At 64.1% G+C, this 55,732-nt stretch carries 53 protein-coding genes and 1 tRNA gene (1 of these 54 running past the window's edge); 21 read left to right on the forward strand and 33 right to left on the reverse strand.

The window, feature by feature from the left end:
* Positions 1-786: 786 nt before the first annotated feature.
* The gene (polA, locus tag SxD43FB_RS02080) at positions 787-3,567 is read left to right on the forward strand and encodes a DNA polymerase I (RefSeq protein ID WP_096060794.1); all 2,781 of its coding nucleotides are present in this window, start codon (positions 787-789) and stop codon (positions 3,565-3,567) included.
* Between the two features lie 108 nt (positions 3,568-3,675).
* On the opposite strand, the gene SxD43FB_RS02085 is transcribed toward polA, so the two are convergent.
* From SxD43FB_RS02085 to SxD43FB_RS02095, 3 genes are all read right to left on the reverse strand, one after another.
* Positions 3,676-3,969, reverse strand: coding sequence for a GIY-YIG nuclease family protein (locus tag SxD43FB_RS02085; RefSeq protein WP_096060795.1), 294 nt, complete (start codon positions 3,967-3,969; stop codon positions 3,676-3,678).
* 159 nt (positions 3,970-4,128) lie between these two features.
* A complete protein-coding gene (locus SxD43FB_RS02090) occupies positions 4,129-4,413 on the reverse strand; it encodes a zf-TFIIB domain-containing protein (RefSeq protein WP_043151821.1) in 285 nt (94 codons plus the stop codon).
* A gap of 4 nt (positions 4,414-4,417) precedes the next feature.
* On the reverse strand, positions 4,418-5,110 hold the full coding sequence (locus SxD43FB_RS02095; protein ID WP_096060796.1) for a Bax inhibitor-1/YccA family protein: 693 nt from the start codon (positions 5,108-5,110) through the stop codon (positions 4,418-4,420).
* Between the two features lie 393 nt (positions 5,111-5,503).
* Between SxD43FB_RS02095 and SxD43FB_RS02100 the strand changes: the two genes are divergently transcribed.
* Both SxD43FB_RS02100 and SxD43FB_RS02105 read left to right on the forward strand, forming a co-directional pair.
* Complete coding sequence (locus SxD43FB_RS02100) at positions 5,504-7,030, forward strand: cysteine--tRNA ligase (RefSeq protein ID WP_096060797.1); 1,527 nt, start codon at positions 5,504-5,506, stop codon at positions 7,028-7,030.
* A 76-nt stretch (positions 7,031-7,106) separates the two neighbouring features.
* Positions 7,107-10,031: a CHAT domain-containing tetratricopeptide repeat protein gene (locus SxD43FB_RS02105; RefSeq protein ID WP_096060985.1), complete on the forward strand. Its 2,925-nt coding sequence runs from the start codon at positions 7,107-7,109 to the stop codon at positions 10,029-10,031.
* On the opposite strand, the gene ccoS is transcribed toward SxD43FB_RS02105, so the two are convergent.
* The 13 genes from ccoS to SxD43FB_RS02170 form a co-directional block, all read right to left on the reverse strand.
* Positions 10,032-10,175: a cbb3-type cytochrome oxidase assembly protein CcoS gene (gene ccoS / locus SxD43FB_RS02110; protein ID WP_037476351.1), complete on the reverse strand. Its 144-nt coding sequence runs from the start codon at positions 10,173-10,175 to the stop codon at positions 10,032-10,034. It abuts the gene before it with no gap.
* Complete coding sequence (locus SxD43FB_RS02115; protein ID WP_096060798.1) at positions 10,172-12,319, reverse strand: heavy metal translocating P-type ATPase; 2,148 nt, start codon at positions 12,317-12,319, stop codon at positions 10,172-10,174. The genes ccoS and SxD43FB_RS02115 overlap by 4 nt, the downstream gene beginning before the upstream one ends.
* Positions 12,319-12,780, reverse strand: coding sequence for a FixH family protein (locus tag SxD43FB_RS02120; protein WP_037476346.1), 462 nt, complete (start codon positions 12,778-12,780; stop codon positions 12,319-12,321). The genes SxD43FB_RS02115 and SxD43FB_RS02120 overlap by 1 nt, the downstream gene beginning before the upstream one ends.
* On the reverse strand, positions 12,777-14,213 hold the full coding sequence (gene ccoG / locus SxD43FB_RS02125; protein ID WP_096060799.1) for a cytochrome c oxidase accessory protein CcoG: 1,437 nt from the start codon (positions 14,211-14,213) through the stop codon (positions 12,777-12,779). The genes SxD43FB_RS02120 and ccoG overlap by 4 nt, the downstream gene beginning before the upstream one ends.
* 123 nt (positions 14,214-14,336) lie before the next feature.
* A complete protein-coding gene (ccoP, locus tag SxD43FB_RS02130; protein ID WP_096060800.1) occupies positions 14,337-15,275 on the reverse strand; it encodes a cytochrome-c oxidase, cbb3-type subunit III in 939 nt (312 codons plus the stop codon).
* Positions 15,268-15,444: a cbb3-type cytochrome c oxidase subunit 3 gene (locus tag SxD43FB_RS02135; RefSeq protein ID WP_096060801.1), complete on the reverse strand. Its 177-nt coding sequence runs from the start codon at positions 15,442-15,444 to the stop codon at positions 15,268-15,270. The genes ccoP and SxD43FB_RS02135 overlap by 8 nt, the downstream gene beginning before the upstream one ends.
* Positions 15,441-16,196 carry a cytochrome-c oxidase, cbb3-type subunit II gene (gene ccoO / locus SxD43FB_RS02140; RefSeq protein WP_096060802.1) on the reverse strand — a complete coding sequence of 252 codons (756 nt, stop codon included), beginning with the start codon at positions 16,194-16,196 and terminating at the stop codon, positions 15,441-15,443. Before ccoO ends, SxD43FB_RS02135 begins: the two co-directional genes overlap by 4 nt.
* Before the next feature lie 12 nt (positions 16,197-16,208).
* Positions 16,209-17,870, reverse strand: coding sequence for a cytochrome-c oxidase, cbb3-type subunit I (ccoN, locus tag SxD43FB_RS02145; protein WP_096060803.1), 1,662 nt, complete (start codon positions 17,868-17,870; stop codon positions 16,209-16,211).
* Between the two features lie 233 nt (positions 17,871-18,103).
* The gene (locus SxD43FB_RS02150) at positions 18,104-18,847 is read right to left on the reverse strand and encodes a Crp/Fnr family transcriptional regulator (RefSeq protein WP_096060804.1); all 744 of its coding nucleotides are present in this window, start codon (positions 18,845-18,847) and stop codon (positions 18,104-18,106) included.
* A 208-nt stretch (positions 18,848-19,055) separates the two neighbouring features.
* The gene (locus SxD43FB_RS02155; RefSeq protein WP_096060805.1) at positions 19,056-20,570 is read right to left on the reverse strand and encodes a Ppx/GppA family phosphatase; all 1,515 of its coding nucleotides are present in this window, start codon (positions 20,568-20,570) and stop codon (positions 19,056-19,058) included.
* Between the two features lie 5 nt (positions 20,571-20,575).
* Positions 20,576-22,714: an RNA degradosome polyphosphate kinase gene (locus SxD43FB_RS02160; protein WP_096060806.1), complete on the reverse strand. Its 2,139-nt coding sequence runs from the start codon at positions 22,712-22,714 to the stop codon at positions 20,576-20,578.
* A 3-nt stretch (positions 22,715-22,717) separates the two neighbouring features.
* Positions 22,718-23,356 (reverse strand): chromosomal replication initiator DnaA, encoded by a 639-nt coding sequence (locus SxD43FB_RS02165; protein WP_096060807.1) that lies wholly within the window; start codon positions 23,354-23,356, stop codon positions 22,718-22,720.
* Entirely contained in the window at positions 23,353-24,642 is a 1,290-nt protein-coding gene (locus tag SxD43FB_RS02170) for a hypothetical protein (RefSeq protein ID WP_096060808.1), read from the reverse strand. The genes SxD43FB_RS02165 and SxD43FB_RS02170 overlap by 4 nt, the downstream gene beginning before the upstream one ends.
* A 233-nt stretch (positions 24,643-24,875) precedes the next feature.
* On the opposite strand from SxD43FB_RS02170, the gene purM reads away from it, so the two are divergent.
* A complete protein-coding gene (gene purM, locus SxD43FB_RS02175) occupies positions 24,876-25,970 on the forward strand; it encodes a phosphoribosylformylglycinamidine cyclo-ligase (RefSeq protein WP_037473269.1) in 1,095 nt (364 codons plus the stop codon).
* 95 nt (positions 25,971-26,065) lie between these two features.
* Positions 26,066-27,016, forward strand: a complete 951-nt coding sequence (gene purN, locus SxD43FB_RS02180) for a phosphoribosylglycinamide formyltransferase (protein WP_096060809.1) — start codon at positions 26,066-26,068, stop codon at positions 27,014-27,016.
* A gap of 592 nt (positions 27,017-27,608) precedes the next feature.
* Here purN and SxD43FB_RS02185 read toward each other — a convergent pair.
* Positions 27,609-28,669, reverse strand: a protein-coding gene (locus SxD43FB_RS02185) for an IS630 family transposase (protein ID WP_096060810.1) whose coding sequence is annotated in 2 segments (ribosomal slippage) — positions 27,609-28,177 and positions 28,177-28,669 — 1,062 coding nt in all. Because the reading frame shifts where the segments join, the coding sequence is not laid out codon by codon here.
* A gap of 61 nt (positions 28,670-28,730) precedes the next feature.
* Between SxD43FB_RS02185 and SxD43FB_RS24590 the strand changes: the two genes are divergently transcribed.
* Positions 28,731-29,027 (forward strand): hypothetical protein, encoded by a 297-nt coding sequence (locus SxD43FB_RS24590; RefSeq protein ID WP_141249443.1) that lies wholly within the window; start codon positions 28,731-28,733, stop codon positions 29,025-29,027.
* A gap of 166 nt (positions 29,028-29,193) precedes the next feature.
* Here the strand turns inward: SxD43FB_RS24590 and fixJ are convergent, their stop codons facing one another.
* From fixJ to SxD43FB_RS02200, 3 genes are read right to left on the reverse strand one after another with little or no spacing between them, the layout of a single operon-like run.
* The gene (fixJ, locus tag SxD43FB_RS02190) at positions 29,194-29,817 is read right to left on the reverse strand and encodes a response regulator FixJ (protein ID WP_096060811.1); all 624 of its coding nucleotides are present in this window, start codon (positions 29,815-29,817) and stop codon (positions 29,194-29,196) included.
* Positions 29,814-30,965, reverse strand: coding sequence for a PAS domain-containing sensor histidine kinase (locus SxD43FB_RS02195; protein ID WP_096060812.1), 1,152 nt, complete (start codon positions 30,963-30,965; stop codon positions 29,814-29,816). Before SxD43FB_RS02195 ends, fixJ begins: the two co-directional genes overlap by 4 nt.
* Positions 30,966-30,985: 20 nt before the next feature.
* Entirely contained in the window at positions 30,986-31,801 is an 816-nt protein-coding gene (locus SxD43FB_RS02200; protein WP_096060813.1) for a universal stress protein, read from the reverse strand.
* Positions 31,802-31,916: 115 nt separating this feature from the next.
* Here SxD43FB_RS02200 and SxD43FB_RS02205 point away from each other — a divergent pair, with 115 nt between their 5' ends.
* Both SxD43FB_RS02205 and SxD43FB_RS02210 read left to right on the forward strand, forming a co-directional pair.
* Positions 31,917-32,279 (forward strand): hypothetical protein, encoded by a 363-nt coding sequence (locus SxD43FB_RS02205; protein WP_037473292.1) that lies wholly within the window; start codon positions 31,917-31,919, stop codon positions 32,277-32,279.
* Between the two features lie 19 nt (positions 32,280-32,298).
* On the forward strand, positions 32,299-32,796 hold the full coding sequence (locus SxD43FB_RS02210) for a GNAT family N-acetyltransferase (protein WP_096060814.1): 498 nt from the start codon (positions 32,299-32,301) through the stop codon (positions 32,794-32,796).
* 6 nt (positions 32,797-32,802) lie between these two features.
* On the opposite strand, the gene SxD43FB_RS02215 is transcribed toward SxD43FB_RS02210, so the two are convergent.
* The 4 genes from SxD43FB_RS02215 to SxD43FB_RS02230 form a co-directional block, all read right to left on the reverse strand.
* The gene (locus SxD43FB_RS02215; RefSeq protein ID WP_096060815.1) at positions 32,803-34,656 is read right to left on the reverse strand and encodes an ABC-F family ATP-binding cassette domain-containing protein; all 1,854 of its coding nucleotides are present in this window, start codon (positions 34,654-34,656) and stop codon (positions 32,803-32,805) included.
* Between the two features lie 366 nt (positions 34,657-35,022).
* Positions 35,023-36,930, reverse strand: coding sequence for a sensor domain-containing diguanylate cyclase (locus tag SxD43FB_RS02220; protein ID WP_176482652.1), 1,908 nt, complete (start codon positions 36,928-36,930; stop codon positions 35,023-35,025).
* A 155-nt stretch (positions 36,931-37,085) separates the two neighbouring features.
* Positions 37,086-37,406, reverse strand: a complete 321-nt coding sequence (locus SxD43FB_RS02225; protein WP_096060817.1) for a multidrug efflux SMR transporter — start codon at positions 37,404-37,406, stop codon at positions 37,086-37,088.
* Positions 37,407-37,501: 95 nt separating this feature from the next.
* A tRNA-Tyr gene (locus SxD43FB_RS02230) sits at positions 37,502-37,588 on the reverse strand.
* Positions 37,589-37,693: 105 nt separating this feature from the next.
* On the opposite strand from SxD43FB_RS02230, the gene SxD43FB_RS02235 reads away from it, so the two are divergent.
* On the forward strand, positions 37,694-38,434 hold the full coding sequence (locus SxD43FB_RS02235; RefSeq protein WP_096060986.1) for an RNA methyltransferase: 741 nt from the start codon (positions 37,694-37,696) through the stop codon (positions 38,432-38,434).
* Between the two features lie 76 nt (positions 38,435-38,510).
* Here the strand turns inward: SxD43FB_RS02235 and SxD43FB_RS02240 are convergent, their stop codons facing one another.
* Positions 38,511-38,828 carry a 2Fe-2S iron-sulfur cluster-binding protein gene (locus SxD43FB_RS02240; RefSeq protein WP_096060818.1) on the reverse strand — a complete coding sequence of 106 codons (318 nt, stop codon included), beginning with the start codon at positions 38,826-38,828 and terminating at the stop codon, positions 38,511-38,513.
* 80 nt (positions 38,829-38,908) lie between these two features.
* Here SxD43FB_RS02240 and SxD43FB_RS02245 point away from each other — a divergent pair, with 80 nt between their 5' ends.
* The 3 genes from SxD43FB_RS02245 to SxD43FB_RS02255 all read left to right on the forward strand — a co-directional run bounded on the left by SxD43FB_RS02245 (position 38,909) and on the right by SxD43FB_RS02255 (position 40,294).
* Positions 38,909-39,526 carry a DNA-3-methyladenine glycosylase gene (locus SxD43FB_RS02245; RefSeq protein WP_096060819.1) on the forward strand — a complete coding sequence of 206 codons (618 nt, stop codon included), beginning with the start codon at positions 38,909-38,911 and terminating at the stop codon, positions 39,524-39,526.
* On the forward strand, positions 39,523-39,759 hold the full coding sequence (locus SxD43FB_RS02250; RefSeq protein ID WP_176482653.1) for a DUF2188 domain-containing protein: 237 nt from the start codon (positions 39,523-39,525) through the stop codon (positions 39,757-39,759). Before SxD43FB_RS02245 ends, SxD43FB_RS02250 begins: the two co-directional genes overlap by 4 nt.
* A 100-nt stretch (positions 39,760-39,859) precedes the next feature.
* Positions 39,860-40,294 (forward strand): response regulator, encoded by a 435-nt coding sequence (locus SxD43FB_RS02255; RefSeq protein WP_096060820.1) that lies wholly within the window; start codon positions 39,860-39,862, stop codon positions 40,292-40,294.
* On the opposite strand, the gene SxD43FB_RS02260 is transcribed toward SxD43FB_RS02255, so the two are convergent.
* Positions 40,242-41,768, reverse strand: a complete 1,527-nt coding sequence (locus SxD43FB_RS02260) for a PAS domain-containing protein (RefSeq protein WP_096060821.1) — start codon at positions 41,766-41,768, stop codon at positions 40,242-40,244. The genes SxD43FB_RS02255 and SxD43FB_RS02260 overlap by 53 nt on opposite strands.
* On the reverse strand, positions 41,761-43,044 hold the full coding sequence (murA, locus tag SxD43FB_RS02265) for a UDP-N-acetylglucosamine 1-carboxyvinyltransferase (protein ID WP_069065958.1): 1,284 nt from the start codon (positions 43,042-43,044) through the stop codon (positions 41,761-41,763). The genes SxD43FB_RS02260 and murA overlap by 8 nt, the downstream gene beginning before the upstream one ends.
* A 196-nt stretch (positions 43,045-43,240) precedes the next feature.
* Between murA and SxD43FB_RS02275 the strand changes: the two genes are divergently transcribed.
* Positions 43,241-43,975: a Crp/Fnr family transcriptional regulator gene (locus SxD43FB_RS02275; protein ID WP_069065957.1), complete on the forward strand. Its 735-nt coding sequence runs from the start codon at positions 43,241-43,243 to the stop codon at positions 43,973-43,975.
* Between the two features lie 212 nt (positions 43,976-44,187).
* On the opposite strand, the gene SxD43FB_RS02280 is transcribed toward SxD43FB_RS02275, so the two are convergent.
* Together SxD43FB_RS02280 and SxD43FB_RS02285 are read right to left on the reverse strand one after the other, a co-directional pair.
* Positions 44,188-44,457 (reverse strand): hypothetical protein, encoded by a 270-nt coding sequence (locus SxD43FB_RS02280; RefSeq protein ID WP_255245578.1) that lies wholly within the window; start codon positions 44,455-44,457, stop codon positions 44,188-44,190.
* On the reverse strand, positions 44,454-45,020 hold the full coding sequence (locus SxD43FB_RS02285) for an HNH endonuclease (RefSeq protein ID WP_037473320.1): 567 nt from the start codon (positions 45,018-45,020) through the stop codon (positions 44,454-44,456). Before SxD43FB_RS02285 ends, SxD43FB_RS02280 begins: the two co-directional genes overlap by 4 nt.
* Positions 45,021-45,114: 94 nt before the next feature.
* Between SxD43FB_RS02285 and gluQRS the strand changes: the two genes are divergently transcribed.
* The 6 genes from gluQRS to egtD all read left to right on the forward strand — a co-directional run bounded on the left by gluQRS (position 45,115) and on the right by egtD (position 50,219).
* Positions 45,115-46,107, forward strand: a complete 993-nt coding sequence (gene gluQRS, locus SxD43FB_RS02290) for a tRNA glutamyl-Q(34) synthetase GluQRS (protein WP_096060823.1) — start codon at positions 45,115-45,117, stop codon at positions 46,105-46,107.
* A gap of 9 nt (positions 46,108-46,116) precedes the next feature.
* Positions 46,117-46,353 carry a twin transmembrane helix small protein gene (locus SxD43FB_RS02295; RefSeq protein ID WP_037473323.1) on the forward strand — a complete coding sequence of 79 codons (237 nt, stop codon included), beginning with the start codon at positions 46,117-46,119 and terminating at the stop codon, positions 46,351-46,353.
* Between the two features lie 6 nt (positions 46,354-46,359).
* A complete protein-coding gene (locus tag SxD43FB_RS02300) occupies positions 46,360-46,929 on the forward strand; it encodes a cob(I)yrinic acid a,c-diamide adenosyltransferase (RefSeq protein WP_096060824.1) in 570 nt (189 codons plus the stop codon).
* Positions 46,930-47,057: 128 nt separating this feature from the next.
* Entirely contained in the window at positions 47,058-47,909 is an 852-nt protein-coding gene (locus SxD43FB_RS02305) for a GGDEF domain-containing protein (protein WP_069066983.1), read from the forward strand.
* 76 nt (positions 47,910-47,985) lie between these two features.
* Complete coding sequence (gene egtB / locus SxD43FB_RS02310; RefSeq protein WP_037473328.1) at positions 47,986-49,254, forward strand: ergothioneine biosynthesis protein EgtB; 1,269 nt, start codon at positions 47,986-47,988, stop codon at positions 49,252-49,254.
* 5 nt (positions 49,255-49,259) lie between these two features.
* Complete coding sequence (gene egtD, locus SxD43FB_RS02315) at positions 49,260-50,219, forward strand: L-histidine N(alpha)-methyltransferase (protein WP_096060825.1); 960 nt, start codon at positions 49,260-49,262, stop codon at positions 50,217-50,219.
* A gap of 122 nt (positions 50,220-50,341) precedes the next feature.
* On the opposite strand, the gene SxD43FB_RS02320 is transcribed toward egtD, so the two are convergent.
* Both SxD43FB_RS02320 and SxD43FB_RS02325 read right to left on the reverse strand, forming a co-directional pair.
* On the reverse strand, positions 50,342-51,403 hold the full coding sequence (locus SxD43FB_RS02320; RefSeq protein ID WP_096060826.1) for a DUF1176 domain-containing protein: 1,062 nt from the start codon (positions 51,401-51,403) through the stop codon (positions 50,342-50,344).
* Between the two features lie 67 nt (positions 51,404-51,470).
* A complete protein-coding gene (locus SxD43FB_RS02325; protein WP_069065952.1) occupies positions 51,471-52,796 on the reverse strand; it encodes a NupC/NupG family nucleoside CNT transporter in 1,326 nt (441 codons plus the stop codon).
* Between the two features lie 173 nt (positions 52,797-52,969).
* Here SxD43FB_RS02325 and SxD43FB_RS02330 point away from each other — a divergent pair, with 173 nt between their 5' ends.
* The gene (locus tag SxD43FB_RS02330; RefSeq protein ID WP_096060827.1) at positions 52,970-54,208 is read left to right on the forward strand and encodes an MFS transporter; all 1,239 of its coding nucleotides are present in this window, start codon (positions 52,970-52,972) and stop codon (positions 54,206-54,208) included.
* Positions 54,209-54,274: 66 nt separating this feature from the next.
* Positions 54,275-55,177: an intradiol ring-cleavage dioxygenase gene (locus SxD43FB_RS02335; protein WP_343228832.1), complete on the forward strand. Its 903-nt coding sequence runs from the start codon at positions 54,275-54,277 to the stop codon at positions 55,175-55,177.
* 13 nt (positions 55,178-55,190) lie between these two features.
* Here the strand turns inward: SxD43FB_RS02335 and SxD43FB_RS25095 are convergent, their stop codons facing one another.
* On the reverse strand, positions 55,191-55,355 hold the full coding sequence (locus tag SxD43FB_RS25095; RefSeq protein ID WP_171899246.1) for a hypothetical protein: 165 nt from the start codon (positions 55,353-55,355) through the stop codon (positions 55,191-55,193).
* A 103-nt stretch (positions 55,356-55,458) separates the two neighbouring features.
* Positions 55,459-55,732: the end of a translational GTPase TypA gene (gene typA, locus SxD43FB_RS02340; RefSeq protein WP_037473516.1), read on the reverse strand. The gene runs 1,547 nt beyond the window's last position; 274 of the gene's 1,821 nt are visible here — the last part of the coding sequence; its start codon lies off the right edge, out of view; it ends in the stop codon at positions 55,459-55,461.

The raw sequence follows: 55,732 nt of genomic DNA on the forward strand, positions 1-55,732 counted from the left end.
ATCATCGGAAGCAGACCTTGGTCATTCCTTTCCCAAAATGCGAAGGGCTCCCCAACACGCAAACGTTAGGAAGGCGCTTGCCGCTGAAATCGAAATCAGCACAATCAGAGCCTCTTGATCAGTTTGCAGGTCCATTGAGATCGCTATTGGCTGTATCATGGAACGAACGAACGTCGGCCCGAAGCGAACACCGACATTTAGAAGGAGTGCCGTAGCTGATAGGACGAAGATAATCGCCGAAAAGATTGCTGCTCGTTTGACAGCAGATTTGCCTTGTCGCAATGTAGGAAACATTCTCAGCCTCATATCGCCAATGTCTGCTCTATGCCCTTGTGCCGCATTAGCTGACAGTCTGCAAACCACCCCTTGCCGTCATGCCGGGCTTGACCCGGCATCCATTGGCTCAACCGTTTGGCGTTACTGAGAGGGGGAGGCTCATGGACCCCGGATCAAGTCCGTCCTGAGCCTGTCGAAGGGTCCGGGGTGACGACCTTTGAGGAACATCTTCTTACCACCCCTTCTCCTCGCCGGGGAGTAGGATATGCAGCCTTGGTGCCGAAGGCACTTAGGCGCAGTTGGATGAGGGGGGCGACGCCGAGGCAGCGCGAATCCCCGGTGGTTCGATACCCTCACCCAGCTACGACTAGGCAGCACGCTGCCAAGTCTGCGCAGCCCTCTCCCTCAAGGGAGAGGGGTAAGAAAGGCCGCCAGCTAATGGTTCGGTTACGAATAGAGCCGGCACCGCGCTACTGGAGCGGGGCGGCGTTACCGGCTATCCCCTGCCCCATGACCCAGAATCACCTCTATCTCGTCGATGGCAGCGGCTATATCTTCCGCGCCTATCATCAGTTGCCGCCGCTCACCAACCAGCATGGCCAGCCGGTCGGCGCGGTCTATGGCTATACGACGATGTTGTGGAAGCTGGCCGAGGAATTGGGCAAGGCGGAAGGGCCGACCCATATGGCAGTGATTCTCGACAAAGGATCGCACACCTTCCGCAACGACATGTATGACCAGTATAAGGCGAACCGCCCGCCTGCGCCCGAAGATCTGGTCCCGCAATTCCCCATGATCCGCGACGCGACCCGTGCCTTCTCGCTCCCCTGTATCGAGGAGGCGGGCTATGAGGCGGACGATCTGATCGCGAGCTATACCAAGGCGGCGGTCGCGGCGGGATGGCATGTCACCATCGTCAGTTCCGACAAGGATCTGATGCAGCTGATCCAGCCCGGCGTCGACATGTACGACACGATGAAGAATGAGCGGCGCGGGGCCGACTATGTCGTCGGCAAGTTCGGCGTGCAGCCCGAACAATTGGGCGATGTCCTCGCGCTGATGGGCGACAGCGTGGACAATGTGCCGGGCGTGCCGGGCATCGGCCCCAAGACGGCGGCGAAGCTGATCATCGAGCATGGCGGGCTGGAAGCCGCGCTGGACGCTGCGCCGTCGATGAAGAAATCGAAGATGCAGGAAAATCTGATCGCCCATGCCGACATGGCGCGGCTGTCGCGGCGGTTGGTGGCGTTGCACGACAGCATGGACCTGCCCGAACCGCTCGAAGATTTGGCGTTGAAGGGCATTCCCAAGGAGCCGTTGCAGGATTTCCTGACGCATCATGGGTTCAAGACGCTGCTCAACCGGCTGGGCGCGCCTGCGGCTGCCGTGGCCGTTGCTGCCGCCGCTGCGGGCGTGGCCGAGCCGATCGCCGCACCGGTCGCGCCGCAAGCGCCGCCGATCGACCGAAGCCTCTACGAAACGGTGGTCAGCGAAGAGGCGCTCGACCGCTGGATCGCGCAGGCGCGGGCCGAGGGGGTCGTCGCGGTGGACACCGAAACGGACATGCTTGATTGCGTGTCGTGCCAGTTGGTGGGCATCAGCCTCGCCACCGGCCCCAACCAGGCCTGCTATATTCCGGTCGGCCATGGCGGGCGCGACATGTTCGCGGAAAAGCCCGCGCAGCTCGACAAGGCGCTGGTGCTGGCGAAGCTCAAGCCGCTGCTGGAGGATGATGCGGTCCTCAAAGTCGGCCAGAACCTTAAATATGACATGACCGTGCTGCGCCGCCACGCCATCGAGATCACCCCCTATGACGATACGATCGTCATGAGCTTCGACCTGGATGCCGGGCAAAGCCTGTCGGGCCATGGCATGGACGAGGCCGCGCGGACGCATCTTGGCCATGACTGTATCAGCTTCAAGGAGGTGGTCGGCACCGGCAAGAACCAGATTACCTTCGGCGAAGTGCCGCTGGACAAGGCGACCGCCTATGCCGCCGAGGATGCGGACGTGACGCTGCGGCTGTGGCGCCTGTTCAAGACTCGCGTGGCGAATGAAGGCGCAAACCGCGTCTACGAACTGGTCGATCGGCCACTGGTATCGGTGATCGCCCGGATGGAGCATCGCGGCATCAAGGTGGATCGCGAGCATCTGGCGCGGCTGTCGGGCGAGTTCACGGCGGGCATCGCGGCGCTGGAAACGGAGATTCACGAATTGGCGGGGCAGCCTTTTGCGATCGGATCGACCCAGCAACTGGGCGCGATCCTGTTCGACAAGATGGGCTATAAGGGCGGCAAGAAGGGCAAGTCCGGAGCCTATTCGACCGACGTCACCATATTGGAACAGTTGCAGGCTCAGGGCGCACCGATCGCCGCCAAGATATTGGAATGGCGGCAATTATCGAAGCTCAAATCCACCTATACCGATGCGCTGCAGGCGCAGATCAATAAGGATACGGGCCGCGTCCATACCAGCTATTCGCTGACCGGGGCGCAGACCGGGCGGCTGTCCTCCACCGATCCCAACCTCCAGAATATCCCGATCCGCACCGAAGTCGGGCGGCAGATCCGCCATGCCTTTGTCGCCGAACCCGGCAATGTCATATTGGCGGCGGACTATAGCCAGATCGAATTGCGGCTGGCCGCGCATATGGCCGATGTGCCAGCGCTGCGTGACGCCTTCGCGGCGGGCGAGGATATTCACGCCGCGACCGCCAAGGAACTGTTCGGCGAGGTCAATCGCGACACGCGCGGCCGGGCGAAGACGATCAACTTCGCCATCCTCTACGGCATTTCGCGCTGGGGGCTGGCCGGGCGGCTGGAGATCAGTGCGGACGAAGCGCAGGAGATGATCGCCAAATATTATGAGCGCTTCCCCGGCATCAGCATCTACATCAACGAGACGATCGAAAAGGCCCGCGCCTGCGGCTATACCGAAACGCTGTTCGGGCGAAAAACCTGGTTCCCGCGCATCAAGGCATCGGTCCAGCATGAACGGCAAGGGGCCGAACGCGCTGCGATCAACGCCCCGATCCAGGGCACGAGCGCCGACATCATCAAGCGGGCGATGGCCCGCATGGAACCGGCGCTGGACGCGGCGGGGCTGTCGGGGGTCAAGATGCTGTTGCAGGTGCATGACGAACTGGTGTTCGAGGTGCCGGAGGGGGACGTGGACGCGGCGAGCGCGGTGATCCGGCGAGTCATGGAGAGTGCGGCTGAACCGATCGTGAAGCTGAGCGTGCCGCTGGGCGTGGAGATTGGCACGGGGCCGAGTTGGGGCGCGGCGCATTGAGGCCTGTTTGAAGAAGAAGAGAGATCCCAGCTTTCACTGGGATGACGGACGCGATATTTTAGCCGTCATGCCAGCGAACGCTGGCATCTCACTTGTTCTGGCTGTCCCTTAGTCCAGATGCAATGTATCGAACAAATCAACCCATTTGGGATTGACGCTCTCGATCAACTCGACCTTCCAGGCGCGCTTCCACGCCTTCACCGCTTTCTCCCGCGTGATGGCGTCCATGATTGTCTCGTGCCGCTCCGCATAGACTAGCCGGTCGAGCCGATAGCGACGACAGAAGTCCGAGCCAGCGCCGTCGCGATGCTGCATGGCTCGACGCGGCAGACTGGCTGTCACGCCAATATATAAGACGCCATAAGCGCGGTTCGTCATGATATAGAGCCAACCACCCGCCATAGTTGCAAGGTTGCGTCAAAAGGCAGGGAGATGCCATCGTTTGCTGGCATGACGGGGAGGCAAGGTGCGCGCCCAATTTCACGTCATCCCGGCGAATGCTTCGATCTTGCTTGCTTATGCCGCAAAAAAGAGGCCGATCCCCACCGGACCGGCCTCCCCTCAATCGAACAATTCTTCCAGAAAGCTCTTCTTCCGCTTTTGTGGATAGCCCCGCCCATCGTCGCGAAAGTCGCGATCGGGGCGGTAGCTTGGCCGTGCCACGGGGGCCGCCGCGACATTACCCGGCCCCGATCGTTCGATGATCTTGTCCAGTTCGCCCCGGTCCAGCCACACGCCCCGGCATTGTGGGCAATAGTCGATTTCAACCCCCTGCCGGTCCGTCATTGCCAATCCGACATGACAGACCGGGCAGAGCATGGCGGAGACCGCCGCTTGATCACGCATAGATTTACTCCCGCTCGCCGGTCAGGCTGAGCAACATCTGGAACAGGTTGACGAAATTAAGGTACAGCGACAGCGCGCCCATGACCTGCATCTTGGCCGCCATTTCATGGCCCGCATAGGCGAAATAATCCGACTTGATGCGCTGCGTATCCCAGGCGGTCAGGCCGGTGAAGATGACGACGCCCAGGATCGAGATGACCATCTGCATCGCCGACGAGCCGATGAACAGGTTAATGAGGCTGGCGACGATGATGCCGATCAGGCCCATGATCAGGAAGCTGCCTATCTTCGTCAGGTCGCGCTGCGTCGTGTAGCCCCACAGCGCCATGGCGAGGAACATGACCGCAGCCGAGAAGAAGGCCTGCGCGATGCTCCCGCCGGTGAAGACCAGGAAAATGCTGGCCAGCGATACGCCCATCACGGCGGAGAAGGCGAAGAACGCCATCCGCGCGCCCGCCGTCGTCATCCTGTCGATGCGGAAGCTGAAGAAGAACACAAAGGCCAGCGGCGCGAAGATCGCCACCCATTTGAGTGGCGTGCCAAAGATCGCGGCGGCCAGCACCGGCGTATTGCCGATGAACGCGGCGACCAGGCCGGTGATCACCAGCCCCAGGCCCATATTGCGGAAAACGCCCAGCATATGCGCGCGCAGCCCGGCGTCGGTCTGCGCCGTCCGGCTCGCGCCATAGCCCGGCATACGAACGGGATTATTCACGGCTACTCTTACTCCATCAAGACGGTGGATCGAGTGGCCCGGTGCGGTCTCTTGCGACATTGAGGGGGTAACTGCCGCAAAACCTGCACCGGGCGCACCCGATGCGGTCCGACATCACGATATGGACAAGGGGGAGAAATCCAGATCGTCAGAGGGGCCCGGCCCGCATCAAGCATATTGGTGGAGGAACGCGCCGGTGCAAGGGCCGGGCGCAGATGCAACATTTTATTACAAATATCCCCCCTCCCGCCTGCGGGAGGGGGTTAGGGGGTGGGTTGGCGCAACGCTGTGAAGGCCCACCCCCGGCCCCTCCCGCAGGCGGGAGGGGAGAAGGAGGATTGACCACCGCGCCGCTTCGCGCCATCGCTTTGCGCCATGTCCGACGACCAGCATATCACCGCGCCGCTGCGCCTGTTCAACAGCCTGACCCGCACGATCGAGCCGTTCGCGCCGATCGAGGACAGCCATGCGCGCATCTATAGCTGCGGGCCGACCGTCTATAATTATGCGCATCTGGGAAATTTGCGCGCCTATGTCTTCACCGACACGCTGCGCCGCACCCTGTTGTGGAAGGGTCTGTCGGTCACCCACATCATCAACATCACCGATGTCGGCCATCTGACGTCGGACGCCGATGCGGGCGATGACAAGATGGAGGCGGCGGCGCGCGCCAGTGCCAAGAGCATTTGGGACATCGCCGCCCATTATACCCAGGCGTTCAAGCAGAATATCGCCGACCTCAATATCCTTTCGCCTAGCGAGTGGACGGTCGCGACCGATTATGTGCCGCAGATGATCGAATTTGCGCAAAAGATCGCGCCGACCCATTGCTATGAGCTGGACAGCGGTCTCTATTTCGACAGTTCGACGGTGCCGGATTATGGCGCGCTGGCGGGCGGCCGCGACGATGCCGCGCATGCGCGGATCGATCCGGTCGCGGGCAAGCGCAACGCATCCGACTTCGCCATCTGGCGCAAATCGCCGCCGGGCGAGCAGCGGCAGATGGAATGGGACAGCCCATGGGGCAAGGGCGCGCCGGGCTGGCATCTGGAATGTTCGGTGATGAGTCAGGCGCGCCTCGGCCATCCGTTCGACATCCACACCGGCGGCATCGACCATCGCGAAATCCATCATCCCAATGAGATCGCCCAGAATCAGGCGTTCCACGCCTGCTGCGGCGGCGATGTCGGCGCGGCAGAGGCGGGCTTCACCGGCGCGCGCTGGTGGATGCACAATAATTTCCTGGTCGATCGCAGCGGCAAGATGAGCAAGTCGAAGGGCGGCTTCACCACCCTCTTCTCGCTGATCGACGCAGGCGTGCATCCGCTCGCCTATCGCCTGCTATGCCTGGGTGCCCATTATCGCAGCGAATTGGAATTCAGCGCCGAGGGCGTGGCGGCGGCGTTGACGCGCCTCAAGCGGCTGGTGATGGGCGTCGAAGGGTTGAAGGCCCGCGCCGAGGGCGTGACCTGGCAATCGCCACGGCTCGATTATCTGCGCGCCAACCTCCATCCCAAGCTGGTGCCGCTGCTGGAGCAATTCGACGCAGCGATCGCCGACGATCTGATGACGCCCCGCGCCCTGCCACTGCTGGAGGAAGCGATCGCGATCAAGAAGATCCCGGTGGATGAAAAGCTGTGCCTGATCGCGGCGTTCGACGCGGCGCTGGGGCTGAACCTGATGACGCTCGGCCGCGCCGACCTGCGCCTGCAACCCAAACATGCCGCCATCACCCCCGACGCGATCGAGGCGGAGTTGGAGCGCCGTGCCACCGCCCGCGCCGACAAGGATTTCGCCCTGTCGGACGAGATCCGCGACGCCCTGATCGCACAGGGCGTCGATGTGATGGATGGCGATCCGCTACGCTGGGACTGGCGGCTGACGCTGGCGCAAGGATCGTAACGGCTGCGGTTGTGACTTGACGCGGCACTGCGCCGCGCGCCTATGCTGACGCAGGGGAAACCTTGGGGGCATGGGCATGAGGCTTTCGACGCGCGCAATCAGTCTGCTTCTGGCGCTGGCCGCGCCACAGGCGTTGGCCGCGCCGGACGCGATGCGCGGTTTCCAGCGCGACGATGCCCGCTATGCCAATCTGCGCGCGATGGAGACACGCGGCACGGCCCTGTTCGAAAATGACGATTTCGACAAGGCGATGGGTCCGGCGACGCGCGACGCTTGGCACAAGTTGGTTGCGGCAGCCAGCCGAGTCAAGGTGAACGGCCTGCCCCATCCGCTGGGCGCGGTGGCGACGATCAACCTGGCGTCGATGGACCAGATCGAGGGCAAGAATCCGCAGGCGCTGGCGATGGCCGAAAAGGGGTTGGCGCTGCTCGCCCCCTTCCGCGACGCCTATCCGATCCCCTGGATGCAGGGCCTATCGATCAAAGGCTATATCCAGTCCGTGAACGGCGACGTCGCGACCGGCGCGCAGACATTGGCGGAGGGCAGCGCCTATGCCGACCGCCATTTCGCGCAGGTCGATCCCAAGACGTTGGGCAAGGGCGATTATATGCTCAAGTCCAACATCGCCTTCTCGCTGGGACAGGCCTATTCGCGCCTTGGCCGCAACAGCGATGCGGTGGAGGCGCAGAAGCGCAGCATGGACGCGCGGATCACCGGGCTTGGGCCGCATGATCCCGACACGGTCGCTTCCTATTATACCTATGCGCAAATGCTGCTTCGCGCCGACCGCAATGCCGAGGCGGAACGCTATGCGCGCCAGGCGGTGGAGATCGCGACCGCCCATATCGATACCAAGCATCCCAGCTATGCCCGCGCGCTGGAAATGTTGGGCATCCTCCTGTCGCGCACGGGGCGGCGGGTAGAAAGCCTGGCCTATCTGCAGCGCGCGATTGCGATCAAGCGCGAGACGGTGGGGACCAAGAGCCTTTATTTCCACTATGGCCTCTATAATCTGGGCGGTATATTGCTGCCGCTGGAACGCTATGCCGATGCCGCGCCGCTCTATGTCGAAGCGGAAAAGGGGTTTCGCGCAGTGGAGGGCGAAGCCAGCCCGCAGGCAGCCCGATCGCTCGCTTTGCTGGGCCTGATCGACCAGGCCAGCGGACGGCCGGAGGAGGCCGCGACGAAGCTGGAAACCGCCCTGGCTCGCGTGCGCGCCGAAACGACGCAGGACCGCGACATGGGCCAGCGTGTCTATCCGCATCTCATCCCGGTGCTGCTCGATCTGCAACAGCGGGATAAGGCAGCGGCAGCGGCGCGCGACTATGCCGCCGAAACCGCCGCGCTCGACAATAGCCCTGCCTTCGCGCTGGCCAATGCCGCGATGATGCAGCGCTGGGCCAATGGCGATCCGGCCCGCACCGCCGCTGCGGCCCAGCTTGCCGCCCTGCTGCGCGACGAGCAGAATCTGCGCGACGATGGCGAACTGGCCGACGAACAGCGCGCGGCACTCGATTCGATCCTCGCCATCGCGGCGGACAGCCAGGATGCGGCGCTGGCGCTCGACGCCATGGCGATCCTAGCGGGGTCGAAGATCGCGCAAGCCAACCGGCTCGTCACTGAAAGGCTGGTCGCTGATCCGGCGCTTGGCGAGCGGGTCCGGGCGTTGCAGGACAAGGTGCGCGCGCTCCAGACCGCAGACCGCGCGATGCTGCGGGCGCTGGCGAGCGCAGGCGATGTCGCCGCCACCCGCAGCGCCCGCGACCGGCTCGATGCCGAAGTGACCGGCCTGCGCGCCGCGATCAGCCGCGACCATCCCCGCTGGGCCGAAGCGCGCGGCGGGGTGAAGCCCGATTTGGCGCAGGTGCAGGCAGGGCTTGGCAAGGATGAGGCGCTGCTGGCGGTCACGCCCGCCTTTGGTCATGTCTATCTGCTGGCGATCAGCCGCACCGGCGCGCGGGTCGAACGCACGGTGATGAGCCGCGCCGCGATGGTCGCGCTGGTCGATCGGCTGCGCGCGACGATGACGCCGGGCGGCATGGACCTGCCCGCCGCCCATACGCTCTATAGCCAGATCTTCACCCCCGCCATCCGCGAGACCTTGGGCAAGGTGCATGTGCTGCGGATCGTGCCGACCGGTGCCTTCGCCTCCCTGCCCTTCGCACTGTTGCCTGAGCGGCCCGTCGCCGCCGTCGAGCGCGACACGCCCTGGCTGATCCGCCGCTATGCGCTGGCGGTGCAGCCCTCCTTCGCAATGGAGGCGGACAAGCGCCCCATGCAAGTCGCCGCATCCCGCTTCTTGGGCGTCGGCGCGCCCCTGCCCTTTCCAGCGGCGGCCAACGCCACCCCTGCCCCCACGCTGATGGCCGCGAACCAATATTACCGGGGCGGCGCGGCCGATGGCGAAGCGCTCTCGCACCTGCCGCCGCTGCCCGGATCGGCGGACGAAGTACGCGGCGTCGCCAGCCGCTATGGCGCGCAAGGCGCGACCCTGATGCTGGGCGAAGCGGCCAGCGAAAGCGCCCTGCGCGCGCTCGACCTGTCCACCTATGGCGTCATCCTGTTCGCGACGCATGGCCTAGTGAGCGGGCAGATGGAGGGCGTGACCGAGCCCGCCTTGGTCCTCTCGCCCCCCGCCCCCGGCGCGACCGGCGAGGACGGCTTGCTCACCGCGTCCGAAGTCGCCGCGATGCGGATCGGCGCAGACTGGGTGATCCTGTCCGCCTGCAACACGGCGGCGGGCGACAGTGCGCAGGCCCCCGCTTATTCTGGGCTGGCACAGGCCTTCCGCTATGCGGGCGCAGGTTCGCTGCTCGTCTCGCACTGGCCGGTGCGTGACGATGCCAGCGCCTTCGTCACGCTGGAAACGGTGAAGGGGGCGGAGCGTGGCCTGCCCCGCGCGGTGGCGCTGCAACGCGCGATGCTGAAACTGATGCGGTCGAACCGCCCCGGCGCGGCGCAGCCTTATATCTGGGCACCCTTCATCCTCGTCGGGCGCTGATCACTCGTCATCGTCGATCAGGATGCGCGCCGCTGCGCCATCGCTATCGTCGAACTGGCCGCTGCCCAATGCCCAGAAAAAGGCGGCGAGGCCAAGCAGGCCGAGCGACAGGGCGATGGGAATGAGGACGGTGAGGCCGGTCATCGCGCCGCGCCCTTGAGCCGCAGCGCATTGGCGATGACGATCAGCGAGCTGGTCGACATGGCGACCGCGGCGACCAGCGGGGTGACATGGCCCGCGATCGCCAGCGGCACGGCAAAGATATTATAGCCGATCGCCAGCGCGAAATTCTGCTTCACCACCCGCACCGTCCGCCGCGCGGCGCGCACGGCCATCGCCACCGGGGCCAGCCGATCGCCCAGGAACACCGCGTCCGCCGCCAGCTGGCTGGCGTCGCTCGCTGAGGCGGGGGCCATGCTGGCATGGCCTGCGGCAAGGGCGGGGCCATCGTTCAGCCCATCGCCGACCATCAACACCCTATGACCCGACGCGCGCAACCGTTCGATCAGCGCCAGCTTGTCCTGCGGGCGCAGATGGCCGATCGCGGTGGTCGCGGTCTGGCGCGCAATCTCGGTCAGGGCTTCTGGCCGGTCGCCGCTGGCGATCAGCGTTTTGAGGCCCATGGCGCGCAGGTCGGCGAGCGTTTCGACCGCGTCGGGCCGCAACGCATCGGTAAAGCGCAGCAGGACGGCACGATCGCCGCGCCGATATTCCGCCGCCAGATCGAACAAGGTGATGAGGCTGCGCGGACGGCCTAGCGCCACCGCCTCATCGCCCAACCGGCCCGTCATCCCCTCGCCCGCCTGCTCGCGCAGGTCGGTCAGCGCCGCCGGGACGATACCCTCGCCTTCCAAAGCCTGGCGCAGCGCAACGCTCAACGGATGGCGGCTCCCCTGCACCAGGGCCAGCACGACGGCGCGGTCCTCCGCCGCCAGTCCCGCCAGATCGCGCGGCACCGGGCGACCGAGCGTCAACGTGCCGGTCTTGTCGAACAACGCCTCGTCCACTTCCGCCAGCCGTTCAAGCGCCGAACCGTCCTTGACCAGCACCCCATGCTTCATCAGCGCGCCGCAAGCAACAATCTGCGCCGCCGGAACCGCCAGCCCCAGCGCGCAGGGGCAGGTGATCAGCAACACGGCGACCGCGATCAGCAGCGATTGATGCGCGCCCGCACCCGCGATCATCCACCCGGCAAAGGATAGCGCCGACAGCAGATGCACGCTCGGCGCATAATAGCGCGCCGCCCGATCAGCGAGGCGGACATAGCGCGACTTGCCCTGCGCCGCTTCCTCCATCAGCCGGGCGATATCGGCGATCACTGTGTCTGGCCCGGCGGCGGTCACCACGACGCGGATCGGCCCGTCGATATTGAGCGCGCCGGCCTGCACCAAATCGCCCGGACGCACGCGCACCGGCGCGCTCTCCCCGGTCAGGAAAGCGATGTCGATGCCGCTGTCGCCCTCCATCACGCGCCCGTCGGCGGCCAGCCTTTCGCCCGCGGCGACCAGCATCATCATGCCGGGCCGCAGCGCGCTCGCCGCGACCCAACGGCTTTGCCCGCTATCGTCCAGCAGCATCGCACCCGGCGCGGATTGTTTGAGCAGCGCGGCAACACCAGCACGCGCCCGGCCCCGCATCAGGCTGTCGAGGCAGCGCCCGGCGAGCAGGAAGAAGAGCAGCATCACCGCCCCGTCGAACCAGGCATCTTCGCCGCCGATCAGGGTTTCATAGACGCTCATGCCCGTCGTCAGAGCCACGCCGATGCTGATCGGCACGTCCATATTGGTCCGCCCCTGCCGCACCGCCGCCCAGGCCGAGCGGAAGAAGGGCCGCCCCGCATAGGCCACCGTCGGCAACGCGATCAGCGCCGACAGCCAGTGGAACATCTGCCGCGTGCCGCCCTCCGCCCCGGACCAGACCGACACGGACAACAGCATGATGTTCATCGCGGCAAAGCCCGCAACCGCCAGCGCGCGGATGAGCATGCGGTTTTCCGCCGCCGCCACATCGACGCCGGGATCGGCGAGCGGCTCCGCCTCGAAACCCAGCGCGGCGATGGCAGCGCGCAAGTCGGGCGGGCTGAGCGTGGGATCGTGCTGGATGGTGACGCGCTTCGCCGAGAGATTGACCCGTGCCGACGCGATGCCGGGGGTGCGGGCCAGGCCATTCTCGATCTTGCCGATACAGCCCGCGCAATGCATCCCCGGCACCGCGAACAGGCTGATCTGCGTCGTGCCTATGTCCGTTTCGGTGTCCGTTGCGGGCGGGATCAGGGCTTGGCTGGCCATCAGTCGATCTCTTGGACGAAATGATGGTCAGCAGCGGTAAGCGACAACCGCCAGCGCCCGGTAGGCAGCGCGCGATCCGAGCTGTACCGGCCGGGTGAAGCCTCGCGGAACGATAAGGCGATGTCGGGCGCGCGGCCCAGCGGATGTGCGGCGGTAGCGGTGACACCCACGTCCGACAGCGGTGTCCCCACCGCATCGACAAGGCCGACCTGCACCCGTCGTTGCGCATCGATCGCGATCGTTTCGCGCCAGCCCTGCGCCTCCTGCGCCCGCGCCGCCTTTAGCCAGCCGTTGAATTTCTGGCTGGCGACATAGCTGTTGTCGACCACCACCCCGCCAAAGGACCGCACCGCAAGCGTCGCCATCAGCATGTTGACGGCGATGACGACGGCGAAGAAGGCCACTAATATGCCGGTCATATGCCATCCGGTGAAACGGCGGGGGGTGGAGCTACGCATCATTGCGGCCTTTCGAAACGGGCGGGTTCGCTGGCGGTGCCGCCTTCGCGGTCGGTGGCGGTCAGGACGAAGCGGAAATCCTGCCGCTGTGGCCCGGCGGCGGGCACGGCGGCATAGAGGCGCAGCTTGGCCACGCTGTCTGGCGGCACGGTGACGTCCACCGTCGCGCGGGCCTGCTCACGCGCCATCGCATCGGTCCATAGCAGCGCGCCGGGCAAGCCTTCGGCCCGCACCGTCATCGGCCGGGGCCGCGTCTCCATATTGCGGATCTTGATGGTATAGGCGTTGCGCACCGCCCCATCGGACAGAGTCACGAAAATGGGGTTGCGGTCCTGCTGCGCGGCGATGTCCAGCCGAGTGCGCGCCCCCAGCGCGAACAGCATCGCCGCGCCGATGCTGCTCCACACCAGCAGATAGGCGATGGTGCGCGGGCGCAGCAATGTCTTGAGCACCGGACGGGGGGCTGCCCCCTGCTTCTCCGCATCGGCATCATCCTGCGTACAATAATCGATCAGGCCGCGTGGCCGCCCGACCTGCGCCATCACCTTGTCGCAGGCGTCGATGCATAAAGCGCAGGTGATGCAGCCGATCTGCGGCCCTTCGCGGATGTCGATGCCGGTCGGGCAGACCGCGACGCACTGGTCGCAATCGATACAATCGCCAAATTCGCCCGGATGCGCCGCCGCCTTCTTGACGCTGCCGCGCTTTTCGCCACGCCAGTCCTTGTACGTCACGACCAGCGATTTCTCGTCCAGCATCGCGGTCTGGATGCGTGGCCAGGGGCACATATAGATGCACACCTGTTCGCGCATGAAGCCGCCCAGGACGAAGGTCGTCGCGGTCAGCAGCGCGGTGGTGCCATAGGCGACCGGCGCAGCCGTGCCGCTCCAAAATTCCCGCTGCAACGTCGGCGCATCGGCGAAATAGAAGATCCACGCGCCCCCGGTCAGGAAGGCGATGATCAGCCACACGCTCCATTTGGCCAGCCGCCGCGCCAGCTTGGACGGGGTCCAGCGGGCCTTGGCCAGCCGCACCTGCGCATTGCGGTCGCCATCGATGAAGCGTTCGACATGCTGAAACAGGTCGGTCCACACCGTCTGCGGACAAGCATAGCCGCACCAGGCGCGACCCACCGCCGACGTCACCAGGAACAGACCGACGCCCGCCATCACCAATAGCCCGGCGACATAGTAAAATTCATGCGGCCAGATTTCGATATCGAACATGTAGAAACGGCGATTGGCCATATCGACCAGCACCGCCTGATCGGGGGCATAGGGGCCGCGATCCCAGCGTATCCACGGCGTCACCCAATAGATGCCCAGCGTCACCACCATGATCGCCCATTTCAGGCGGCGGTAAAAACCATCCACCGCCTTGGGGAAGACGCCCTTGCGCTTCTCATAGAGATCGCTCGTATCTGTCGGCATCAACATGCGCCCAATCCTCCCCGGCACGGGGAGGTGGCTGACCGCAGGTCAGACGGAGGGGGCGGGCAATGCGTCGCAAGCCTTGCGCTAAAAGCGCACCCCCTCCCCTTCCAGGCAAGGATCGGGGCTTTATTGGGCCACATTGCCTTCAACTCCATTGTCCGCCGCGGCCGCCGCTTCCACCAGCGTCGCCTCGCCACCGCCCAGGCTATGGACATAGACGGCCAGCATGCGGATGGTCGCGGGGCTGAGCTTGTCGTCCCAGCGCGGCATCACGCCCTGGCGGCTGTTCCACACGCTCTGGTGGATGGACTCGGTGTCGCCGCCATAGAGCCAGATGCCATCGGTCAGGTTGGGGGCACCCAGCGCGCGATTGCCCTTGGCATCCGTGCCATGGCAGACCGCACAATTGTCGGCGAACAGGGTCGCCCCGCGCTGCGCGGCGGCGCTGGGCTTATCCTGTCGGCTGGCGACCCGGACATAGGCGACGGCATCATCGACCTGCGGCGCGGTGAGCAACTGGTCGCGGCCAAAGGCGGGCATCATCGACACGCGCGTCGCATCATGACCCGGATTGCGGATGCCATCAATCAGCGTCTTTTCGATCGTGGCGAGGTCGCCACCCCACAGCCAGTCATCATCGTTGAGGTTGGGATAGCCCTTGCCGCCCGCTGCGCCCGATCCATGACACTGGACGCAATGGACCTTGAACGCGGCGCGCCCACCCTCGATCGCGGCCTGCATGAGTTGCGGCTGCCCGGCCAGTTTCTCGATCGTGGTCGCGGCGATTGCCTGGTGAATGGGCGCCACCTGATCGGCGCGCGCGGCCAGTTCCTGTTCCAGCGCCCCCCGGCTCGACCAGCCGAGCATCCCGCGCGTATAGTCGTTGAGCATCGGGATCGCCGGATAGGCAATCACATAACCGATCGCGAATAGGATGCTGGCATAGAAGGTCCACAGCCACCAGCGCGGCAGCGGCGTGTCCAATTCCTGAATACCGTCCCACTCATGCCCCTTGAACTGGGTGCCGGTGGCGGCGTCGATCTTGGGGTTCTTATCGTCAGCCATGGTCGGCCTCCGTCTTTTCCGTGTCTGGCTCGAAGATCATGGTGGCCGCGCGCTTGCTGGCATGGCGGCCGTGCGGCAGAAAATGCCAGCCGATGAGGAGAATGTAGGTCAGGGCCATGAAGACCAGGCCCCAGCTATCGGCGAAATGCCGCAAAGCGTTATAGCTCATCGCGTCCCCTCCTTTGGCTGCGGCTGGCCTTCGAGCGGCTTGGCGGCGTCGACATCGACCAACGTGCCGATCATCTGGAGATAGGCGACCAGCGCATCCATCTCGGTCAGCTTGTTCGGATCGCCATCGAAATCGCGCACCTGCGCCTTGGGATAGCGTTTGATCAGGTCAGCCGTATCGGCATTGGGATCGGCCTGGGCCTTAAGGTCCTCATTGGCCTTTTCCTTGTCCGCATCGCTGTACGGAACCCCGACCCGGCTCAGCGCCGTCAGATCCGCCGTCATATCACCCCCCTTCAACTCGCGCTCGGCGAGGAAGGGATAGGTCGGCATGATCGATTCCGGCACCACGGCGCGCGGATCTTTCAAATGCTGGACATGCCATTCGTCGGAATAGCGCCCGCCGACCCGCGCCAGGTCCGGCCCGGTCCGTTTGGACCCCCATTGGAACGGATGGTCGTACATGCTTTCGGCGGCCAGGCTGTAATGGCCATAGCGTTCGGTTTCGTCGCGGAATGGGCGGATCATCTGGCTATGGCAGTTGTAGCAGCCTTCGCGGATGTAGATGTTGCGCCCGGCCAACTCCAGCGGGGTGTAGGGCCGCATCCCCTCCACCTTCTCGATCGTATTGTCGATCCAGAAGAGGGGCGCGATTTCCACGATGCCACCGATGGCGACGACGATCAGGGCGGCAATACCGAGCAGCGATACATTCCGCTCCAGCTTGCCATGGTCGAAGAATTTGGATGCCATGTCGGCGTCTCCTTATACAGGCTGGGCAGCGAGGAGCGGCTTGTCGGCCGCCGGATCGAAGGCGGCGTCGTGCATCGGCTTCTCCTCGCGCAGCTTGCTGCCCGCGATGGTCTTGCCAATGTTCCAGGCCATGATGATCGCCCCGGCGAGGTAAAGCAGGCCACCGGCACCCCGGATCAGATACATGGGGAACATCGCGGTCACGACTTCGGAGAAGGCGTAGACGAGATAGCCATCGGCCCCATATTCGCGCCACATCAAGCCCTGCATGATGCCCGCCACCCACATTGACGAGGCGTAGAGAACGATGCCCAGCGTCGCGAGCCAGAAGTGCCAGTTCACCAGCCGCAGCGAATAGAGGCGTTCCCGGCCCCACAGGCGCGGCGTCATATAATAGAGGCAAGCGAAGGTGATCATGCCGTTCCAGCCCAGCGCGCCGGAGTGGACATGGCCGATCGTCCAGTCGGTATAATGGGACAGGCTGTTGACGGCCTTGATCGACATCAGCGGCCCTTCGAAGGTCGACATGCCGTAGAAGGCCAGCGCCATCACCATCATGCGGATGATCGGGTCAGTGCGGATCTTGTCCCAGGCGCCGTTGAGCGTCATCAGGCCGTTGATCATCCCACCCCAGCTCGGCATCCACAGCATGACCGAAAAGACCATGCCCAGCGTCTGCGCCCAGTCGGGCAGCGCCGTATAGTGAAGGTGGTGCGGCCCCGCCCAGATGTAGAGAAAAATGAGCGACCAGAAGTGGATGATCGACAGGCGATAGCTGTAGACCGGCCGTTCTGCCTGCTTAGGCACGAAATAATACATCATGGCCAGGAAGCCGGCGGTCAGGAAGAAGCCCACCGCATTATGGCCATACCACCATTGGGTCAGCGCATCCTGTACCCCGGCAAAGGCGCTGTAGCTCTTGGACCCCAGCAGGCTGACCGGCATCGACAGATTATTGACGATGTGCAGCATGGCGATGGTGATGATGAAGGCGAGGTAGAACCAGTTGGCCACATAGATATGCGGCTCGGAGCGCTTGAGGATCGTCCCGCCGAACACCAGCAGGTACCAGACCCACACGACCGTGAGCCACAGATCGACATACCATTCGGGCTCGGCATATTCCTTGCCCTCGGTAATCCCCATCAGATACCCGGTCGCGGCCAGCACGATGAACAGCTGATAGCCCCAGAAGACGAAGCGGGCCATGGACGGGAATGCCAGCCGCGCGCGGCAGGTGCGCTGCACGACATAAAAGCTCGTCGCGATCAGCGCGTTGCCGCCAAAGGCGAAGATGACCGCCGATGTATGCAGCGGCCGCATGCGACCGAAGCTGGTATATTCCAGCCCAAGGTTGAGCGCGGGAAAGGCCAGCTGAAACGCGATGACCAGCCCGACGAGAAAACCCGCCAGACCCCAGAACACGGTCGCGATCACGCCCCAGCGGACCGGATCATCATCATATTTGCCCTGGTCGGCCGGCATTTTCAGCATGCCGCGCGCCAGCCCCGCATAATCCGCGCCGCGCATCGTCAGGATCGCCAGCAGCAGTCCGACCGCGCAGACGATCCCCATATGAACGGCAAATCCGCTGTCCACCGCGCCAAGCATCGCCGCGAAGGCCGCCAGCGCGAGCGCGAACCAGCCGCCCGTCCTCATTACCAATCGGTCCATGATATTCCCCGTAAAAGGCTCAGCGACCCTGTGTTCGACAGGCCGCCCCCATGCATTGACCTCTGTCAAACCGCCGGGCGCGGGTCTTTACGGGATAGTGCGTAGAGAGGTACGAGAGGGTCTGGCGCGACGACCTCGACGATCAAATCCTCCCCTGGCAGGGGAGGTGGATGGCCGCAGGCCAGCCGGAGGGGTGTCCCCCTATCGAAGGCGCGACACGCTATCGCGCGCCATCAGACCCCTTCCGCCAACGCCTCCAGCGCCGCGCCATCGACCAGCCGCACGCCGCGTCGCCCGACCAGCGCGATGATCCCGCGCCGCTTGAAGTCGCTCATCTGGCGCGATACGGTTTCGATGGTCGTCCCCAAAATATCGGCAATCTGCTGGCGTGAGAGCGGCAGTTCGATCGTCCCTGTCGGGTCAGCCTGCAACCGCCGCGCCATGTCGAGCAGGAAGGTCGCGACCTTCTCCCGCGCGGTCTTGCGCCCCAGCAGCAGCATCCAGGCGCGGGTGCGGTCGAGATCGTCGAGCGTGCGCTGGAGCAACCGATGCTGAAGGTCGCCATGGTCGCGCGCGAAGCCATCGAAGCGCCCTCGCGGAAACAGGCACAGTCGCGCGTCTGTCAATGCGGTGACGCTATGGGGCGTGCGCGCACCAAAGGGGCGACCGATAAAGTCGGACGCATAGACCACGCCGACGATCTGCTCGCGCCCGTCGCCGGTCGACGTCGCCAGTTTCAGCGTCCCTTCGATGACATTGGCGACGACCATGCTGTCATCCCCCTCCCACATCACCGTCTGCCCGGCATGCAGCGTCACCCGCCGCCCGATCCGGCTGAGCGCATCGCGATCCGTCTCCGACAAGTCGGCACAAATCGCCCGATCGCGCACCCCGCACTGGTCGCAAGACTGGGGTGCGCAGGCGCGCGTCATCAGCGGAAGGGCACCATTTTGCGCCCCGTCAAATTGCATGTCCATGTCCGCTGCATGACGCGACGGTGGACACCGACCTATGCGTAAATATCCCTAGCCACGCCAGGATGCGGAGGGAGCGCGAGACAGACGGTGGGTCTGTTTCCGTCATGCCAGCGAACGCTGGCATCTCACTTCTCTTTCAGGTGAGCCTCTATAAGAATGGAGAACCCAGCTTTCGCTGGGATGACGGGCAGCGGTGGCAGAGGGAAGATCAGGCGGTCAGTTGATATTTGACGCTCATGGCCTGGGCCAGATGGCGCAAGCGGCGTTCGACGGCTTCGCCGAACAGGTCTGCATCGTCCTTTTGCAGCGACAAAGTGAGCAGGTCGCCTTCGCGCGCCAGCCGCGATAGGTTCAATGGCCCTTCGACACCGCCCGATAGACGCTGTGCGAGGCGGATCGCAAGGCCCCATAGCGCGGCGTGGTGCAGCGCTTCGGGGGAGGCCAACTGTTCGACGCCGAGCGGGACGGACAGGCCACCACCGAAATTGCTGTGCAGCGCCTGCGCCAGCATCGCGCGTTCGGCTGCGGTGATGCCGACCCAATTGCTGTGCAGCGCGATCTCCACCCCGCGTTCGGCGCGAAAATCGGGGTTGGCGCGCCAGCCGACATCAGCGAGCAGGCAGGCGGCGCGGCGGATGCGGCGCAGATCGGCGCTGTCGTCCAGAAAGAGCGGTGCGATCCAGCGTTCGATGCGGTCGCCATGGCCGCGGAAGCGCGACTGGGCCTCGCCTTCCGCTTCGGCCGCGACCAGCAGGGGATCATCCTGGCGAATATCGGCGGGCAGATCTTCGTAGAGCAGCCCTTCGCGCAGGCCATAGGCCGACACGATAAGGCGGCTCGATCGCAATTGTCGCACCACGACCGACAGCAGGGCAGCGGCATTGGGCAGGGTCGGGATGCGCGATCCGCTCATCGCCGGGATGCTCTTGAGCCGCGCGCGGCCCACATGCGAGACGATGCGGGTCAATTGTTCGGCGCGCGCGGCGGTCATTTCATATTGATGGACGACGGGCAGCGGAAAATTGGTCAATTGCATGTCGAACCGCGCCAGCGCGCGCCACGATCCGCCGACCAGATAGAAGGGCAGGTCGGGTTCGGGCTGCCAGCCCGCCTTCTCCATCATCGCCTTGACCCGCCGTTCCAGCGCGCCCGGCCCCTTGGCCCGGATTTCGGGCAGGCGCAGCACGCCGAGCGGCAGCGATATCGTCTGTTCGACCGCGCCGTCGCGAATCCGCGCCAGTTCCAGGCTACCGCCGCCCAGATCGCCGACGATGCCATCCGCGCCGGGAATGCCCGACAGCACGCCCATGGCCGCGCCGGTTGCTTCCTGCGCGCCGGTCAATATTTCGACGGTCAGGCCCATGGCGGCGGCGCGGGCGATGAATTCATCGCCATTGGTCGCATCGCGCACCGCCGCCGTGGCGACGCAGCGGATATGCGCGACCTTCATATCCTGGCACAAATGCGCGAAACGGCCGATCGCGCGCAGGCCGCGCTCCATCGGTTCTTCCTCGATCCGCCCGGTCCGGGCGAGCGAGGCACCCAGCCCCGCCATCACCTTTTCATTGAACAGGATGAAGGGCAGCCGCCGCGGGCCGTCATAGACGACGAGGCGCACGCTGTTGGAACCGATGTCGATGATCGCCGTGCGCGCGGTGGCGGGCTGCGGCGAGGTCGCCATGGTCTGGGCAGCGGCGCGGACCCGGCTGAGCATCGAGTTCATGAGGGTCAAACCCGCCCACGCAGGCGCAAAGTGGGCACCGCTTCATTGTCGAGCGCGGCACCCCGGCCCGACAGCGACGGGTTGGTCATGAAATAGCGGTGGAGGTTGAACGGCTTTTCGCCCGCATCGACGCGCGCATAATGGCCGTCGCTGTCGAGTTCCCAGCTTTGTTCAGTGTCGATGAGGTTGGCGACCATCACCTGGTCGAGAATCTGGTCATGGACGGTGGGATTTTCGATCGGGGCCATGAATTCGACGCGCCGGTCGAAGTTGCGCTGCATCCAGTCGGCCGAGCTGATATAGACTTTCGCGCCATTATTGGGGAGCGCCTTGCCATTGCCGAACACGGCGATGCGGCTATGTTCCAGGAAGCGGCCGACGACCGATTTCACCCGGATATTTTCCGACATGCCCGGAACACCGGGGCGCAGGCAGCATATGCCGCGCACGATCAGGTCGATCTGCACGCCCGCATTGCTGGCGGCATAGAGTTTTTCGATGATCGCGGGGTCAACCAGACTGTTCATCTTCGCCCAGATAGTGCCCGGCCGTCCGGCGCGGCAATGGTCAATCTCGTCATCGATCAGCTGGCACAGCCGATCGCGCAGGTCGCGCGGCGACATGACGAGCTTTTCCAGCCGCTTGGGTTCGACATAGCCGGTGATATAGTTGAACAGCGCAGCGGCATCGCGACTATAGGCCGGATCGGCGGTGAAGAAGCTCAAATCGGTATAGATGCGCGCGGTGATCGGGTGATAATTGCCGGTGCCGAAATGGCAGTAGCTGCGGAACTGCTCGCCCTCGCGCCGGATCACCATCGAAATCTTGGCGTGGGTCTTCCAGTCGATGAAGCCATAGACGACCTGCACCCCGGCGCGTTCGAGCGCATCGGCCCACAGGATATTCTGTTCCTCATCGAAACGGGCTTTCAGTTCAACCACGGCGGTCACGGACTTGCCCGCTTCCGCCGCGTCGATCAGCGCGCGGATGATCGCCGACTGTTTGCCTGCGCGATAGAGCGTCTGCTTGATCGCTACCACATCGGGGTCGATCGCTGCTTGTTTTAGGAAGGAGACGACGACGTCGAACGCCTCATAGGGATGGTGGACGACAATGTCCTTGGCGCGGATCGCGGCGAAGCAATCGCCACCATATTCGCGGATTCGTTCGGGAAAGCGCGGCGCATAGGGTTCGAATTTGAGGTCGGGCCTGTCTTCATCGACGATGCCGGACAGATCGCCAATGCCGACAAACCCCTCGACCTCGGCGATGATCGCCTCATGCCCCTGGATCATGTCCTGCAGCATTTCCTCGACCGGTTCGGGGATACGCTCTTCGATTTCCATGCGGATCACGCGGCCACGGCGGCGGCGCTTGATCGCGCTGCGGAAGTGGCGGACCAGATCTTCGGCCTCTTCCTCGATTTCAATGTCGCTGTCGCGGATGATGCGGAACACGCCGCTGTTGCGGACCTGATAGCCGGGGAATAGATCGCCCGAAAAGCGCCGCACCACGGCCTCCAGCGCGATATAGCGGGCCGTTGGCCCCGGCACGCGCACGAAGCGGTCAAGCGTTGCGGGGATCATCACCAACTCGCGGATCGGTTGCTTGTCCGACAGGCGTTGCAGGTCGAAGACGATCGACAGCCCCTGATTGGGGATGAAGGGGAAGGGATGCGCCGGATCAAGCGCCTGGGGCGTCAGGATCGGGAAGATTTGCGTCAGGAAATGATCGCGCAGCCAGGCTTCGCATAAGGGGTCCATGGGGCTGGACGGGCCAATGACTTCGATGCCGACCTGGCCCAGCTCGCCATGCAATATGCCCCAGACCTTTTGCTGCGCCGCCATCAGCCGCGCGGTTTCGGCGGCGATCGCGGCGAGCTGCTGCCCTGCGGTCAACCCGTCGACCGAGCGCAGATCGACATCCTGCAACTGCTGCCCCTTCAGCCCGGCGACGCGGACGGAGAAGAACTCATCCAGGTTCGCGCCGGAGATCGACAGGAAACGCAGCCGTTCCAGCAAGGGATGGGCGCGGTTCATCGCTTCTTCCAGCACGCGCTGGTTGAAGGCGAGCCAGGAGAGCTCGCGGTTGAAATAGCGTTCGCTGTGCAGCGATAGGCTGGGTGTGGGATCGGCTTCGGCCACGGATTACTCGCGGTTGGCGGTGGAAGGATCGGGCGGCACTATAGGCAGAAATCCGGCAGCTTGCAGAGCCTCTTTCGCCAGTGCGGTGGAAATCTTACGACCAGATGACAGCGCCGCCGCGTCGAGCAAACGGGTGACGGCGTCGATCGCGCCATAGCTACGCTCTATCCGGCGCAATAGCCAGTCCGGCAGATCGGCGGCATAGCCCGCACCGGCGTGGTCGAAGGCGCGGGCGATCAGCGCTCGGGCAAGCGCTTCGTCGGGTTCGGTGATGGCGACATGCGGCACCGCCGCCAGTCGGGAGCGCAGGTCGGGCAAGGCGACGGTCCAGCTGGCGGGCGGAGTGCGCCCCACCATCAGCAGCGGTCGCCGGTCGGTCTGCGCCGCGTTCCAGGCGTGGAACAGGCGATGTTCGTCCTGCCCCTGCGCCTCGTCGATGATGGTGCCGCCGCTCAAGCGCGCGAAATGGCGGGCGAGCGTCGAGCGCCCCGATCGCGGCGGGCCGGTCAGCACGCTGACCGACAGCGGCCAGTCGCGCCAGCGTTCCAAATGGGTGACGGCCTGGGCATTGGCCTCGCTGACCAGGAAATCCCCGTCGCGCGCATCGCCATGCCAGTCGAAGGGCAGGCTGATCTGGCTCATTGCGCGGCGGGGGCGGGTCCGGCGGGCGCGGCGCGACGGCTGATCCGCAGCGTGGTGCCGGACGCCGCGACGGTATAGCCGCGCGCTTGAAGCCCGGCGCGCAGCATTTCGACCGTGCCCTCGAAACTGACCTGCATCACCGATGTACCGCCGAGCGCCAGGCTGCTGGTCGTCGCCGAGCGGACTCCCGGCACCGCGCGGACCGCCGCCTCGCCTTGCGTCACCGATCCGACATCGGGCGTGTCGAACTGGATCGCAAAGCTGGTGCCGGTCGTGGCGGCGGTGGGCAATTCGGTCGTTTCGACGATCGCCTCGGTCACATTTTCCAGCTCCAGCGTGGCGGGATCGACCGGTTCCTCGATGATCAGCGAGGGGTCGGGCCGCAGGCGGCCGTCGTTGAGCGCGCGAATATAGAGTTCATCGAGCCGCCGTGCGCCCTCGTCCAGCATCTTGGGCAAGCCGCTGTCGTTGGACGCGCGCAGCGTGACGCTACCGATCAGGCTGTTGTCGGGGCCGTAGCGGGCGGTGAAGGTGCCGGTCACGGGGCCACCGGGATAGGCGCGGTCGAGCCGGGCGATCGGGATCACCACATCCGCCGCGCCATATTGGTCGAGCAGGACGCGCCACCATAGCCGCCCGCGCCGTCCGGTCTGTCCGGTATTCAGCAGGATCGGGTCGGCGATCGACCCGGCAACGCGGACATAATCGATCGCGCTGTCGCCGGTGCGATAGCGTGCCCAGGCCTTTTGCCATTCATTTGTACGTTCGTAGGAGACCGCCGAGCCGCCGTCCCACAGCACGGGAATGACCAGCAAGGGCGGCGAGCGCATCGCATTGCCCGATACGCCAAGCAACTGGCCGGTGCGGGCGCGGTCGAACAGGATGCTGAGCGTCGCGACATAACGCGTCGGCCCAGCCTGTTCATAATCGATCTCGATGCCCGACACCATCGCCTCGATCTGCGAATCGGACAGGGCGGGCGCGCCTGCGCCGCTGTGGGTGCGGCTCCACAGCATCCGCCACGCCTGCCGCTGGGCCATGCGCCAGCCGGCATAGCGGGCGGTGTCGGCATCCTTGGCGACGACATCGACCTTGACGCCGCGCACTTCGAAATCGCCGCCGCTGGCGATCGGCGGCACGCCGCGCTCCCCCTCCATCTGCGCAAACAGCGCGGCCGCCGCGAGGCCGAGCACGATGGCGAACAGGATCTGTGCCGGGCGCGACAGGGCACGCAGGGCTGCGCCGGGCGACAGAGAGAGGCGGGAAAAGGTCTGGGCAAGGCTCACGCGCGCCCTTTTGGCGGGATTTGCCCTATATGCCAAGCGCCAACCTTCACCCAACTTGCCGTTCGGGCTGAGCGAAGTCGAAGCCCTGCGCTGAGCCGAAGGCGAAGCTGCTTCGCTTCGCTCAGTAGAAGGCTTCGACAAGCTCAGCCCGAACGGTGTGTTTGCGGCCCGTTATAGGGGGCCAACAGATGGACGGTTCCGTTTTCGCATCGATTGCTCTAGGCGCGTCTCCCATGACCGATACCGAATCCTATAGCTACGCCAAGGCTGGCGTCGACATCGCCGCCGGCAATGCGCTGGTGCGCGCCATCGCTCCTTTGGCCAAGGCCACCCGCCGTCCCGGCGCGGATGCCGAACTGGGCGGCTTTGGCGGCTTTTTCGACCTCAAGGCGGCGGGCTTTACCGATCCGCTGCTGGTCGCGGCCAATGATGGCGTTGGCACGAAGCTGAAGCTGGCGATCGACCATGGCCGCCATGACGGCGTGGGTATTGACCTTGTCGCCATGTGCGCCAACGACCTGATCGTGCAGGGTGCCGAACCGCTGTTCTTCCTCGATTATTATGCCACCGGCAAGCTGGAGAGCGGCGTTGCCGAGCGCGTCATCGCCGGGATCGCCGAGGGCTGCCGGATCGCGGGTTGCGCGCTGATCGGCGGCGAAACCGCCGAAATGCCGGGCATGTATGCGCCGGGCGACTATGATCTGGCGGGCTTTTGCGTCGGCGCGGTCGAGCGGACCAAGGTGCTGACCGGCAACCGGGTGAAGGCGGGCGACGTGCTGTTGGGCATCGCCTCGTCGGGCGTCCATTCCAACGGTTTCTCGCTGGTGCGCCGCCTGGCCGCCGACAAGGGGTGGAAGCTCGATCGCCCTGCGATCTTCGACAATGAAGTGCTGCTGATCGACGCGCTGATGGCGCCGACGCGCATTTATGTGAAGAGCCTGCTGCCGCTGGTGCGCGCGGGCATGGTCAATGCGCTGGCGCATATCACCGGCGGCGGCTTGCTGGAAAACATCCCCCGCGTGCTGCCCGATGGGTGCCATGCGATGGTCGATGCCGACACCTGGGAACAGCCGCGGCTGATGGCGTTCCTCCAGGCGCAGGGGCATATCGATCCCGCCGAAATGGCGCGCACTTTCAACTGCGGCATCGGCATGGTGCTGGCCGTGGACGAAGCGCATGTCGCGGGCGTCACCACGTCGCTGGCTGCGGCGGGCGAGAGCGTCCACCGCATCGGCGTGGTGCAGGCAGGCGACAAGGGCTGCACCGTGCGCGGATCGACCGAGACCTGGAGCGCGAAGGCCGACTGGTCGGCGACGCATTTGGGTTAGTAACACACCGTTCGCCCTGAGCTCGTCGAAGGGCCGTTCTTTTTGAAGTAACGAGCAGGGCTTCGACAGGCTCAGCCCGAACGGAGGTTGTGAAAATGCACAAAGCCAAAGTCGGCGTCCTGATTTCCGGGCGCGGGTCCAATATGGCGGCGCTGCTCTACGCGGCCAAGGCTGACGACTGTCCCTATGAAATCGTGCTGGTCGCCGCCAATGATCCGGATGCGCCGGGGCTGAAACTCGCTGCTGCTGAAGGGATTGCGACCTTTGGCCAGAGCCATAAGGGCTTGAAGCGCGCCGATTTCGACCAGATCATCGATGCGCAGTTGCGCGCGGCGGGTGCCCAATTTGTCGCGCTGGCGGGCTATATGCGGCTGCTGTCGCCCGAATTCGTCGCGGGATGGGAAGAGCGGATGCTCAATATCCACCCCAGCCTGCTACCCAAATATAAGGGGCTGGACACGCATCAACGCGCGATCGACGCGGGCGACAGCCATACGGGTTGTTCGGTGCATATCGTGACGGCGGCGCTGGACGATGGCCCGGTGCTGGGCCAGACGCCGGTCGCGATCCTGCCTGATGACGATGCCGATACGCTGGCCGCCCGCACACTGATCGCGGAGCATCAGCTCTACAGCCGCACCCTCGCTGCGTTCGTCAGCCGCGGGCGCCACCCGGACTGGCTGCTCAACAAGGTGCGCGAAACTGCGCTGGCCTTGCCGCAGGCGGACGAGATCCTCTCCCACGGCATGCCCTGCTTCGGCATCGTCAAAGGCAAGAAGTTCGCCTATTTCACCCGCGACCATCATGGCGACGGCATCCTCGCCCTGCTGGTCAAGACCACCGCGCCCGAAGAACAGGCGAACCTGATCGAAGCCGACCCGGAACGCTATTATCGCCCGGCCTATTTCGGCACCGACTGGGTCGGCATCCGCCTGGACCTGGGTGATACCGACTGGGAGCATATCGCAGAACGGCTGCGCGCCAGCTGGCGGCAGGTTGCGCCCAAGAAGCTGCTGGGGCTGATGGATATTGCGGCGGACTTTTAGGGGGGGGGCTTTTTGGGGCGGGCGGGACAGCGAGAGTTGGGTTGCGCAGCAGGCCCTTGGTCGCAGCGGCGTGGGTAAACGCACCCTCGCGCAAGCCCACCCCCTAACCCCCTCCCGCCGGCGGGAGGGGGAACACGCTCTGCTTCGAGGCGCTACGGAACGGGATACTGCCAACATTGTGTAAATCACCCGTCACGCCAGCGCAGGCTGGCATCTCAGGTGGAGGCGCGGAACAGTTGAGCTTTGTGCCTGTCGCACCTCTATCGCGTCATCTCGTGAGACCCCAGCCTTCGCTGGGGTGACGGAAAAGGGTGGGTAAGGGCCTATTTGGCTTTGAAATAATTTACGAGGTCAGCGGCCGTTGAACACCGCAAGATGGCGTGGCATTCTTTGGTGATGCAAAGTTCAACTGCTATCGAGGCAGCTCGCCATTTTCTTTCCGTAGTATGGGACGGTCCGGTGCCTACCGATGCTGTGCTGACAGCAGCTCTCGATCGACTGATTGCGGCTTATCATGATGCACCAGATGTCGGGCCGACAAACTACGACGTTGATCCGCCGCGCGAGAGCGATTTATACCAATGCGCATTGATCAGAACCCATGTGCCCATTGGCGTAGTCCGAGGGACATGATGCGCCAGGGCTGGTCGGCGAGTTTGTTCCAGGCGTAGCAGCAGTGATCGATGATATCGTCGTATGATTTGAAGATACGGTTCGACAGCCAGTTGTCGCGCATGAACTGCCACACGTTTTCGACCGGGTTCAACTCTGGGCATCTGGGCGGCAGCGGCATCAACGTGATGTTGGGTGGAACGACCAGTTCGGCAGAGCCATGCCATCCGGCTTGATCGAGAAGCAACACGGCATGCGCCCCCGGCGCGATATGGAAGGCAATTTCGTGAAGGTGCATATTCATCGCTTCACTGTTGCACCTTGGCATGACGATGCCTGCAGCCTTGCCTTGCGCGGGGCAAATCGCCCCGAAGAGCCAGGCCGACGATCGTCGTTGATCTTTTGGCGCTGATGGCCTCGTGCCGCGTTTCGCCCAGCGCCGGGTGAGCTTGGTTTGTTGGCCGACGCGCGCTTCATCCTGCCACCATAATTCTAGGGGCGTGCCTTTTGGGAGGCGTCGTTTGATTTGCGCCAAACGGGCAGCGAACTCTTTTTAAAAACAGCAATGTCATCGGGCTTCTGGCCACGGTGACGGGGTCGCGCGGTGAGCTTGCGATACCCCAGAGCGCGAAGCTCTCTCCCAAGCGTGTGACGCGTGACCGATAATGCGAACTCGTCCCGGATCCACTGCGCCAGGTCGCACAGTCGCCAGCGCACGACACCATGCGCCGCCGGGATTGGCCCGGTCTCAACCATTTCGGCAAGCTTGGCGCGCTGCTCGTCGTTCAAGATCGACGCCCGCCCGGGGGCCTTGCGCGTTGCCAGGCCATCAGGGCCGCACTCATTGAACCGCAAAACCCAGTCACGCACGATTTGCAGCGTCACCCCGGCAACTTTCGCTGCCTCGCTACGGCTTCCGCCGTCCAGGATCAGTGCCACCGCCAATAGACGACGCACATGGTCCCCATCACCGCATCGTCGGGCAACGACACGCAAATCCGCTGATGTGTAGTCAGTTCGAACACCAATCGCCGCCGCCATCGCAAGCCTCCATGTGCCTGCAATATCGAATCATAATCTTAGCCTCTTGGGAATCCCCGACGTGAGTCAGCACCAACGCGCGTTGGTATTAGCCTTTTTTCGTCAAGTGGGTGCTCGATTTCCCGCCTACGGCCTTTACTCGCTAGCAGACCCCATAGATGATCCGCATACCGCGATGGGAATGGGGGATGCCATTGATGACATCGGCGATATCACTTTGGATATGCGCGACGTAATATGGCTGGCCGATAATATCGGCCCCGATGATGCCCACTGGTCTTTTCGGCTTCAGTTCTTCCATTGGGGGACACATGCGAGAGACTTGGTCCGCTATCTGCACGGTCGTCAATTTGGATAAACGGCTGATTTTGGTCGTTTCAGCTATCCTCCCCTAGTAGGGAAGGTGGCAGGGCGTAGCCTTGGCGGAGGGGTTTCGCGCTATTGAGCGGGCAATACCCCTCCACCACTTCGTGGTCCCCCTCCCCTTGCAGGGGAGGATTTTAGAACTTACGCTATCGACCGGCCTATCCCACCGGTGCCCCTTCGACAGCGTGAAAGGCGATGCGGAGGGCTTCGGCTAGGCTTCGGACTTCCAGTTTCTGCATCAGGTTGGCGCGGTGGATTTCGACGGTGCGGGGGCTGATGCCCAGGTCATAGGCGATGGTCTTGTTGGGTAGGCCTTCGACCAGCCCGTCCAGCACTTCGCGTTCGCGGTCGGTCAGGATGTTGAGGCGGGCCTGCGCCTCCTGCGCCCGCGCGCCGACCCCGCGCGTGGCGATCGACTGTTTGCGGGCCGATTCGATGCAGGCGAGCAGAGTTGCCTTTTCGAACGGCTTTTCGATGAAATCGCTCGCGCCCGCCTTCATCGCCGCGACGGCCATGTCGATGTCGCCATGGCCGGTCATGATGATGACCGGCAGCATGATGCCGCGCGCGCGCAGTTCGCGCTGCACCTCCAGCCCGTCTATGTCGGGCATCCGCACGTCGAGCAGGACGCAACCCTGCGGCAGCGTCGCAGCAGCCTTCAGGAAGGGCAGCCCGCCTTCGAAGACTTGCACGCCAAAGCCGCTGGTCTTGAGCAGGAAGGCGAGCGAGCGCCGGATCGCGTCGTCATCATCCACGACATAGAGGGGATAGGGTTCGCTCATGATAGGTCGTCCGCCCGGTCCAAAGTGAAATGAAAGGCGGTGCCGCCCCATTGCGAGGGCGTGGCCCAGATGCGCCCGCCATGGCCTTCGACGATCGTCTGGCTGATCGACAGGCCGACCCCCATACCATTGGCCTTGGTAGTGGTGAAGGGGGTGAAGAGCGTGCGCGACATGCCGGGGTCAAGGCCGGGGCCGCTGTCGGCGACGACCACCTCCACCTTGCCATCGTCGGCGGGCGCGGCGGTGAGGCGCAGGATGCGGGCCGGGCTATCCTGCATCGCGTCTACCGCATTGCGAACGAGGTTGATGATCACCTGCTGCAACTGCACGCGATTGGCCAGCACCAGATCGACGTGGCGGTCGACCTGCACATCCATGTCGATGCCGCGGCTGTCGGTGCCGATGAAGGCCAGCGCCGCCCCCTCGGCCAGCAGGCTGCGCAGCGGTTCGGGCTGGCGCAGGGTTTCGCCGCGCTTGATGAATTCGCGCAGCGAGCGGATGATCTCGCCCGCGCGCAGCGCCTGGCGCGCGCTTTCGTCCATCGCTTCGCCCAGCATGGCGCGATCGAGGTCGCCGGGGGCGGCGAGCAGGTCGCGGCCGGCCTCCATATAATTGGCGATCGCGGTCAGCGGCTGGTTGAGTTCATGCGCCAATGCCGAAGCAAGCGTGCCCATCGCGGTGACGCGCCCGGCATGGGCAAGTTCGGCCTGCAGGTCCGCGACGCGCCGCTCGGCCTGTTGCCGTTCGGTCAGGTCGCGGATGAAGCCGGTGAAGAGGCGCTGGCCCTGGTCGTTCACTTCCCCCACCGACAATTCGATGGGAAAGGTCGACCCGTCGCGCCGCCGCGCAGCGGTCAGGCGGCCGATGCCGATGATCCGCTTTTCGCCGGTGTCGATATAATGGCCGATATAGCCGTCATGCCGCTCCCGATCCGGCGAGGGCATCAGCATCGAGATATTTTCGCCCAGCACGTCGGCTTCGCTATATTGGAACATGCGCTGCGCCGCGGCGCTGAACGACACGATGCGGCCGCGCATGTCGATGACGATCAGTGCATCGGGAATGGTCGCCAGGATTGATCCCAGCAGAGCCTGTTCCAGGCTGTGCGCGTCGGTCAGCGCATCGCTTTCATCATCTGCTACAGCCATGCGCCGACCATGGTCGCCTTTCAGTGCGCCAGCAAGAGGGGCACGTGCGTCTCGCGCAACATGGCGCGGGTGACACCGCCAAACACCAGTTCGCGCCAGCGGCTATGGCCGAACGCGCCCATGACGACCCAGTTCGCCGCCAGCGTGCCGATCGCCTCTTGCAGCGCCACGTCCACCGCCCGGCCCTTGCGCGGCCAGCTATGCAGTTGCGCCTTGATGCCGTGGCGGGCGAGATATTCGGGTGCAGCGGTCGAGGGAAATTCGGCCTTGTCGGCTTCCTCGACGGACACGATCTCCACCGCCTGCGCCAGTTGCAACAGCGGAACGGCAGCGCGCAGGGCGGCGCAGGATTCGGGCGACCCGTCCCAGGCGACCAGCGCGGTGCCAGTGACGGCAAAACCCTTGCACGCCTGCGGCACGGCCAGCACGGGCGTCCGCCCGCCCAGCGCCAGGTCGGCGACGATCGGCAAGGGATCGGACAGGTGAACTCGCCCGCCTTCGGGCAGGGTCGCGACGATCGCGTCGCTCAGCCGCGCGGCGGAGAGCAGGCCTGCGACGCTGTCGCCGTCGATCTGACGCCAGTCCCAGGCGACATCTTCATGGCCCAGTCTTGCTTCCACTTTAGCGCGATAAGCCTCGTCAATCTCATGCAGTTCAGCCGCGATCGAAGGGGCATAGCCCGCGCCGCCATAGACATCGGCCGCGACCAGATCGGGCAGCGGCGTTACCTGGACGCAATGGACATGGGCATCGTAGGCGCGGGCGAGGTCGCAGGCGGCCTGCAGGCGGCTGTCCGCGCCGACATCATCATGAATATGCAGCAGGATCGATTTCATCGCACGTCTCCCGGCAGGGTTTATCGCCCCTTGATGGCTAGGCTGGCCCCGGCGCGCGCACCATCAGGGATAGTCCTTATAGAATTTTCTGCGCCCAAATCCGATTCATTCCGGCATGACGTGGACCACGATACGCCTGGAGCTGGCCAGTTCCCCTGCTTTTCCCAAAGGGTCGGTGGCCCGCAGCTATGTGCTGCGGTTGCCGCTGGGAGAGGATGGCGTGATCGACGAACCGGCCTATCGCGCCCATCCTGAACTGGCGACGGTGCGGCGTTTCTGGCCCAACGAACCCGACCGGCACGGCAGCCTGTTGCGCACGGCCGAAGGCTGGGCGCTGGCCTATGCGCCGGGCAAGGAAGATGACGAACGGCTGTTCCGGCTGGATGCGCAAGCGATCCGGGCGGGCAATATGATCACCCTGATCGAACCCGATGGCGCTGCCCTGCCCTTCCTGGTGAAGGCGTTGGCGGCGGCCTGAATGCAAAAGGATATTGTTGATGATCGCGCTTGAAACCCGGTACGGCTTTCCCTTCACGGTGCGCCCGGCCACCCATGACGATGAGGTCGCACTCGCCGCCTTCTTCGACGAAGTATCCGACGAGGACCGGCGGTTCCGCTTTCTAAGCGCGGTGCGCCATGTCAGCCCGGCGCAACTGCATGACATTACCGCGTTCGAGCATCACCGGCATGAAACGGTGTTGGCATTCGAGCCGGGCGGCGCGACGATCATCGCGGCGGCGACATTGGCGGCGGACAAGGCGGGTGACATTGGCGAGGTCGCCATTTCGATCCTGCCCGAACTCAAGGGCAAGGGGATCGGCTGGACTCTGCTCGACCATATGGCGCAGGAAGCCCGGCATTGGGGCATCAAGAAGCTCCAGTCGATCGAGAGCCGCGACAATCATGCCGCCATCTCGCTGGAGCGGGAAATGGGCTTCACCGCCCGCGCCGTCAACGGTGACCCGGCGTTGATGCTGCTGGAGCGCTGCTTCTAGCGTCGATCAGCCCGCTTCCAGCGCGGCGCCCGCTTCCATCCACACTTCCTCGGCGGCGGCGAGTTTCTTTTCGATTGCGGCGCGCTGGACCATCAGGTCGCTGGTCTTGGCCGTTGCTTTGGCGGGGTTGGCGAGCGCGGCGTCGATGCGGGTGCGTTCGGCGGTGAGCGCAGCCATTTCGCGTTCGGCCTTGTTGACGGCATTCTTGAGCAGCTTCTGCTTTTCGCGCCACTCTGCGGCGGCTTTCTTGTCGGCCTTGCGATCGACCTTGGGCGCGTCGCCGCTGCTGCTGTTGCCGTCGGCCTTGCGCAGGATGATGTCGGTATAATCATCAAGGCTGCCGTCGAACGGCTGGGCGGTGCCGTTATCGACCAGCACCAGCCGGTCGGCGACCAGTTCGATCATGTGGCGGTCATGGCTGACGATCACCACGGCGCCCGAATAATCATTGAGTGCCTGGACCAGCGCTTCGCGGCTGTCGACGTCGAGATGGTTGGTCGGCTCGTCGAGGATCAGCATGTGCGGGGCGTCGCGGGTGATGAGCGCCAGCGCCAGGCGGGCGCGCTCGCCGCCGGACATGGAGCCGACCTTCTGCACCGCGCGCTCGCCGGAAAAGCCGAAGCGGCCCAGTTGCGCGCGCACCGCACCGGGGGTCGCGCCCTTCATGACACGGGTCATATGTTCGAGCGGCGTGTCGGTGACGTCCAGCTCCTCCACCTGATATTGGGTGAAATAGCCGACATTCATCTTGGGGCTGGACGCCATTTCGCCTTCCATCGGCGCGAGTTGCGCGGCGATGAGGCGGGCCAGCGTCGTCTTGCCATTACCGTTGCGGCCCAGCAGCGCGATCCGGTCATCCGGGTCGATGCGCATGTTGATGCGCTTCAAGATCGGCGTGTCGCCATAGCCGACCGAGGCCATGTCCATGGTGATGAGCGGCGGGCGCAGTTCGGCGGGGCTGGGGAAACCGAAATGCAGCGTCGGATCTTCGATGGCGGCGGCGATCGGCTGCATCCGGGCCAGCGCCTTGGCACGGGACTGGGCCTGTTTCGCGGTCGAGGCACGGGCGGAGTTGCGGGCGACATATTCCTGGAGCTTTTCGCGCTCGGCCTGCTGCTTGGTGCGGGCCGATTCGAGCTGGGCCAGCCGTTCGGCGCGCTGCCGTTCGAAGGCATCATAGCCGCCGGGATAGAGGGTGACCTTCCCGCCTTCGAGATGGAGGATATAATCGACCACATTGTTGAGCAGGTCGCGTTCATGGCTGATGATGACCACGGTGCCGCGATAGGCTTTGAGGAAATTTTCGAGCCAGAGCGTCGCTTCGAGATCGAGATGGTTCGAGGGCTCGTCGAGCAGCAGCAGGTCGGGGTTGGAAAAGAGCAGCGAGGCGAGCGCCACGCGCATCTTCCAGCCGCCCGAATAGCTGTCGAGCGGGCGGCCCTGCATTTCCTCGTCAAAGCCAAGGCCCACCAGGATGCGGGCGGCGCGGGCGGGCGCGGTGTAAGCGTCGATCGTCGTCAGCCGCTCATAGATATGGCCGAGGCGATCGGGGTCTTGCGTATGTTCGGCCTCTTCCATCAGCGCGGCGCGTTCCTTGTCCGCCTCCAGCACGGTTTCGAACGGGGTCGCGGTGCCCGACGGCGCCTCCTGCGCGATATAGCCAAGGCGCGTGTCGCGCGGCATGTCGCAACTGCCCTCGTCCGGGTCGAGCTGACCGATCATCACCTTCATCAGCGTGGACTTGCCAGCGCCATTGCGGCCGATGAGGCCGACGCGCGACCGGGGCGGCAGCGCGGCGGCGGCACGGTCAAGGATGATGCGGCCGCCCAGGCGCACGGTGATGGCATTCAGATTAAGCATGGCGCGCCCCTAGCATGGGTGTGCGGTGCAGCAAAGGCAGGAAGCGGCGTTTTGCAAGGGCGCGGGCGGTTGCGAAGTATACAGTGTCGTGGCCGACGCAAAAGCGTGGGGACAGACGGGTGGCGCGGATTTCGCAATAGGAGAATTTTTGCGAAGTGGGTGGGTGTGCGGAGGGGGAGCCGCAGGGAGGGGGAAGTTGACGGGGAGAAAGAGCGGCTTAGAGTATGGCATGATAGGGGGGATGTAGGACAGGGGAATAAGCCGACCGGCGAATGTGCGGTTTGGAGCAACGGTCTTAGGTTGGCTGCCATGCCACGATGCCAACCGCAGCCGACCACTGGCCGAGATGGTTTAACCGATCGACGCTCAATTCACAGTGTCTGCTTCTTCAATTACGCACTGATCACGCCCCCGGTGTTTTGCCTTGTACAGCGCTGCATCGGCGGCTGCATATAATTGCGCGAACGACAATCTGCCGTGCGCATTAGCGATTCCGATGCTGACAGTCATTTGTCCAGCGGCCCCATCTGCGAATATTCGTTTCGTCTTGCCGATGCCAGACCGAAGTCTTTCAGCCACGATGATTGCTTCTTCTGGACCGCTGGTCTCGATCAGCGCCATGAACTCCTCGCCGCCGATCCGGCCAAACAAATCCTTATCTCGCAAAAGCGATCGCGCGTCCTGGGCTATCTCGGTCAAGATTCGATCACCAACGAGATGGCCATAGGTGTCGTTCACGCGCTTGAAGTGATCAATATCGATTACGAGCATGTACAGTCGGCGCGCGTTCCGCAGCGCCAACTTTTCTTCCACATCATATAATATCCGTCGGCGGTTCGGGGCGCCGGTGAGAGTATCGCAGTCGGCCAATCGGCTGAGTTCAACGTTGGCGCGATGCAACTCGTCCGTCCGTTGTGCGACTTGCTGCTCCAGGTTGAGATGGGCGCGCGTGAGTTTTTCCGCCATGTCGTCGAAGTCGTGGCCAAGTTGTTCCACTTCGTCGAGCTCTGGCCTCGCGCTTGCGGGAGAATCGACGTCGGACTGGAAGCGTCGGGTCAATATTCTTGTCCGTTCGGTCAGACGCGCAAGCGGCCTTCCGACATAGCGTCGAATCAGCAGGCTGATAGCGATGCCCTGGAGCAAAAGGCAAAGAAACGCCGTTATGGCTACGCGCGCAACGGCACGCAGTGCGCCTGCTTGTATCACGTCCTCATTTTGGATGGTGAGCACATACCAACCGGGCGTTTTGATCGTGCGCATCGATACATGCGCGGCCAACCTTGGCGCATGGCCCAAAAATGTCTTGCCGGCATTGCTGCGAATGAACTGCCACAGGGCTTGAAGCTGCGGATCGCGCGTCTGTTTAAGGTCCAACAATTGTTCCGACCCCGCTTCGCTCTGAAGCGTGTAGCGTGGATGCCGGATGAGCATTCCTTCGGCCGATACGAGTACGGTATCCGTTGCGTGAAGCCCATTCAACTCATCGGCCGACAGCAAATCATTGAGCAGAAGGCTCGTGCCCCAGGTACCAATGTGTCGCCCGTTCCAATCGACAGGGGTCATGCAGCCCGTCGTCCAAGTTCGACCGGATGTATCGTATAGGATATGCACGAGAGGTGTACATCGTGTCCGTCGCGATGGATTCAACGCAGCCGTGCTGATCTTTGCGAACGTTTCCTGTTGGAAATCAAGGTTGCCGGGAGCTTTCTTCCGGTAGAAGCCGAGCTTGTCCTCACGATCCGGTGCGAACATGATGAGCGTATTGTCCGGAGTGAAGAAATAGAGACTTTTTAGGTCAGGGCGAATGCCTTCTCCGACTGCGTGCGCCACCCGTGTGGCACGGAGAATGAGCGCTCGCTGGTTCGCATCCGGTTCCGTCCCGATATAGGCGCCCACACCACGCACATAACCGAATGGTGTCCGGCCACCGTCGAATAGCAGGTCCGAACTTCGCCGTCCCCCGCGACGATCACGCGGAAAAAGTGTGTCGAGGTTACGCGCGTCATCGGGGCTTGGACCTTCAGCAAGTTCTGCCAACAATAGCTGTTTGGCATGTTCATGCGCTGCGCTGAGCCGTGTGAACCGACCCTCCTGAAGTTCCGCCACTTGCCTGTTCTGGCCATCGAGCCGGATCAGCGCCTCGTCCAGGGCTTGGCGCTTTATATCGAAATATGCAGCCATGCCCGAAACTAAAAACAATAATCCGATCACGAGCGAAAGCGTGACAGCTGCCCTTGTAGAGACAGACATTTTACCGGCAGCAAATATCTTCATGACGCTCTGTTTTGTCATGCCCAGGTAAACAACGCATAAACTATGTCGGGCGATCGCGGGGCGGGATCGGTGATAGACGATCGGAGAGATGTTCGGTCATGAGAGCCGCGCAACAGTGCCAGAATGGCGGAAATTGGCGCTATCTCGCCCCTCCCTCACGCACTCGCGAAAAACTTCGTCCCCACGACGCCCACGACGATCAGCGCCATGAAGCCTATCTGCACGCCGTTCACGCGGTCGCCGAAGAAGAGGATGCCGCCGATGATGACGCCGACGGCGCCAAGGCCGGTCCAGACGGCATAGGCGGTGCCGGCGGGGATGCCGCGCATGGCGAGGGCGAGGAGGCCCATGTTGAGGAAGCTGAGCGCGATCGGCACGATCGACGCCTGCCAGGTGGCGACCCCTGCGGCCCATTTGAGGCTCAAGGCCCAGCAGATTTCGGTGAACACGGCGATGCCGAGGATAAGCCACGCCATGGGCGCTTCCCTTTCGTCTCTCAGCGGGCTCGGTGGGAGAGCGCGCCAGCCGGAAACCCGGAAGAGGCCGCACGCCGGGGCGCAACGCGCAAGGGTGGTGGACAGGGTTGGGTTCGAACCAACGTAGGGCGTAGCCCGGCAGATTTACAGTCTGCTGCCTTTAACCACTCGGCCACCTGTCCAGTACCCTGTGCGATGACAGAAAACTGCCTTTCATCGCGCCGGAGGCGGCTCAATGGCGAAACGAGGCTTGCCTGTCAATGGGTGGATGTGAAATGAGCGCAATCATGAAAAGAGGTCATCGCTCCGCCAAGCCCAAGGGCGCCTTCCCGCGCTTCTATGGGCGTCACGCCGTTATTGCGGCTCTCGCCAACCCCAATCGCATCGTGCGCAAGATATGGGGCACGCGCGAAGCGCTGGCCCCGCTCGACCTGCCCCCGGTGCTGCCGATCGTCTATGCCGACGTCGCCGACATGGGCCGGATGGTCCCGTCGGACGCGCCGCATCAGGGCATCGTCGCCGAAGTCGAACCGCTGGACGATGTCTGGCTGGACGAAGTGCTGGAACAGGGGCGCGACGACAAGCGCCCGATCCTGGTGCTGGACCAGGTGACGGACCCGCATAATGTCGGCGCAATCCTGCGGTCGGCGGCGGCGTTCGACGCGCTGTGCATCGTCACGCAGGACCGGCATGCGCCGCCCGAATCGGGCGTGTTGGCGCGCGCGGCGTCGGGCGCGCTGGAGATCATGCCGTGGGTGCGGGTGGTGAACCTGGCGCGCGCGCTCGATGAGATTGCCGAGGCAGGCTATTGGCGCATCGGCCTGGATGGCGATGCGGACACGGTGCTGGGCGAGGCGATCGGCGAATCGCGCGTGGCGCTGGTGCTGGGGGCCGAGGGCGAAGGCTTGCGGCACAACAGCATGGCGCATTGCGACATATTGGCGAAGCTGCCGATCAGCCCGCGGATGGAGAGTTTGAACGTCTCCAATGCAGCGGCGATCGCGCTCTATGCGGCGGCGAGTCGGTAGAAGAAAGGAAAGGGTGTCGCCCACTTGATAGGGTGACACCCCTCCGTCTCCCCTTGCAGGGGAGGATTTTTTGAGATCAGTCTTCGGGGGCGATGGTGACGCGCAGGCCGTCGAGCGCGTCGCTCAGCACGACCTGGCAGGACAGGCGGCTGGTGTCGTTGCGGTGGTCGGAGCTGTCGAGCAGGTCGTTTTCGTCCTCGGTCATCGCAGGCAGCACATCGGCGAAGTCGGGATCGACATAGATATGGCAGGTGGCGCAGGAGCAGCAGCCGCCGCACAGGGCCAGCAATTCGTCAAAGCCGTTGTCGCGGATGACTTCCATCACCGACAGGCCATTGTCGCCCTCGACAGCCTGTTCTTCGCCCGCACGGTTGACCACGATCAGTTTCGGCATCTATCCAGTCCCCTAGGAAATTATCTCCGCTGCTCTGACGGAGGGACGGCCGGAAATCAAGCGCTGCTGAGGGAAACATCATGGTGACGACGGCGCAGCAGTTGCGCGACAGCCTGGACGCGATCGCCGCCATCGAGCCGGGGTTCGCCGCGGCGCTGGCGCGGGCGGGCTATCCTGAACCGCGGGTGCGGGAGCCGGGCTATGAGACATTGCTGCGCACGATCGTCGGGCAGCAGGTCAGCGTCGCGTCGGCAGGTGCGGTGTGGCGCAAGCTGGAGGCGGAACTGGGCGAAGGCTGTGCGCCCGACGTGCTGCTGGCGCGCGACTATGATGCGTTGCGGGCGTGCGGGCTGTCGCGGCAGAAGCAGGGCTATGCGCGGAGCCTGGCCGAGATGGTGGTTTCGGGCGCGCTGGACCTCCACGCTTTGCCCGCCGATGACGAGGACGCGATCGCGCAACTGGTGCGGATCAAGGGGATCGGGCGCTGGTCGGCGGAAATCTATCTGTTGTTTGCAGAAGGGCGGCCCGATATCTGGCCGGCGGGGGATCTGGCCGTGCAGATCGAGACGGGACGGATATTGGGATTGCCCGAACGGCCGAGCGAGAAAGCGACCCGCGCTTTGGCAGACGCCTGGCGACCGCATCGCGGCGCGGCGGCGATCATGGCCTGGCACCATTATAACATCGAGGTATTATGACCAAGACCCTGCCCCCCAAACTGCCGCATGCCCGCTACATTGTCCTGCACCATGATGGCGCGTGGAAGATCAATCTGAACAACAACTATTATGGCCCGTTCGCGACCCAAGAGGCGGCGGTCGAGAGCGCGACGGCGACGGCGCGGCAGGCAAGCGAGGGCGGTTATCCGGCGTCGGTGCTGTTGATGAAGGGGACGGAATTCGAAACGCTGTGGACCAGCGAGGCGGCGTAAGCCCTGTCCAATAGTGTAGTTTTCAAGGCTTTATCCGCCAGCGGGGGAACTGAACCACGGTGCGGGACATTCCGTTGATCCAGATTATATGGAAATGGGAATGAGCAAGAAGGTTCTAATCGTCGAGGACGAGATATTCGTCGCGCTGGAAATCGAGCAGATCGTCGAGGACGCCGGATTCGACGTCGGCGCGATCGCGGCCGACCGGGATGCGGCGCTCGCCTGCGCCGATTCGTGCGACATCGCGCTCGTCGATCTGAACCTGCGCGATGGGCCGACGGGTCCGGCGATCGGCATGGAATTGGCGCTGCATCATGGCGTGCGGGTCATCTATGTGACCGCCAATCCCGCCCAGATCGGCCCGGCTTCGGTGGCGGCGCTGGGCGTCATCACTAAGCCGTTTCGCGCTCATAGCATCGTGGCGGCGTTGCAACTGGCGGCAGAGGATACGCCGGAACCCTGCGCCGCCGATATTGCGGGCTTTATTCCTTTCCTGCCGTCCGACTCATCGAACGGCGCGGAATCGAGAGGCTGATCGCAAGGCCCTCCGAGCGCCATTCGCGCTCGATTCTACCACCCAGTTGCCGTTCGACGCTGAGCGTCATCAGGCGGCTGCCGAACCCGTCGGTGCTGGAAGGCGCCACGCTCGGCCCGCCCTCTTCGCGCCAGTCGATGCGGATATCGTCGCCTTCGGCACTCACCGCGAGATGGACGCGCCCGTCCGGCACGGAGAGCGCGCCATATTTGGCGGCGTTGGTGGCGAGTTCGTGGAAGAGCAGCGCGAGAGGCGTCGCGGAACGGTCGTCGATCGCGGCATCGTCGCCCGACAGGCGGATGCGCGAGCCGTCCGTGCCGCGATAGGGCGCGAAGATTTGCTTGAGGATGCCCGACAGGCTGCCGACCCCCTGCCCCGGCTGCGGCGCGGATTCGGCGCTGTGCGGGCGTACGAAATCATGCGCGCGACCCAGGGCGAGGATGCGGTCGCGCAAGTCGTCGGCGACATCGCCGATCTGCGGATGCTGGCGCGCGGACAGGCCAATGAGGCCAGCGATGACCGAAAAGATGTTCTTGATCCGATGGGAGAGTTCGTGCGCGATCATCTCGCGCTCTTCCATCATCAATTTCTGTTCGTGAATGTCGGTGCAGGTGCCGATCCAGCGGGTGATCGTGCCTTCGGCATCGCGGATCGGCAAGGCGCGGCCCAGCGTCCAGCGATATTCGCCGCTATGGTGACGCAGGCGATATTCGATCTCATAGGGTTCGCCGGTGACGAGGCTGGTGCGCCAGCGGCCCCAGGCGCGCTCCTGATCGTCGGGGTGGAAGACGCCGCTCCACCCGTCGCCATCGGTCGAGCCGGCAGGCGTGCCGGTATATTCATACCAGCGCGCGTTATAATAATCGTGAAAGCCATCGGGCAGCGTCGACCAGACCATTTGCGGCATGGTGTCGGCCAGCGTGTGGAACATGCGATCGCTGGTGGCGAGCGCCGCCGCGCTTTCATTCTGGAAGGTGATGATGTCGCGGTCGCGGCGACGCCCCTCCAGTTCGACCATCACCTGCCGGGCGAGCAGGACCATGCCCTGGCGCTGCATCGACGTCAGGTCGGCGCGCGGCTTGGTGTCGATGACGCATAGCGCGCCGAGCGGCACGCCATCGGCCCCGACCAGCGGTGCGCCGGCGTAGAAGCGGATATGCGGCGGGCCAGTGACCAGCAGATTGTCGGCGAAGCGGTGATTCTGGGTCGCGTCGGGGACGACGAAAATCTCCGACCCCAGCATAGCGTGAGCGCAGAAGGAGACGTCGCGCGGGGTTTCCTCCGCGTCCAGCCCGGTACGGGCCAGGAAGCGCTGGCGCACATCCTCAACGATGCTGACCAAGGCGATCGGCGCGTCGCACAGCGTTGCCGCGAAATCGGTGATCTCGTCCAGATTGCGGAAACCACCGGCGTCCAGATCGTAGAGCGCGAGCAGCGCGGCACGATCCGTCTCCAGGCCGCGGCCCTCAGCCATCGCTGACCCGTTCGATATCCGCGCCGACGGCGGACAATTTTTCTTCGAGCCGTTCATAGCCGCGATCGAGATGATAGACGCGGTTGACCTGGGTTTCGCCTTCGGCGGCGAGGCCCGCGAGAATGAGGCTCATCGAGGCGCGCAGGTCGGTCGCCATTACGGGCGCACCAACGAGGCGGGGCACGCCGCGCACGACGGCGGTGCGGCCGTTGACGGCGATGTCGGCCCCCATGCGCGCCAGTTCGGGCACATGCATGTAGCGATTTTCGAAGATGGTTTCGGTCAGCACCGATGCGCCATCGGCCATGGTCAGCATCGCCATGAACTGCGCCTGCATGTCGGTCGGGAAAGCCGGAAAAGGCGCGGTCGAAAGGGTGAGCGGGCGCAGCTTGCCGTCCGAGGCGACGCGAATGCCGCCCTTATAGGGATCGACCTGCACCCCGGCCTCGCGCAGCGCGACGATGATGGCGTGCATGTCGTTTTCATTGGCCCCGGCGAGATCGAGCGAGCCCCCGGCGATGGCGACGGCGCAGGCATAGCTGCCCGCTTCGATCCGGTCGGGCATCACGCTATAGGTCGCGCCATGCAGCCGTTCGCGGCCGTGGATCACCAGCCGGTCTGTGCCGACGCCTTCGATATCGGCACCCATGGCGATCAGCAGGTTGCACAGATCGACGATTTCCGGTTCGCGCGCGGCATTGTCGAGGATGCAGGTGCCCTTGGCGAGCGAGGCGGCCATCAGCGCATTTTCGGTCGCGCCGACCGACACCACCGGAAAGGTGAAGTGGCCGCCGGGCAGGCCGCCATCGGGCACGCTGGCGCGGACATAGCCTGCCGTGATTTCAAGCACCGCGCCAAAGGCTTCGAGCGCTTTCAGATGCAGATCGATCGGCCGGTTGCCGATGGCGCAGCCACCCGGCAGCGAGACCCGCGCTTCGCCTGCACGGGCAAGCAAGGGACCAAGCACCAGGATCGACGCGCGCATCTTGCGCACGATGTCATAGGGCGCTTCGGTCGAAGTGACGCGACCCGCGCGCATGGTGAGGACGCGGCCGAAATCCTCCGGCCTCGCGCCCTCGATCATGGTCGAGACGCCCAGCTGGTTCAGCAAGTGGCCGAAGCTGTCGACATCGGCCAGGCGCGGCAGATTGCGCAGCGTTACCGGCTCGTCGGTCAACAAGGCGCAGGGCAGCAGCGTCAAAGCCGCATTTTTCGCGCCGGAAATGGGAAGGCGGCCGTTCAGAGCGTTGCCGCCGCGAATATCAATGCGGTCCATCGGACAGGGTTAATAGCGGCAAATGCGCGCCGCGCAAGGCGGACGCCGTAGCATTCGTCACCTGTGCGCGGCGTGCGCGCAATATAACGGCAACAATCGTCGCCAGCTTGATCGAGTTTAGTGCGACGGGCGCAAATGCAGCCAAAAGGCGCTTGAGGCGTTCTGCCATCGTAACGAGAATTGGAAGAAGGTGTTATTGGTGGCAACGAGTTGTTTCGCCGCAAGGCTGGCCAAACAGGTGCCGCTGTCGGACGCGGAAAAGACGGCACTGGCACGGTTGGAGGAAAACCCCCGCAAGGTAAAGCGCGGGGCGATGGTTCAGCGTGTCAATGATACGGTGACGGAATTGTTCGTGCTGCGCGAAGGCCGGATGATGAGCTTCGTCATCATGCCCGACGGCAGCCGTCAGATATTGCGCGTCTATTTTCCGGGCGACTTCATCGGGTCGGCTAGCACCATCTATAGCCGCGCGCCCGAATCGCTGATCGCGCTGACCGACGCGATTATCTGTCCGTTCGACAAGCATGCGCTGCGTCGACTGCTCGATGAATCGCCGCGTGTGGCAGCGTTGCTGTTCCTGCTGTCCAATGCGGAGCGGGTGGCGATGACCGACCGGCTCGCATCGCTGGGGCGGACATCGGCCAAGGCGCGCGTCGCCTCCTTCCTGCTCGACATGTTCGACCGCATCCGCGTTACCGACGATGCCGTCACCGACAGTTTCGACCTGAAGCTGACGCAGGAGGAAATCGGCGATTCGATCGGCCTGACATCGGTGCATGTGAACCGCATGATCCGGCAAATGGAGGAAGAAGGGCTGATCAGCCGGTCCAACGGCCGCATCACGCTGCGCGACCTGCCCCGGCTGGAAGAGATCGGCCATTATACCAATCGGCAGAAGGATATGGACCTGGACTGGTTGCCGGTCGGATAGCGATCTGATCTTGATGCAGGTGCTCTTCATTTCCGTTCGTGCTGAGTAGAGCCTGAGCCTGTCGAAGGCTCATATCGAAGCATCTGGCGGCTGCGCATGATCCTTCGATACGCCATTTCGACTTCGCTCAATGCCTGTCCTGAGCGCCTGCCCTAGCAGGCAGTCGAAGGGGCTACTCAGGACGAACGGTGTTATTTGAAGGGCTTAACGTACTATTTCTGCCGTGGCGCGGGCGCGAAACAGCGGTCGCAGCGGCGCCAGCAGGTGACGCCGGGCATGGCGAGTGCTGGCTTGAGGTCGGGTTGCGGCGCAAGGCGGGCGAGGATGTCGGGCGACAGGCCTTCGGGCGCGGCGCGATTATGGCACATCAGGCAGTTTTGCACATATTTGGCGCGGGTCAGGCCGCTATGGTCCTCCTGCGCGGCGAGCGGGCCAGGCCCAAGCAGCGGCACGGCCAAGGCAAGCCGCAACGCCCGCATCATGCCAGCAGCTCGACATCCCAATAGAGCCAGTCGCGCCAGCTGTCGTGCAGATAGCCGGGCGGGAAGGCACGGCCATGTTCCTGCAATTGCCAGGTCGTCGGCCGGATCGGTTCGACATGGAGGCGCATGCCCGCTTGCTTTGGCGTGCGCCCGCCCTTTTTGAGGTTGCAAGGCGAACAGGCGGTGGCGACATTTTCCCAGGTTGTGCGTCCGCCCGCGCGGCGCGGCACGACATGGTCGAAGGTCAGGTCCGTGCTGACGCCGCAATATTGGCAGGCGAACTTGTCGCGCAGGAACAGGTTGAAGCGCGTGAAGGCGGGATGTTCGGACGGGCGCACATATTGTTTGAGTGCGATGACCGACGGGATTTTCATGTCCAGGCTGGGGCTATGCACCTGCCGCTCATAGCTGGCGATGATGTCCACGCGGTCGAGGAACACAGCCTTGATCGCGGTTTGCCACGGCCAAAGGCTCAGCGGATAATAGCTGAGCGGGGTGTAATCCGCATTGAGCACGAGCGCCGGGCAGTTTTCCGGGTGCCGTATAAGGTCGGGATGGTACATAGAAACCTTCTACCCCCTTGCCGACGCCGCTGATTAACCAGCAACATGACATCCGCATGACAGCATCAACCAATATCGTCCGTCAAGAGCCTGTATGACCGATACGAACGCCCTACCGCATATGGTGACCCGCTTTGCCCCCAGCCCGACCGGGCGGCTGCATGTCGGCCATGGCTGGTCGGCGTTGCTGGCCATGGACATGGCGCGGGCGGCGGGAGGCGCTTTTCGCCTGCGGATCGAGGATATTGACGGGACGCGCAGCCGGGCGGAGCATGTGGCCGGGATCATAGAGGATCTGACCTGGCTGGGCGTGGCGTGGGATGGGAATGTTGTGTTCCAGTCGCAGCGGCTGGCGGCGTATGAGGCGGCGCTGGATCGGTTGCGGGACATGGGGCTGCTCTATCCCTGTTTCTGCACGCGGGCGGATATTCAGGCGAGTTTGACCGCGCCGCATGGGCCGGAGGGCCCGGTCTATCCTGGGACGTGTCGGGGGTTGAATGGCGATGAACGGGCGCGGCGGATCGCGGCGGGGGACGCGCATGCGTGGCGGATCGACATGGCGACGGCGGTGACGCGGGTTGGGGCAGTAAGGTGGCGGGCGCTTGCTTTCTCTACCTCGTCATTCCCGCGAAAGCGGGAACCCATCTGCGACGGAATCGAATTGACGCAAGGTTGGGAGATGGATCCCCGCCTTCGCGGGGATGACGATAACAAGGGGGAGACGCTGCATTCCGCCGATCCGCTGGCGCATGGCGATGTCGTGCTGGCGCGCAAGGATGCGCCGGCGAGCTATCATCTGTCCTGCACGCTGGACGATGCGGCGATGGGGGTGAGCCATGTGCTGCGCGGCGATGATCTGAAAGGGGCGACAGATATTCATCGGCTGTTGCAGGCGTTGCTTGGCCTGCCCTCCCCTGCCTATTGCCACCATCCGCTGCTGGTCGGGCCGGATGGCAGGCGGCTGGCCAAGCGGGACGGGTCGATCGCGCTTGCCGATCTGCGCGCGCAGGGCGTCGATCCCGCGGAACTTGCGGCTGCCCTAAGAGGCAGACGCTTTCCGGTTGGAATCAGGCTGGCAAGCGCCTAGATTGCATTCATGAACATTGTCCTCGTCATCGCCCTCATCCTTGCCATGGCCGCGACGCTGTTCGCGCTGATCCGTGGCATCATCAGCTTTCTTCAGACGACGAAGGAAGAATTGAACGCGCCCGAAGGCAGCGGTCCCGGTCCATCGCGGTTGAAGCAGAATAAGGCGATGATGAACCGCGTGCTGTTTCAGGCCATCGCGATCGTGATCGTCGCGCTCCTGCTGCTGATGAAGGGCAACGGGTAAGAGTACATGGTCAAGCTGAACAAGATTTACACCCGCACCGGTGATGCGGGGACCACCGGCCTTGCCGACGGTACGCGCCTGCCCAAATATGCGCCGCGCATGCAGGCGGTGGGCGATGTGGATGAGGTCAATAGCGCCATTGGCTTGGCCGTGCTGGCGATCGGCGATGCGCCCGAAGCGGCGTGGTTGACGATGATCCAGAATGATCTGTTCGACCTGGGGGCCGATCTGGCGACGCCGATCACCGATGCGGGCGACCCGCCCTGGGCCTTGCGGATCATCGAAAGCCAGGTCGAGCGACTGGAGCAGCAGATCGATGCGATGAACGCCGAATTGGCCCCGCTCGACAGCTTCGTGCTGCCCGGCGGATCGGCGGCAGCGGCGGCGGTGCATCTGGCGCGCGCGATCACGCGGCGGGCCGAGCGCAGCGCGACGGCGGCGGCGGTCGATGTGACGCTGAACGTGCAGGCGCTGATCTATCTCAACCGTCTGTCCGACCTGCTATTCGTCATGGCACGCCGCCTGAACGACAATGGCGCGCGTGATGTCAAATGGGTGCCGGGCGCATCGCGCTGAGCGGTCGGGTCGCTCGACTCATGCGTGGCACAGTTGAACGCAGAGACGCGCGTTAACCCTGTTTCTTCAGGATGCGTTTAGACGCGCCGACGATTTTCCGCCCGGTCTATAATCATGACTGGGCTGATATGCATTTCTACCTCGCGACCTCCTTCATTTTCCCCCGCTCGCTCAGGCTCCGGCTGTTCACCCTCTGCTTCGTCGCCACCCATTTGCCGCTGCTCGGCTATATGGCCTGGGGGCTGGCCACCGGGCGGCTGGCGCTGGCCGAGTTCGTGCTGCTGACGCTGGCGACGGTGATCGGCACCGGCATTGCGTTGTACGGGATCGGGGCGTTGCTCAATCCCATCCATGCGCTGGCGCAGACATTGCAAGGGCAGGATAGCGACCCCACGCCCCTGCCCCAGGTCGGCGATGTCATCCAGACGCTCTATGCCGGGGTGCATCGCGCCGCCCATGTCACCCGCACGCAGATGCAGGATTTGAACGTCGCCGCGCATGAAGACCCGCTGACCGGCATCGCCAACCGGCGCGGCTTCCTGATGCAGATCGACATGCTGCCGCAGGCGCGGCGCAAGGGGTGCGTGGCGATCATCGACATCGATCATTTCAAGCAGGTCAACGACCGGATGGGCCATGACGAGGGCGACCGGGTACTGGCGGCCTTTGCGCAACGGCTGGCGGCGCAGCTGCGCCGGGTCGATCATGTCGCGCGCTGGGGCGGCGAGGAGTTCATGGTCTTCTTCCCCGACTGTATCGAGGATGAGGCCTGCTGGTCGCTGTCGCGGATCGCCACCCAGATGCGCGACGATCCGATCGGCCAGGTCAATGGCCGCGCAATCAGCTTTTCCGCCGGTGTCGCGCGCTGGCAGGGGACACCGATCGACGAGACGATCGCGAGCGCGGATCAGGCGCTCTACGATGCCAAGCAACAGGGCCGCGACCGGGTGTGCCGCGCCGCTCAACCGGTCTGCTGCTGAAAAAGGAGGGGAACCCTAAAGGGCAGTCATGCGCTTTTTGCTCCATCATCATGCGAGCATAGCGTAAGGGGCAGGCATGGCCAGAAGCTGGACCGAGTTGGACAGGGATGCGCTGATGTCGCGCTATCGCGAGGTGCGGGCGCTGACACAGGCGCTTGGGCTTCCCCTGTCCGATGCCGATGCGACGGTCCAGTCGATGCCCGATGCGTCTCCGGCCAAATGGCATCTGGCGCATGGCACCTGGTTCTTCGAAACCTTCGTTTTGCGCGATCATGTGCCGGGCTATCAGCCGTTCGATCCGCGCTACGCCTTCCTGTTCAACAGCTATTATGAAGCCGAAGGCGCGCGCCATGCGCGGCCGATGCGGGGGATGCTGACCCGGCCGTCGCTGGACGAGATAAGCGACTATCGCGCGCATGTCGATGCGGCGCTACTGGCGGCGATCCCCATGCTGTCGCGCGAGGCTAGGACGCTGGTGACGCTGGGGCTGCATCATGAGCAGCAGCATCAGGAATTGATGCTGACCGACCTGCTGCATCTGTTTTCGCTCAATCCGATGGAGCCCGCGCTGTTCGCCGGACCCGCTGCTGCCTCCATGGACCTGCCCGACGCCCTGCACTGGATTGAAGGGCGCGAGGGGCTGGTCGAGATTGGCGACGAGGGCCGGGGCGGGTTCGCCTTCGATTGCGAGGGACCACGGCACAAGGCACTGCTCCATCCCCATGCGCTGGGGCACCGGCCGATCACCAATGGCGAATGGATCGCCTTCATCGAGGATGGCGGTTATCGCACGGCGGCGCATTGGCTGGCCGATGGCTGGGCCTGGGTGCAAGCGGAAAGCGTCGATGCGCCAGCCTATTGGGCGCAGGGCGAACAGGGCTGGACCCGCTTTGGCCTCGATGGCCGCCAGCCGGTCAATCCGGCCGCGCCGGTGACGCATATCAGCCTGTATGAAGCCGATGCCTATGCCAGTTGGGCAGGCGCGCGGCTGCCGACCGAGGCGGAATGGGAAAGTGCGGCGCAGAATATCGCGCCGACGTCGGGCAATCTGCTGGATGATGCCGCCTGCCCCCGTCCCCACCCCGCCGATGCCACCGCGTCGCTGACGCAGATGTTCGGCGATGTGTGGGAATGGACCGGCAGCGCCTATCGCCCGCATCCCGGCTTTCGCGCGGCACCGGGCGCGGTCGGTGAATATAATGGCAAGTTCATGTCGGGCCAGTTCGTGCTGAAGGGCGGTAGCTGCGCCACGCCGCGCGGCCATGTGCGGGCGAGCTACCGCAACTTCTTTTACCCCCATCAACGCTGGCAGTTCACCGGGCTGCGACTGGCGAAGGATCTGTAACGACCATGCTGCTGACAGACGACGCTCCGACCGTAGCCCATGCGGTCGACCCGGCCTTTCGCCGCGACATCATCGAAGGTCTGTCGCGCAGCCCCAAGGCGACGCCGCCCATCTGGTTCTATGACCGGCATGGGTCGGAATTGTTCGAGGCGATCACCGACCTGCCCGAATATTATCCCACGCGCACCGAAACGGCGCTGCTGGAGAATCATGGTGCAGATTTTGCCGACGCGGTGGGCGAAGGCCGCGCGGTGGTGGAGTTTGGCGCGGGCAGTTCGCGCAAGACGCCGCACCTGCTGCGCGCGATCGCGCCGGGAGCCTATGTGCCGATCGACATTAGCGGCGATTTCCTGCGGGCGAGCAGTGCGACCTTGGCGCAGGCCTTTCCCGACCTGCCGGTGATTCCGGTGGAAGGGGATTTCAACCGGCCGCTGACATTGCCCGATGCGATCGAGGCCATGCCCCGGCTGGGTTTCTTCCCCGGATCGACCATCGGCAATATGGAGCCGGATGCGGCGGTCGACCTGCTGCGCGCGATGCGCCGCCTGCTGGGCGATGAGGCGATGCTGCTGATCGGCATGGACCGGATCAAGGATCGCGACCGGCTGATCGCGGCCTATGACGATGCGGCGGGAGTGACGGCGGCGTTCAACCTGAACCTGCTCACCCGGATCAACCGCGAGTTGGAGGGCGACACGCCGATCGACGGCTTTGCCCATCGCGCGATCTGGAACGATGACAAGGCGCGGGTCGAAATGCATCTGGAGGCGATACGGCCGCTGCATTTCCATGTCGCGGGAGAGAGCTTCCGCATGGCGCAGGGCGAAACCATCCACACCGAAAGCAGCCATAAATATGGCGTGCGCGACGGGCGGCTGCTGCTGCGGTCGGGTGGCTGGGAGCCGGTGCGTGAATGGACCGATGCAGACGGGCTGTTTTCGTTGATGCTGGCGCGTGCGGCGTAGGGGACGACGCCACAGCGGAAAAAGACCGGATATCTGGCAGGAGAAGGAAAAGGCTTCGACAGGCTCAGCCCGAACGGACGAGTGATTGGCGCGCGCGATAGCGCTGTAGACAAGAGGCTGTCTTAGTCCGCGACTTGGGCCGTCCAGGTCGGAATCCAGTGCCAGACGCCACGGCATTCGCCCATGCTGGTCGCTTCGACCAGACGAAAACGGGTGCCGTCCCAGACATAGGCTTCGCTACCGCCGCAGTCGCCGATGCCGCGGCCCTTGGCGAAGCTGTCGAGGCGGGATTTTTCCGGGGTCCAGCCGACATTGACCAAGGTGGGATGCTTGTCATCGCTGAGCCAGCCGGGCGCGGCGTCGAAGGGCGCGAAGCGGAAGGTGCGACGACCGGCGATGCCGGTGGCGATGACCGGAACCGAGGTGAAATTATAGGCCCCCGATCCACAGGGCACGAGGATCAAGGTTTCGGTCTTGCTAAGGCGGTGCAGTTCCGGCGTCTGGTCACTGCGCATTTCACCGGCGCAACCCGTAAATGCCACGAGTTTGGCCAGTTCCTCGCGCCAGAGCGGCGCTGGCGCTGTACCGCTGGGCACTGGTGCGCGGCGGATAACCGGGGGTGTGGGTGCAGGCTTGACCGCCATCACGCCCATGGGACCAGTTGCGACGAGCGCGGTCATCGTGCCCGCCCTGCCCTGCCGCGCGTCCATGTAGCGCAACGCAGCGCCTGATCCGGCGAGCGAAGGCGTTCCCCATGACCGGTTTCCGGCGCGGACGTCCATCGTGGTGCCGCGCGCCATGGCAATGGCCAGGGCGGAGGCCTGCGGTCCCCGGACCTTTGCCTCGCCATCGCGGGCGCGCGCGGTTGCCACCGTGCGGCCATCGACCAGGAAGCTGACATTCGCCACGCCCTTGCTCTCGCGGCTGATCCAGACTTCGGTCGCTGCATCCGGCCCCGCCTCCCGCGCGACGCCGATCATCAGCGGAACCTCCGGCCAATCTGCGCCTTCGGGCATCAGCGCGACCGCCTCGCATCGGTTGCGATTGTCGCAGCCAATGGTCCAGTCCTTATAGGTTTCGAGCGCGCCCGGCTTTGGTGCCTGCACAGTCGGTGCCTGAGCCAGAACGGTTGCCGATCCCAGCATGATTGGTAACGCGATTGCGAAAAGTGTCTTTTCCCCCATGGCTTAACCATAGCGTATTTATAGGATGAGCGGTAGTAGTTTCGTTAACCAAACGAAAATGCAGACATCAGCGCAGGCTGAGCATCAGTCCGGCCAGCGCGGCGCTCATGAGGTTGGCGAGGCTGCCTGCGACCAGCGCCTTCAGCCCCAGCCGCGCGATCATTGGACGCTGATTGGGCGCGAGGTTGCCGGTCACCGCCATCTGGATCGCGATCGAGCTGAAATTGGCGAAACCGCATAGCGCGAAAGTAACGATGGCAATGGTCGCAGGCGACAGCGCGCCCTGCACCTGGCCGAGGTTGATATAGGCGACGAATTCGTTGAGCACGACCTTCGTCCCGAACAGGCCGCCTGCAACCTGCGCTTCTTCCCAAGGGATGTTGAGCAGATACATGATCGGCGAGAAGACATAGCCCAGCAGCATCTGGAAGCTCAGATCAGGATAGCCGAACCAGGCACCGATGCCGCCCAATATGCCGTTGGCGAGCGCCACCAGCGCGACGAAGGCCAGCACCATCGCGCCGACCGCGACGGCGAGCTTCACCCCGGTCTGTGCGCCTTGGGCCGCGGCCATGATGAGGTTGGCGGGCTTTTCCTCGTCATGGCTGGCGACCGGCATGGGTTCGCCCGGCGTGCCTTCAGGGAGTAGCGCGGCCGGGCCGACGCCGCTGATCCGCGTTTCGGGCAAAGGCACGTCGGGCGTGTCGCCGAGCGGCAATTCGCCCTGCACCGGCACACGCGGGTCGGGCATCATGATCTTGGCCATCAGCAACCCGCCGGGGGCGGCCATGAAGCTGGCGGCGAGCAGATAGTCGATGCGGATGCCCATGGAGGCATAAGCCGCCAGGATCGTGCCCGCGACCCCGGCCATGCCGCTGGTCATCACGGTGAAGAGTTGCGAGGGGGTAAGTGCGGCCAGATAGGGGCGGATCACCAGCGGGCTTTCGCTTTGTCCCACGAAGATGTTGGCGGCGGCGCACAGGCTTTCGACCTTCGACACGCCCGTCACGGCTTCGATCGCGCCGCCAACCCAGCGGACGATGAACTGCATCACGCCCAGATAATAGAGGATCGACACCAGGCTGGCGAAGAAGATGATGACCGGAAGCGCGGCGATGGCGAAGCTGGCGCCGCCGATCTCCGGGCTGGCGAGCGGGCCGAAGATGAAGTCGGTGCCCGCCTGCGCATAGCCCAGCAGGTTCGACACGCCCTTCGACATGCCGCCGATGATGGCGCGACCGGCAGGCACATAGAGGACCAGCAGGGCGATCCCCGCCTGCAACAGAAAGGCCGCGCCGACGACGCGCGGCTTGATGGCGCGGCGGTCGGACGAGAGGGCGAGGGCAACGGCAAGAATGAGCAGGATGCCGGCTAGGCCGATAAGAAGATGCATGAAGCGCTTTCGCGGGGGAGGACAATCAGGCGCGACTATATGAGCGGGGCAGCGGCATGGCCAGCCGCTTTGCCGTGTGCGCGGATCATAATAAATGAGATACTATGGTTTTTCTTCCAATTGCTTGGCATCATGCGCCGCAACAACGGACGCGAAGCGGGAGAGGCAGGACCATGGCAGAGACAGGCGCAGCAATGACGGCCGGGGCGGAATGGCGGCGTGCGCCGATCCTGCCGATCGCGGCCGGGCTAGGCTACGCCACCAGCGTCATCCATATCTATGGACTTGGCCCCTATATCGAGCCGATCAGCCAATCCTTTGGCTGGTCGCGGACGCAAACCACCATCGGCCTGACGCTGGCGACATTGGTGCAAGCGCTGTTTTCGGTGCCGATCGGGCTGATGGTCGACCGGCTGGGACCGCGCCTGTTCGGGCTGGTCGGTGTGGTCCTGACCTGTGCTGCCTTTGCCATGCTGGGGACAGCGACCGGGGACAAGGCCCAGTGGCTGATGCTGTGGAGTCTGTTGGCCTTGGCGACATTGCCGGTGCAGGCGACGGTGTGGACCAGTGCGGTGGCGACCCGCTTTGCCGCGTCGCGGGGGCTGGCGTTCGCGGTGACATTGTGCGGCGCTTCTTTGGCCGCCGCCCTGTTTCCGCTGCTGGGTAGCTGGCTCATCGCGCGCCATGGCTGGCAGACCGCGGCGCCGATCCAGGCGGCGATCTGGGTTGCAATCGCCTTTCCGATGATCTTCCTCTTCTTTCGTGGCGCGCACGACCGGCGGGCGAAAGTCGCACTGGTAGAACGGCCGGCGCTTGAGGGCGCGACGCTGGGCGAAGGCGTGCGCTCTTCCATCTATCATCGGCTGCTGCTCGCCAGCCTGCTCTTCACCTTCACCATCATCGCGCTGGTCGTGCATTTCGTGCCCATCCTGACCGATCGCGGCGCGGAGCGCATGGAGGCTGCGGGGATCGCGGCGCTGGTGGGTATCTTCTCGGTGATCGGGCGGCTGGCGACGGGGCTGCTGCTCGACCGGTTTCGCGGGTCGATGGTGGGGGCGGTCGTCTTTCTGCTGCCGGCCATCGGCTGCCTGCTGTTGCTGATGGGCGGGGATAGCTGGCGCGCGCAGGCGGCGGCTGCCGCTATGATCGGGCTGACATTGGGCGCGGAGGTCGACGTGATCGTCTATCTCACCACCCAGCATTTTGGGCTCAAGACTTTTGGCGGGCTTTATGGCGGGTTGCTGATGGCCTTGTCGGTCGGCACCGCAACCGGGCCGCTGGGGGCCTCGGCGCTCTATGACGCGACCGGGGGCTATGGCCCGTTCCTGTGGCTGACCATCGCGCTGATGGTGGCAAGCAGCCTGACATTGGCGAGCCTGCCGCGTCCGGCTTATGCGAACGGTAAGCCTTAGCCATGACGGGAATCATCATGACGCGACGTTTGCTGTTCCGACCAAGCTTGCGTGAGGAGCAAACGAGTGACGACTATAGCAGATGCCCGTGATCACGGCCTGATCCATGACCTGAGCCATATGAGCGTTCTGTCCCGCCAGGCAATCGGTCGGCGGCGCACTTTGCGGCTCCTTTTGTCGGCGGGCGGTGCAGCGATGGTCAGCGCCTGCGGGGGCAGCGACGCCAGCGGCTCGGTGGAAACGACCAGTTCGACGACAACCACCACAAACACCACGACGACATCGACAACCGGAACGACCAGCACATCCAGCGAAAGCTGCATCGCCGATCCGACCGAAACCAACGGACCATATCCGGCTGATGGGTCCAATAGCGTCAATGGCAGTGTGGTCAACGCTCTGGACGACAACGGCATCGTTCGCGCCGACATCCGCTCCAGTTTCGGCACGGCGTCCGGCACGGCTGCCGGGATTTACATGCAATTGACGATCACTGTCGTGAATGTGAACAGCGGTTGTGCGCCGTTGGCTGGTTATGCAGTCTATCTGTGGCATTGTACGCGCGATGGCCAATATTCGCTATACGATATCCCTGGCGAGAATTATCTGCGCGGTGTCGGCGTGACCGATGCCAACGGACAAGTGACTTTTACCAGCATCTTTCCAGGATGTTATGCTGGACGATACCCGCATATCCATTTCGAGGTCTATCCCAGCCTAGCGCGTGCGACGACCTACGCCAATCGCGTGCTGACGTCCCAATTGGCGATGCCGACAGCGGCCTGTACCGCCATCTACGCCACAAGCGGCTATGCCAGCAGCAGAAGCAATTTCTCCAGCACGACGACAGCCAATGACAATGTGTTTGGCGACAACACGGCAGAGCAGATCGCAGCGATGACGCCCGCCATGACCGGCGACATCACCAACGGCTTTACCGGGTCGGTGACAGTCGGGCTGGCTATCTGATCACAAGGGTGCCTCAGGCGCCCTTCGCGTCCTGCTTGGCCTTGTGCGCGGCCAGCAGGGCGTCGATTTCGACGATGCGCAGGCGTTGGGGGGTGTCCTTGGCCAACCCCTTGAGACGGCATTCGGCCCAGAGCGCGCGGCGTTCGGCGGTGAGGGCCTTGAGATAGAGGTCGGCCATTTGGGGCTCCTGTAAAAAGATCGGGGGCGGTGCGTTGCCGCCCGCCCCCTCCACCATCGGCTGTGCCGATGGTTCCCCTCCCCGGCACGGGGAGGAATTATCGTCAGGCTGCCTTCGAGCGGCTCATGCGCTTGCGCTCGTTCGGATCCAGATAGCGCTTGCGCAGGCGGATCGTCTTGGGCGTGACTTCGACCAGTTCATCATCATCGATATAGGCGATGGCCTGTTCCAGCGTCAGCTTCCAGGGCGGGGTCAGGCGAACGGCGTCGTCCTTGCCGCTCGCGCGGAAGTTGGTCAGCGCCTTGGACTTCATCGGGTTGACTTCGAGATCGTCGGGCTTGGCGTTCTGGCCGATGATCATGCCTTCATAGAGCGCT

Source organism: Sphingobium sp. D43FB (genome assembly GCF_002312805.1).
Classification (GTDB): Bacteria; Pseudomonadota; Alphaproteobacteria; order Sphingomonadales; family Sphingomonadaceae; genus Sphingobium.

What these genes read in the sequence shown, in the direction of transcription:
- polA (WP_096060794.1), top strand. Translation starts at nt 787, where the DNA reads ATGACCCAGAATCACCTCTATCTCGTCGATGGCAGCGGCTATATCTTC.
- SxD43FB_RS02085 (WP_096060795.1), bottom strand. Translation starts at nt 3,969, where the DNA reads ATGGCGGGTGGTTGGCTCTATATCATGACGAACCGCGCTTATGGCGTC.
- SxD43FB_RS02090 (WP_043151821.1), bottom strand. Translation starts at nt 4,413, where the DNA reads ATGCGTGATCAAGCGGCGGTCTCCGCCATGCTCTGCCCGGTCTGTCAT.
- SxD43FB_RS02095 (WP_096060796.1), bottom strand. Translation starts at nt 5,110, where the DNA reads ATGCCGGGCTATGGCGCGAGCCGGACGGCGCAGACCGACGCCGGGCTG.
- SxD43FB_RS02100 (WP_096060797.1), top strand. Translation starts at nt 5,504, where the DNA reads ATGTCCGACGACCAGCATATCACCGCGCCGCTGCGCCTGTTCAACAGC.
- SxD43FB_RS02105 (WP_096060985.1), top strand. Translation starts at nt 7,107, where the DNA reads ATGAGGCTTTCGACGCGCGCAATCAGTCTGCTTCTGGCGCTGGCCGCG.
- ccoS (WP_037476351.1), bottom strand. Translation starts at nt 10,175, where the DNA reads ATGACCGGCCTCACCGTCCTCATTCCCATCGCCCTGTCGCTCGGCCTG.
- SxD43FB_RS02115 (WP_096060798.1), bottom strand. Translation starts at nt 12,319, where the DNA reads ATGGCCAGCCAAGCCCTGATCCCGCCCGCAACGGACACCGAAACGGAC.
- SxD43FB_RS02120 (WP_037476346.1), bottom strand. Translation starts at nt 12,780, where the DNA reads ATGATGCGTAGCTCCACCCCCCGCCGTTTCACCGGATGGCATATGACC.
- ccoG (WP_096060799.1), bottom strand. Translation starts at nt 14,213, where the DNA reads ATGTTGATGCCGACAGATACGAGCGATCTCTATGAGAAGCGCAAGGGC.
- ccoP (WP_096060800.1), bottom strand. Translation starts at nt 15,275, where the DNA reads ATGGCTGACGATAAGAACCCCAAGATCGACGCCGCCACCGGCACCCAG.
- SxD43FB_RS02135 (WP_096060801.1), bottom strand. Translation starts at nt 15,444, where the DNA reads ATGAGCTATAACGCTTTGCGGCATTTCGCCGATAGCTGGGGCCTGGTC.
- ccoO (WP_096060802.1), bottom strand. Translation starts at nt 16,196, where the DNA reads ATGGCATCCAAATTCTTCGACCATGGCAAGCTGGAGCGGAATGTATCG.
- ccoN (WP_096060803.1), bottom strand. Translation starts at nt 17,870, where the DNA reads ATGGACCGATTGGTAATGAGGACGGGCGGCTGGTTCGCGCTCGCGCTG.
- SxD43FB_RS02150 (WP_096060804.1), bottom strand. Translation starts at nt 18,847, where the DNA reads ATGGACATGCAATTTGACGGGGCGCAAAATGGTGCCCTTCCGCTGATG.
- SxD43FB_RS02155 (WP_096060805.1), bottom strand. Translation starts at nt 20,570, where the DNA reads ATGAACTCGATGCTCAGCCGGGTCCGCGCCGCTGCCCAGACCATGGCG.
- SxD43FB_RS02165 (WP_096060807.1), bottom strand. Translation starts at nt 23,356, where the DNA reads ATGAGCCAGATCAGCCTGCCCTTCGACTGGCATGGCGATGCGCGCGAC.
- purM (WP_037473269.1), top strand. Translation starts at nt 24,876, where the DNA reads ATGACCGATACCGAATCCTATAGCTACGCCAAGGCTGGCGTCGACATC.
- purN (WP_096060809.1), top strand. Translation starts at nt 26,066, where the DNA reads ATGCACAAAGCCAAAGTCGGCGTCCTGATTTCCGGGCGCGGGTCCAAT.
- fixJ (WP_096060811.1), bottom strand. Translation starts at nt 29,817, where the DNA reads ATGAGCGAACCCTATCCCCTCTATGTCGTGGATGATGACGACGCGATC.
- SxD43FB_RS02195 (WP_096060812.1), bottom strand. Translation starts at nt 30,965, where the DNA reads ATGGCTGTAGCAGATGATGAAAGCGATGCGCTGACCGACGCGCACAGC.
- SxD43FB_RS02200 (WP_096060813.1), bottom strand. Translation starts at nt 31,801, where the DNA reads ATGAAATCGATCCTGCTGCATATTCATGATGATGTCGGCGCGGACAGC.
- SxD43FB_RS02205 (WP_037473292.1), top strand. Translation starts at nt 31,917, where the DNA reads ATGACGTGGACCACGATACGCCTGGAGCTGGCCAGTTCCCCTGCTTTT.
- SxD43FB_RS02210 (WP_096060814.1), top strand. Translation starts at nt 32,299, where the DNA reads ATGATCGCGCTTGAAACCCGGTACGGCTTTCCCTTCACGGTGCGCCCG.
- SxD43FB_RS02215 (WP_096060815.1), bottom strand. Translation starts at nt 34,656, where the DNA reads ATGCTTAATCTGAATGCCATCACCGTGCGCCTGGGCGGCCGCATCATC.
- SxD43FB_RS02220 (WP_176482652.1), bottom strand. Translation starts at nt 36,930, where the DNA reads ATGAAGATATTTGCTGCCGGTAAAATGTCTGTCTCTACAAGGGCAGCT.
- SxD43FB_RS02225 (WP_096060817.1), bottom strand. Translation starts at nt 37,406, where the DNA reads ATGGCGTGGCTTATCCTCGGCATCGCCGTGTTCACCGAAATCTGCTGG.
- SxD43FB_RS02235 (WP_096060986.1), top strand. Translation starts at nt 37,694, where the DNA reads ATGAAAAGAGGTCATCGCTCCGCCAAGCCCAAGGGCGCCTTCCCGCGC.
- SxD43FB_RS02240 (WP_096060818.1), bottom strand. Translation starts at nt 38,828, where the DNA reads ATGCCGAAACTGATCGTGGTCAACCGTGCGGGCGAAGAACAGGCTGTC.
- SxD43FB_RS02245 (WP_096060819.1), top strand. Translation starts at nt 38,909, where the DNA reads ATGGTGACGACGGCGCAGCAGTTGCGCGACAGCCTGGACGCGATCGCC.
- SxD43FB_RS02250 (WP_176482653.1), top strand. Translation starts at nt 39,523, where the DNA reads ATGACCAAGACCCTGCCCCCCAAACTGCCGCATGCCCGCTACATTGTC.
- SxD43FB_RS02255 (WP_096060820.1), top strand. Translation starts at nt 39,860, where the DNA reads ATGAGCAAGAAGGTTCTAATCGTCGAGGACGAGATATTCGTCGCGCTG.
- SxD43FB_RS02260 (WP_096060821.1), bottom strand. Translation starts at nt 41,768, where the DNA reads ATGGCTGAGGGCCGCGGCCTGGAGACGGATCGTGCCGCGCTGCTCGCG.
- murA (WP_069065958.1), bottom strand. Translation starts at nt 43,044, where the DNA reads ATGGACCGCATTGATATTCGCGGCGGCAACGCTCTGAACGGCCGCCTT.
- SxD43FB_RS02280 (WP_255245578.1), bottom strand. Translation starts at nt 44,457, where the DNA reads ATGATGCGGGCGTTGCGGCTTGCCTTGGCCGTGCCGCTGCTTGGGCCT.
- SxD43FB_RS02285 (WP_037473320.1), bottom strand. Translation starts at nt 45,020, where the DNA reads ATGTACCATCCCGACCTTATACGGCACCCGGAAAACTGCCCGGCGCTC.
- gluQRS (WP_096060823.1), top strand. Translation starts at nt 45,115, where the DNA reads ATGACCGATACGAACGCCCTACCGCATATGGTGACCCGCTTTGCCCCC.
- SxD43FB_RS02295 (WP_037473323.1), top strand. Translation starts at nt 46,117, where the DNA reads ATGAACATTGTCCTCGTCATCGCCCTCATCCTTGCCATGGCCGCGACG.
- SxD43FB_RS02300 (WP_096060824.1), top strand. Translation starts at nt 46,360, where the DNA reads ATGGTCAAGCTGAACAAGATTTACACCCGCACCGGTGATGCGGGGACC.
- SxD43FB_RS02305 (WP_069066983.1), top strand. Translation starts at nt 47,058, where the DNA reads ATGCATTTCTACCTCGCGACCTCCTTCATTTTCCCCCGCTCGCTCAGG.
- egtB (WP_037473328.1), top strand. Translation starts at nt 47,986, where the DNA reads ATGGCCAGAAGCTGGACCGAGTTGGACAGGGATGCGCTGATGTCGCGC.
- egtD (WP_096060825.1), top strand. Translation starts at nt 49,260, where the DNA reads ATGCTGCTGACAGACGACGCTCCGACCGTAGCCCATGCGGTCGACCCG.
- SxD43FB_RS02320 (WP_096060826.1), bottom strand. Translation starts at nt 51,403, where the DNA reads ATGGGGGAAAAGACACTTTTCGCAATCGCGTTACCAATCATGCTGGGA.
- SxD43FB_RS02325 (WP_069065952.1), bottom strand. Translation starts at nt 52,796, where the DNA reads ATGCATCTTCTTATCGGCCTAGCCGGCATCCTGCTCATTCTTGCCGTT.
- SxD43FB_RS02330 (WP_096060827.1), top strand. Translation starts at nt 52,970, where the DNA reads ATGGCAGAGACAGGCGCAGCAATGACGGCCGGGGCGGAATGGCGGCGT.
- SxD43FB_RS25095 (WP_171899246.1), bottom strand. Translation starts at nt 55,355, where the DNA reads ATGGCCGACCTCTATCTCAAGGCCCTCACCGCCGAACGCCGCGCGCTC.